At 72.7% G+C, this 56,058-nt stretch carries 52 protein-coding genes (1 of these 52 running past the window's edge); 27 read left to right on the top strand and 25 right to left on the bottom strand.

What is annotated here, in order from left to right:
- Nucleotides 1-92: 92 nt before the first annotated feature.
- A complete protein-coding gene (locus E5083_RS15745) occupies nucleotides 93-758 on the bottom strand; it encodes a response regulator transcription factor (RefSeq protein ID WP_031181634.1) in 666 nt (221 codons plus the stop codon).
- 308 nt (nucleotides 759-1,066) lie between these two features.
- A complete protein-coding gene (locus E5083_RS15740) occupies nucleotides 1,067-1,747 on the bottom strand; it encodes a DUF3000 domain-containing protein (RefSeq protein WP_135786317.1) in 681 nt (226 codons plus the stop codon).
- Between the two features lie 98 nt (nucleotides 1,748-1,845).
- Here E5083_RS15740 and hemE point away from each other — a divergent pair, with 98 nt between their 5' ends.
- On the top strand, nucleotides 1,846-2,913 hold the full coding sequence (hemE, locus tag E5083_RS15735) for a uroporphyrinogen decarboxylase (protein WP_135786316.1): 1,068 nt from the start codon (nucleotides 1,846-1,848) through the stop codon (nucleotides 2,911-2,913).
- A 10-nt stretch (nucleotides 2,914-2,923) separates the two neighbouring features.
- Here the strand turns inward: hemE and E5083_RS15730 are convergent, their stop codons facing one another.
- Nucleotides 2,924-3,751 (bottom strand): rhomboid family intramembrane serine protease, encoded by an 828-nt coding sequence (locus tag E5083_RS15730; protein ID WP_135786315.1) that lies wholly within the window; start codon nucleotides 3,749-3,751, stop codon nucleotides 2,924-2,926.
- A gap of 65 nt (nucleotides 3,752-3,816) precedes the next feature.
- Here E5083_RS15730 and E5083_RS15725 point away from each other — a divergent pair, with 65 nt between their 5' ends.
- The gene (locus tag E5083_RS15725) at nucleotides 3,817-4,644 is read left to right on the top strand and encodes a hypothetical protein (protein ID WP_135786314.1); all 828 of its coding nucleotides are present in this window, start codon (nucleotides 3,817-3,819) and stop codon (nucleotides 4,642-4,644) included.
- On the opposite strand, the gene E5083_RS15720 is transcribed toward E5083_RS15725, so the two are convergent.
- Both E5083_RS15720 and E5083_RS15715 read right to left on the bottom strand, forming a co-directional pair.
- Nucleotides 4,641-6,029, bottom strand: coding sequence for an FAD-dependent oxidoreductase (locus tag E5083_RS15720; RefSeq protein WP_135786313.1), 1,389 nt, complete (start codon nucleotides 6,027-6,029; stop codon nucleotides 4,641-4,643). The genes E5083_RS15725 and E5083_RS15720 overlap by 4 nt on opposite strands.
- 37 nt (nucleotides 6,030-6,066) lie before the next feature.
- Nucleotides 6,067-6,996, bottom strand: coding sequence for a DUF4349 domain-containing protein (locus E5083_RS15715; protein WP_135786312.1), 930 nt, complete (start codon nucleotides 6,994-6,996; stop codon nucleotides 6,067-6,069).
- Between the two features lie 149 nt (nucleotides 6,997-7,145).
- On the opposite strand from E5083_RS15715, the gene hemG reads away from it, so the two are divergent.
- Nucleotides 7,146-8,591: a protoporphyrinogen oxidase gene (gene hemG / locus E5083_RS15710; protein ID WP_135786311.1), complete on the top strand. Its 1,446-nt coding sequence runs from the start codon at nucleotides 7,146-7,148 to the stop codon at nucleotides 8,589-8,591.
- 5 nt (nucleotides 8,592-8,596) lie between these two features.
- Nucleotides 8,597-9,328, top strand: a complete 732-nt coding sequence (hemQ, locus tag E5083_RS15705) for a hydrogen peroxide-dependent heme synthase (protein WP_135786310.1) — start codon at nucleotides 8,597-8,599, stop codon at nucleotides 9,326-9,328.
- Here hemQ and E5083_RS15700 read toward each other — a convergent pair.
- The 10 genes from E5083_RS15700 to zapE form a co-directional block, all read right to left on the bottom strand.
- Nucleotides 9,325-10,947 (bottom strand): alpha/beta hydrolase, encoded by a 1,623-nt coding sequence (locus E5083_RS15700; RefSeq protein ID WP_135786309.1) that lies wholly within the window; start codon nucleotides 10,945-10,947, stop codon nucleotides 9,325-9,327. The genes hemQ and E5083_RS15700 overlap by 4 nt on opposite strands.
- 117 nt (nucleotides 10,948-11,064) lie before the next feature.
- Nucleotides 11,065-11,859, bottom strand: coding sequence for a TIGR04222 domain-containing membrane protein (locus tag E5083_RS15695; RefSeq protein ID WP_135786308.1), 795 nt, complete (start codon nucleotides 11,857-11,859; stop codon nucleotides 11,065-11,067).
- A gap of 106 nt (nucleotides 11,860-11,965) precedes the next feature.
- On the bottom strand, nucleotides 11,966-13,252 hold the full coding sequence (locus E5083_RS15690; protein WP_135786307.1) for an MbnB/TglH/ChrH family RiPP precursor modification enzyme: 1,287 nt from the start codon (nucleotides 13,250-13,252) through the stop codon (nucleotides 11,966-11,968).
- A gap of 96 nt (nucleotides 13,253-13,348) precedes the next feature.
- Nucleotides 13,349-14,065: a peptidyl-tRNA hydrolase gene (locus E5083_RS15685; RefSeq protein WP_135786306.1), complete on the bottom strand. Its 717-nt coding sequence runs from the start codon at nucleotides 14,063-14,065 to the stop codon at nucleotides 13,349-13,351.
- A gap of 32 nt (nucleotides 14,066-14,097) precedes the next feature.
- The gene (locus E5083_RS15680) at nucleotides 14,098-14,952 is read right to left on the bottom strand and encodes a polysaccharide deacetylase family protein (RefSeq protein WP_135786305.1); all 855 of its coding nucleotides are present in this window, start codon (nucleotides 14,950-14,952) and stop codon (nucleotides 14,098-14,100) included.
- A 109-nt stretch (nucleotides 14,953-15,061) separates the two neighbouring features.
- Nucleotides 15,062-15,979, bottom strand: coding sequence for a slipin family protein (locus E5083_RS15675; RefSeq protein ID WP_244317512.1), 918 nt, complete (start codon nucleotides 15,977-15,979; stop codon nucleotides 15,062-15,064).
- A gap of 128 nt (nucleotides 15,980-16,107) precedes the next feature.
- Entirely contained in the window at nucleotides 16,108-17,616 is a 1,509-nt protein-coding gene (locus tag E5083_RS15670) for a SulP family inorganic anion transporter (RefSeq protein WP_135786304.1), read from the bottom strand.
- Nucleotides 17,617-17,624: 8 nt separating this feature from the next.
- On the bottom strand, nucleotides 17,625-18,203 hold the full coding sequence (locus tag E5083_RS15665; RefSeq protein ID WP_135786303.1) for a carbonic anhydrase: 579 nt from the start codon (nucleotides 18,201-18,203) through the stop codon (nucleotides 17,625-17,627).
- Between the two features lie 78 nt (nucleotides 18,204-18,281).
- Nucleotides 18,282-18,680, bottom strand: a complete 399-nt coding sequence (locus E5083_RS15660) for a hypothetical protein (RefSeq protein WP_135786302.1) — start codon at nucleotides 18,678-18,680, stop codon at nucleotides 18,282-18,284.
- A 210-nt stretch (nucleotides 18,681-18,890) separates the two neighbouring features.
- Nucleotides 18,891-19,985, bottom strand: a complete 1,095-nt coding sequence (zapE, locus tag E5083_RS15655; protein WP_135786301.1) for a cell division protein ZapE — start codon at nucleotides 19,983-19,985, stop codon at nucleotides 18,891-18,893.
- Between the two features lie 36 nt (nucleotides 19,986-20,021).
- Here zapE and E5083_RS15650 point away from each other — a divergent pair, with 36 nt between their 5' ends.
- The 10 genes from E5083_RS15650 to mgtA all read left to right on the top strand — a co-directional run bounded on the left by E5083_RS15650 (nucleotide 20,022) and on the right by mgtA (nucleotide 30,671).
- Nucleotides 20,022-20,816 carry a pyrimidine reductase family protein gene (locus E5083_RS15650; protein WP_135786300.1) on the top strand — a complete coding sequence of 265 codons (795 nt, stop codon included), beginning with the start codon at nucleotides 20,022-20,024 and terminating at the stop codon, nucleotides 20,814-20,816.
- Nucleotides 20,817-20,990: 174 nt separating this feature from the next.
- On the top strand, nucleotides 20,991-21,446 hold the full coding sequence (locus E5083_RS15645) for a hypothetical protein (RefSeq protein WP_031181654.1): 456 nt from the start codon (nucleotides 20,991-20,993) through the stop codon (nucleotides 21,444-21,446).
- 637 nt (nucleotides 21,447-22,083) lie between these two features.
- Nucleotides 22,084-23,475: a UDP-N-acetylmuramate--L-alanine ligase gene (gene murC, locus E5083_RS15640; protein ID WP_135786299.1), complete on the top strand. Its 1,392-nt coding sequence runs from the start codon at nucleotides 22,084-22,086 to the stop codon at nucleotides 23,473-23,475.
- A 14-nt stretch (nucleotides 23,476-23,489) separates the two neighbouring features.
- Nucleotides 23,490-23,897 (top strand): peptide-methionine (R)-S-oxide reductase MsrB, encoded by a 408-nt coding sequence (gene msrB, locus E5083_RS15635; RefSeq protein ID WP_135786298.1) that lies wholly within the window; start codon nucleotides 23,490-23,492, stop codon nucleotides 23,895-23,897.
- Nucleotides 23,898-24,172: 275 nt separating this feature from the next.
- Complete coding sequence (locus E5083_RS15630; RefSeq protein WP_167513549.1) at nucleotides 24,173-25,297, top strand: ABC transporter ATP-binding protein; 1,125 nt, start codon at nucleotides 24,173-24,175, stop codon at nucleotides 25,295-25,297.
- Nucleotides 25,294-25,947, top strand: coding sequence for an ABC transporter permease (locus tag E5083_RS15625; protein ID WP_135786297.1), 654 nt, complete (start codon nucleotides 25,294-25,296; stop codon nucleotides 25,945-25,947). Before E5083_RS15630 ends, E5083_RS15625 begins: the two co-directional genes overlap by 4 nt.
- Complete coding sequence (locus tag E5083_RS15620; protein WP_135786296.1) at nucleotides 25,944-26,612, top strand: ABC transporter permease; 669 nt, start codon at nucleotides 25,944-25,946, stop codon at nucleotides 26,610-26,612. The genes E5083_RS15625 and E5083_RS15620 overlap by 4 nt, the downstream gene beginning before the upstream one ends.
- Before the next feature lie 108 nt (nucleotides 26,613-26,720).
- Nucleotides 26,721-27,683, top strand: coding sequence for an ABC transporter substrate-binding protein (locus E5083_RS15615; RefSeq protein WP_135786295.1), 963 nt, complete (start codon nucleotides 26,721-26,723; stop codon nucleotides 27,681-27,683).
- A gap of 136 nt (nucleotides 27,684-27,819) precedes the next feature.
- Entirely contained in the window at nucleotides 27,820-28,173 is a 354-nt protein-coding gene (locus E5083_RS15610; protein ID WP_135786294.1) for an ArsR/SmtB family transcription factor, read from the top strand.
- A gap of 5 nt (nucleotides 28,174-28,178) precedes the next feature.
- A complete protein-coding gene (mgtA, locus tag E5083_RS15605; protein WP_135786293.1) occupies nucleotides 28,179-30,671 on the top strand; it encodes a magnesium-translocating P-type ATPase in 2,493 nt (830 codons plus the stop codon).
- On the opposite strand, the gene E5083_RS15600 is transcribed toward mgtA, so the two are convergent.
- Nucleotides 30,662-32,236, bottom strand: a complete 1,575-nt coding sequence (locus tag E5083_RS15600) for an LCP family protein (protein ID WP_135786292.1) — start codon at nucleotides 32,234-32,236, stop codon at nucleotides 30,662-30,664. The two genes, mgtA and E5083_RS15600, sit on opposite strands and share 10 nt — an antisense overlap.
- A gap of 124 nt (nucleotides 32,237-32,360) precedes the next feature.
- Here E5083_RS15600 and tatA point away from each other — a divergent pair, with 124 nt between their 5' ends.
- The gene (gene tatA, locus E5083_RS15595; protein WP_030802613.1) at nucleotides 32,361-32,561 is read left to right on the top strand and encodes a Sec-independent protein translocase subunit TatA; all 201 of its coding nucleotides are present in this window, start codon (nucleotides 32,361-32,363) and stop codon (nucleotides 32,559-32,561) included.
- Nucleotides 32,562-32,651: 90 nt separating this feature from the next.
- Here the strand turns inward: tatA and E5083_RS15590 are convergent, their stop codons facing one another.
- Together E5083_RS15590 and E5083_RS15585 are read right to left on the bottom strand one after the other, a co-directional pair.
- Nucleotides 32,652-33,065, bottom strand: coding sequence for a DUF6114 domain-containing protein (locus E5083_RS15590; RefSeq protein WP_135786291.1), 414 nt, complete (start codon nucleotides 33,063-33,065; stop codon nucleotides 32,652-32,654).
- Between the two features lie 4 nt (nucleotides 33,066-33,069).
- The gene (locus E5083_RS15585; protein WP_135786290.1) at nucleotides 33,070-33,726 is read right to left on the bottom strand and encodes a DUF6230 family protein; all 657 of its coding nucleotides are present in this window, start codon (nucleotides 33,724-33,726) and stop codon (nucleotides 33,070-33,072) included.
- 433 nt (nucleotides 33,727-34,159) lie between these two features.
- Between E5083_RS15585 and E5083_RS15580 the strand changes: the two genes are divergently transcribed.
- Nucleotides 34,160-34,807, top strand: a complete 648-nt coding sequence (locus E5083_RS15580; protein WP_135786289.1) for a Tat pathway signal sequence domain protein — start codon at nucleotides 34,160-34,162, stop codon at nucleotides 34,805-34,807.
- A gap of 18 nt (nucleotides 34,808-34,825) precedes the next feature.
- Here E5083_RS15580 and E5083_RS15575 read toward each other — a convergent pair whose 3' ends face one another.
- Complete coding sequence (locus tag E5083_RS15575; RefSeq protein WP_135786288.1) at nucleotides 34,826-35,770, bottom strand: lytic polysaccharide monooxygenase auxiliary activity family 9 protein; 945 nt, start codon at nucleotides 35,768-35,770, stop codon at nucleotides 34,826-34,828.
- Nucleotides 35,771-36,129: 359 nt separating this feature from the next.
- Between E5083_RS15575 and E5083_RS15570 the strand changes: the two genes are divergently transcribed.
- On the top strand, nucleotides 36,130-36,777 hold the full coding sequence (locus E5083_RS15570; RefSeq protein WP_135786287.1) for a ScbR family autoregulator-binding transcription factor: 648 nt from the start codon (nucleotides 36,130-36,132) through the stop codon (nucleotides 36,775-36,777).
- Nucleotides 36,778-36,798: 21 nt separating this feature from the next.
- A complete protein-coding gene (locus tag E5083_RS15565) occupies nucleotides 36,799-38,001 on the top strand; it encodes a damage-control phosphatase ARMT1 family protein (RefSeq protein ID WP_135786286.1) in 1,203 nt (400 codons plus the stop codon).
- On the opposite strand, the gene E5083_RS31495 is transcribed toward E5083_RS15565, so the two are convergent.
- The gene (locus E5083_RS31495) at nucleotides 37,978-38,100 is read right to left on the bottom strand and encodes a cytochrome (RefSeq protein ID WP_208754056.1); all 123 of its coding nucleotides are present in this window, start codon (nucleotides 38,098-38,100) and stop codon (nucleotides 37,978-37,980) included. The genes E5083_RS15565 and E5083_RS31495 overlap by 24 nt on opposite strands.
- Nucleotides 38,084-38,794: a cytochrome P450 family protein gene (locus tag E5083_RS15560; RefSeq protein WP_135786285.1), complete on the bottom strand. Its 711-nt coding sequence runs from the start codon at nucleotides 38,792-38,794 to the stop codon at nucleotides 38,084-38,086. Before E5083_RS15560 ends, E5083_RS31495 begins: the two co-directional genes overlap by 17 nt.
- 236 nt (nucleotides 38,795-39,030) lie before the next feature.
- Between E5083_RS15560 and cyc2 the strand changes: the two genes are divergently transcribed.
- From cyc2 to E5083_RS15545, 3 genes are all read left to right on the top strand, one after another.
- The gene (cyc2, locus tag E5083_RS15555; RefSeq protein WP_135786284.1) at nucleotides 39,031-41,190 is read left to right on the top strand and encodes a germacradienol/geosmin synthase Cyc2; all 2,160 of its coding nucleotides are present in this window, start codon (nucleotides 39,031-39,033) and stop codon (nucleotides 41,188-41,190) included.
- A 108-nt stretch (nucleotides 41,191-41,298) separates the two neighbouring features.
- The gene (locus E5083_RS15550; RefSeq protein ID WP_135786283.1) at nucleotides 41,299-42,423 is read left to right on the top strand and encodes an aminopeptidase P family protein; all 1,125 of its coding nucleotides are present in this window, start codon (nucleotides 41,299-41,301) and stop codon (nucleotides 42,421-42,423) included.
- Between the two features lie 43 nt (nucleotides 42,424-42,466).
- Nucleotides 42,467-43,378: an aminoglycoside phosphotransferase family protein gene (locus E5083_RS15545; RefSeq protein ID WP_135786282.1), complete on the top strand. Its 912-nt coding sequence runs from the start codon at nucleotides 42,467-42,469 to the stop codon at nucleotides 43,376-43,378.
- Nucleotides 43,379-43,451: 73 nt separating this feature from the next.
- Here E5083_RS15545 and treZ read toward each other — a convergent pair whose 3' ends face one another.
- Entirely contained in the window at nucleotides 43,452-45,200 is a 1,749-nt protein-coding gene (gene treZ / locus E5083_RS15540) for a malto-oligosyltrehalose trehalohydrolase (RefSeq protein WP_135786281.1), read from the bottom strand.
- 173 nt (nucleotides 45,201-45,373) lie between these two features.
- Between treZ and E5083_RS15535 the strand changes: the two genes are divergently transcribed.
- Nucleotides 45,374-45,925, top strand: coding sequence for a DUF1707 and FHA domain-containing protein (locus tag E5083_RS15535; RefSeq protein WP_135786280.1), 552 nt, complete (start codon nucleotides 45,374-45,376; stop codon nucleotides 45,923-45,925).
- Between the two features lie 89 nt (nucleotides 45,926-46,014).
- Nucleotides 46,015-46,413 carry an SSI family serine proteinase inhibitor gene (locus E5083_RS15530; protein WP_135786279.1) on the top strand — a complete coding sequence of 133 codons (399 nt, stop codon included), beginning with the start codon at nucleotides 46,015-46,017 and terminating at the stop codon, nucleotides 46,411-46,413.
- 52 nt (nucleotides 46,414-46,465) lie between these two features.
- Here the strand turns inward: E5083_RS15530 and treY are convergent, their stop codons facing one another.
- Nucleotides 46,466-48,808: a malto-oligosyltrehalose synthase gene (treY, locus tag E5083_RS15525; RefSeq protein WP_135786533.1), complete on the bottom strand. Its 2,343-nt coding sequence runs from the start codon at nucleotides 48,806-48,808 to the stop codon at nucleotides 46,466-46,468.
- A gap of 149 nt (nucleotides 48,809-48,957) precedes the next feature.
- Nucleotides 48,958-51,090 carry a glycogen debranching protein GlgX gene (gene glgX / locus E5083_RS15520; RefSeq protein WP_135786278.1) on the bottom strand — a complete coding sequence of 711 codons (2,133 nt, stop codon included), beginning with the start codon at nucleotides 51,088-51,090 and terminating at the stop codon, nucleotides 48,958-48,960.
- 433 nt (nucleotides 51,091-51,523) lie between these two features.
- Here glgX and E5083_RS15515 point away from each other — a divergent pair, with 433 nt between their 5' ends.
- Together E5083_RS15515 and E5083_RS15510 are read left to right on the top strand one after the other, a co-directional pair.
- Nucleotides 51,524-52,765 carry an SAV2148 family HEPN domain-containing protein gene (locus tag E5083_RS15515; protein ID WP_135786277.1) on the top strand — a complete coding sequence of 414 codons (1,242 nt, stop codon included), beginning with the start codon at nucleotides 51,524-51,526 and terminating at the stop codon, nucleotides 52,763-52,765.
- Nucleotides 52,766-52,859: 94 nt separating this feature from the next.
- A complete protein-coding gene (locus E5083_RS15510; protein ID WP_135786276.1) occupies nucleotides 52,860-53,585 on the top strand; it encodes an exonuclease domain-containing protein in 726 nt (241 codons plus the stop codon).
- A 16-nt stretch (nucleotides 53,586-53,601) separates the two neighbouring features.
- Here E5083_RS15510 and E5083_RS15505 read toward each other — a convergent pair whose 3' ends face one another.
- Nucleotides 53,602-54,462 carry a phosphotransferase enzyme family protein gene (locus tag E5083_RS15505; RefSeq protein ID WP_135786275.1) on the bottom strand — a complete coding sequence of 287 codons (861 nt, stop codon included), beginning with the start codon at nucleotides 54,460-54,462 and terminating at the stop codon, nucleotides 53,602-53,604.
- 153 nt (nucleotides 54,463-54,615) lie between these two features.
- Here E5083_RS15505 and E5083_RS15500 point away from each other — a divergent pair, with 153 nt between their 5' ends.
- Nucleotides 54,616-55,554, top strand: a complete 939-nt coding sequence (locus E5083_RS15500) for a carbohydrate ABC transporter permease (protein WP_244317510.1) — start codon at nucleotides 54,616-54,618, stop codon at nucleotides 55,552-55,554.
- Nucleotides 55,551-56,058, top strand: partial view of a carbohydrate ABC transporter permease gene (locus E5083_RS15495; protein ID WP_135786274.1) — the 5' portion only. 326 nt of this gene lie beyond the right edge of the window; 508 of the gene's 834 nt are visible here — the first part of the coding sequence; the start codon lies at nucleotides 55,551-55,553; the stop codon falls past the right edge of the window. Before E5083_RS15500 ends, E5083_RS15495 begins: the two co-directional genes overlap by 4 nt.

Here is a 56,058-nt window from a genome sequence, read left to right as displayed (position 1 = left end):
CGCCCGGCGCGCACGCCGGTGCCCGCCGACGGAACGTTCCGCCGACGGGCACCGGGGGTCAGGAGGGCGTGGGTGGGGGCCGGAAGAGAGGGTTAGTGGATGATCCCGGTGCGCAGGGCCACCGCGACCATGCCGGCGCGGTCGCCCGTGCCGAGCTTGCGCGCGATGCGGGCCAGGTGGCTCTTGACGGTCAGCGCGGACAGGCCCATGGAGACGCCGATCGCCTTGTTGGACTGGCCCTCCGCGACGAGGCGGAGCACCTCGACCTCGCGGCCGGACAGTTCGCGGTAGCCGCCGGGGTGGCTCGGGGCGCCCGGCGGACGCCGGTGCCCCATTCGGGCCGCGGCGGAGCCGATGGGGGCGGCGCCGGGGCGGGTAGGCAGGCCGATGTTGGTACGGGTGCCGGTGACGACGTAGCCCTTCACGCCCCCGGCGAGGGCGTTGCGGACGGCGCCGATGTCGTCGGCGGCGGACAGGGCGAGGCCGTTGGGCCAGCCCGCGGCACGGGTCTCGGACAGCAGGGTGAGGCCGGAACCGTCGGGCAGGTGGACGTCTGCGACACAGATGTCGCGCGGGTTGCCGATGCGGGGACGAGCCTCCGCGACGGACGAGGCCTCGATCACGTCGCGCACACCGAGGGCCCACAGATGGCGGGTGACGGTGGAACGGACGCGGGGGTCGGCCACGACCACCATGGCGGTCGGCTTGTTCGGGCGGTAGGCGACCAGGCTTGCGGGCTGCTCGAGGAGAACGGACACCAGGCCTCCTGGGTGGGGGGACGGGGCCGGCTTGTGGGGAAGAAGCCGGGGGGAACCGTGCTTTCAAGGTCACAGTCGTCTTCGGCAGCAAACCCGTCCGCCTTTAGAGAATGATCACGATCTAGTGAGTCACAATCTGTGCAATTCGGACACGCGATCGATCATCCGAAGATCGAATCGGCTCCGGGGTGAGGCGATTCGAGTACGGAAAGTGGCCGTATCGACAAAGTGATGGTTCGGGAAGTGATCACAAAACAGCGCCCCGCCGATCTTGGCGGGGCGCTGAGAAGATGATCAGCCTGGGGGCGCTAGCGGGACTGCGGACCCCTGCGCTGCGGCAGGGTCACCACCGAGCCGTCGCCCGGCGCGGCCGGGGGCAGGCCGCCGACCTGGGCCAGCAGATCGCACCACGAGGCGAGGTGCGCGGCGGTGTCCGGAACGCCGCCCAGCCCTTCGAGCGGTGTCCAGGAGGCGCGGATCTCGATCTGCGAGGCGGCCGGCCGCTCCGACAGCCCGCCGAAGTAGTGGGAGCTGGCGCGGGTGACCGTGCCGCTCGGCTCGCCGTAGGTCAGCCCGCGCGACTGGAGCGCGCCGGTCAGCCAGGACCAGCACACCTCCGGCAGCAGCGGGTCGGCCGCCATCTCGGGCTCCAGCTCCGCCCGTACCAGCGTCACCAGGCGGAAGGTGCCGTGCCAGGCGTCGTGGCCGGCCGGGTCGTGCAGCAGCACCAGCCGGCCGTCGGCCAGCTCCTGCTCGCCGTCGAGCACGACGGCCTCCAGCGCGTACGCGTACGGCGCCAGCCGCTGCGGGGCGGGCGTCGGCTCCACCTCCACCTGCGGCCGCAGCCGCGCGTTCCGCAGCGCCTCCACCGCGCTGCCGAAGGCAGGGGGGACCTCTGGCACCCCGGCTCCTCTCTGCTTCGCCTGCGTGTCCTTCACGTCGTCCATTCCGCCGGTGCCGTCCGACGATCGTCCCTGAGCCGCAGCCATGCGGGGAAGAGTAAGGGGAAGCGGGCCTTCGTGCAGGGCATGACACCCCCCGAGGGCGGCGGCACTTCTCGTCGGCGGGCCGTGGGAGACTTGCCGACGTGAGTGCCAACGCGATCCCCACGGGCCAGCAGCCGACAGCGACGTACGACAGCGCCTTCCTCAAGGCGTGCAGGCGTGAGCCCGTGCCGCACACCCCGGTGTGGTTCATGCGTCAGGCCGGCCGGTCCCTGCCGGAGTACCGCAAGGTGCGCGAGGGCATTCCGATGCTGGAGTCCTGCACGCGGCCCGAGCTGGTCACCGAGATCACGCTGCAGCCGGTGCGCCGGCACGACGTGGACGCGGCGGTCTTCTACAGCGACATCGTCGTCCCGCTCAAGGCCATCGGTATCGACCTCGACATCAAGCCCGGCGTCGGCCCGGTCGTCGCCGAGCCGGTGCGCACCCGCGCCGACCTCGCCCGGCTGCGCGACCTCACCCCGGAGGACGTGTCCTACGTCACCGAGGCGGTCCGCATGCTCACCGGTGAGCTGGGGTCCACCCCGCTGATCGGCTTCGCGGGCGCTCCCTTCACCCTGGCCAGCTACCTGGTCGAGGGCGGCCCCTCGCGCACGTACGAGAACGCCAAGGCGATGATGTACGGCGACCCCGAGCTGTGGGCCGACCTGCTGGACCGCCTCGCGGACATCACGGCCGCGTTCCTGAAGGTGCAGATCGAGGCCGGTGCCTCGGCGGTGCAGCTCTTCGACTCCTGGGCGGGCGCGCTGGCCCCCGCCGACTACCGCGCCTCGGTGATGCCGGCCTCCGCGAAGGTCTTCGACGCCGTCGCGGGTTACGGCGTGCCGCGCATCCACTTCGGCGTCGGCACCGGTGAGCTGCTGAAGCTCATGGGCGACGCGGGCGCGGACGTCGTCGGCGTCGACTGGCGGGTCCCGCTGGACGAGGCCGCGCGCCGGGTCGGACCCGGCAAGGCGCTCCAGGGCAACCTCGACCCGACGGTGCTGTTCACCGACCGCAAGACGGTGGAGGCCAAGGCGCAGGAGGTGCTGGACGCGGCCGCCGGTCTGGAGGGGCACGTCTTCAACCTCGGCCACGGCGTCATGCCGAACATCGAGCCGGACGCGCTGACCCACCTGGTCGACTACGTCCACACCGCGAGCGCCCGCTGACCTCGTCCGCTCACCACGCCTGACGGTGCCGGGCCCGCCTGCCGAACAGCAGGCTGCCCGGCTCCGGCGGGGGCGGGGTGCCGGCCTTCAGCGGCCAGGCGAGCAGCATGCCGGCCACGAAGCCGACGACGTGCGCCGCGTACGCCACCGTGCCGGAGCCGGCCTCGACGCCGCGCCCCGAGGAGTACACGGCCTGGAGGCCGAACCAGAAGCCCAGCACGATCCAGGCGGGCAGCCTCAGCGGCAGGAAGATCAGGAACGGGACCAGTACCCACACCCTGGCCTTCGGATACAGCACCAAGTAGGCGCCGAGCACCCCCGCGATCGCGCCGGACGCGCCGATCAGCGGGTCACCGGAGTCGGCGTTCAGCAGGGCGAAGCCGTAGCTCGCCGCGTAGCCGCAGACGAGGTAGAACAGCGCGAAGCGGACGTGGCCCATGCGGTCCTCGACGTTGTTGCCGAAGATCAGCAGGAACAGCATGTTGCCCAGCAGGTGCAGCCAGCCCCCGTGCAGGAACATCGCCGTGACGACCGACAGCGCCGGCGACTTGTCGTACCCCGGCACCCCCATCACACACCCCGGCCCGGCCTCCCCGGTCCCCACCTGCCCGGTCGGCACCAGCCGGGGCAGCTGACCATGGATCATCTCCCGCGGGATCGCCGCGTAATGATCCATGAACGCGTGCAACTGACACAGCTGCGCCACATGGCTCTCCCCGCTCGCCGCCCCGGCCGCACCGGGCGTCAGCAGGAACACCAGCACACTGGCGGCGATGAGCGCGTACGTCACATACGGCGTGCGACGCGCGGGATTGACGTCATGGACGGGTATGACCACACAGGATTAGTGCCCCGGCGACACCATGTGAATCCGTGAACGGCACTGCCCGGTACCTTGCCGTCATGTGCATCTCGACCGGCGCTGCCGACTTCTCGGGGACGATCGTGTACTGCGGGCGGCGGGAGCACCCCGAACACGGCCTGATCCATGTGCTCGGCTACCAGAACACCGCGGTGAACCTGGCGGAGGGGCCGAACGCCATGGTGCTGCACCTGCCCGTCGCCGGGCGGCTCACGGAGCGGCACTTCCTCTCCGCCGGACGCAGCGCGGACGTGCTGCGACGGATGGTCGACGCGGTCGAGACCGCCGCCGTCCGGGACGAGGGGATCGCGTGGATGGGCGCGGAGGCGGAGGCCGTTCAGGTCTTCGAGCACGACGTGTACACAGTCCTGCTCGCGGACGACCCGACGGCGCTGCCGGCCGTGCTGGGCCGGGTGCCCGCGCATCGGCGGCCGCGGCTGGACCCGGAGTTGCTGCGGTTCTACGCCGAGCACTTTCCCCATCACACCTTCGCCGTCTGCTGTTTCGACAACGCCGACGCGCGGCGGGCCAAGCCGTTGCTGCTCTGGTACCCGCCTCTTGATCCGGACCGGCTGACCGCGCCCGCCCTGGACTGTCACACCGGTGGGGCACCGGACCCGGACGCGGACGTGCTGGTGGATCACTGGGTGCTGTTCTCCAGTGATCAGGCACCCGACGGGTGGGGGGTGCCCGTCGAGTACCCGGCGGACATGCGGCACCGGCTGCGGGCGTTTCTGCCCGGTGCCGTGGTGGGGCGGAAGTACGGGGACGGGCCGGCACTGCCCAACGGGGACTTCTCCATCGGACACCAGGACTTGCTCGACGGGGGCCTCGACCGCGTCGAGCGGGTGCGGCCGGGTCGGCGCTAGCTGGTCTCGCGGACCTTGCGTACCGCCTTGCGGGCCGCTACGAGGACCGGGTCCCAGACGGGGGAGAAGGGTGGGGCGTAGCCGAGGTCGAGGGCGGTCATCTGTTCCACCGTCATGGCGGCGGTCAGGGCTACCGCTGCGATGTCGACGCGTTTGCCGGCGCCCTCGCCGCCGATGATCTGGACGCCGAGGAGGCGGCCGGTGTTGCGTTCGGCGATCATCTTGACGGTCATGGGGGAGGCGTCGGGGTAGTAGCCGGCGCGGCTGGTCGACTCGATGACGACCGCCTCGTACTGGAGGCCGGCCCGGCGGGCGTCGCGTTCGCGCAGGCCGGTGCGGGCGATCTCCAGCTCGCAGACCTTGCTGACGGCGGTGCCGACGACACCGGGGAAGGTGGCGTAACCGCCGCCCACGTTGGTGCCGATGACCTGCCCGTGCTTGTTGGCGTGCGTGCCGAGCGGGATGTACTGCTCCTGCCCGGAGACCAGGTTCAGCACCTCCACGCAGTCACCGCCCGCCCAGATGTCCGTATGGCCGCGCACCCGCATGGCGAGGTCGGTGAGGAGTCCGCCGTGCGCGCCCAGCGGGAGCCCCGCCTCGCGGGCGAGGCCGGTCACCGGCTCCACGCCGATGCCCATGACGACCACGTCGGCCGGATACTCCGCGTCCTTGGTGACGACCGCCCGCACCCGGCCGTCCTCGCCGGTGCGCAGGCCGGTCACCTCGGTGTCGTCGACCATGGTGATCCCCATGCCCTCCATGGCCCGCCGCACCAGCCGGCCCATGTCGGGATCGAGCGTCGCCGTCGGCTCCGCGCCCCGGTTGACCACCGTCACCTCGAAGCCCCGCCGGAGCAGTGCCTCGGCCATCTCCACACCGATGTAGCCCGCGCCGACGACCACCGCGCGCCGGCCCTCGGTACGGGTCAGCGTGTCGATCAGCGACTGCCCGTCGTCCAGGGTCTGCACCCCGTGCACCCCGGCCGCGTCCGCCCCCGGCATGTCCGGCCGGATCGGCCGCGCCCCGGTGGCGATGACCAGCTTGTCGTACGAGGTCCAGTACTCGTTGCCGGACTCCAGGTCGTGCGCCCGCACCCGGCGCCCGGCCACGTCGATCTCCGTCACCTCCGTGCGCAGCCGGAGGTCGATGTGCCGCTCCCGGTGCTCCTCCGGGGTACGCGCGACGAGCTGGTCGCGGTCCTCGACGGCGCCGCCCACCCAGTAGGGGATGCCGCACGCCGAGTACGAGGTGAAGTGGGTGCGTTCGAACGCCACGATCTCCAGCTCGTCCGGTTTCCGCAGCCGGCGGGCCTGCGACGCCGCGGCCATTCCCGCGGCGTCGCCGCCGATCACGACCAGCCGCTCGGGCCCCTCACGCTTGTCCATGGGAACAAGCTACGGGGCGCGAGATGCTGACGCCTCGTCACTTGTGCTCGCCGGAGACCGGCGCGCCGCCCTCCGACACCGGCCGCGCCTGCGGCAGCGAGCCCGATACGGGCGTGGGCGCCGGGCGGCGCGGGAGCTGGGGGCGGACCACCCGGCGCCACAGGAACACCAGCAGCGCGAGCAGCGCAGCGAACGGCAGCACCGCGCCCACCACCAGCGCGATCCAGCGCAGCATCGTCAGAAACGCGTGCCAGCCGCCCGACAGCGCGTCCAGGAAGCCGGGCGTGTCGTCACCGGCACTCGCGTGCGCGCCCTTCCCCGCCAGCGACAGGGTGATGGTCGCCAGGCCCGTACGGTCCTTCAGCGACGCCTGCTGGGCCAGCACCGCCTCCAGGTCGGCCTCCCGGCTGCTCAGCTCGCCCTCCAGCGCGACCACGTCGGTCAGCTTGTCCGCCCGGTCCATCAGCTCCCGGACCCGCGCGACGCTGGCCCGCTGCGACTTGATCCGGCTGTCCACGTCCACCACCTGGTCGGTGACGTCCTGCGCCCGCGCGGTGCGCCGCAGCAGCTTGCCGGTGCCCTGGAGCGAGCCGAGCACCTCCGCGTACCGCTCGGAGGGAACCCGCAGCACGACACGGGTGCGCTCGCTGCCGTCGTCGTCCCGGTCGGTGCTCTCCTCGCCGACGTAGCCGCCCGCGTCCTCGGTGACCTGGCGGGCCTTGGCCAGCGCGCCGGGCACGTCCCGCACCTCCACCTCCAGGGAGGCGGTGCGGATCACGCTCGGCGCGAGCCGGGGCGCGCGGCGGGCGGACTTGCCGTCCTCGGCCGCGCCACCGCCCGCGCCCTGGGCGGCGCTCGGGGCGTCGGCGTAGGACGACTTGGAGTCGCCGCCCGACTCGCTGCACCCGGCGAGCGCGAGCGAAGCGGCGAGCAGGACCCCCGCCAGGACCCGGACCTGTGTACGCATGTCGGTTACCCCCCGATGAGATGCGGTGCTGTTCCTCCTTAGACGGTCCGGCCTGCGGGAACGGCCGCGCGCTACGGTCCCGATGCGGTCACGGTCCGGTGACGTACCGGGCACCGGGACGCCCTACGGGGTCTGAGAGAGTGGGGGGCATGAGCGCAGCGAGCAAGGGCCATGTCGTCGTCATCGGAGCCGGTGTCGCCGGACTGGCCGCCGCCCACCGGGCGCTCGCGCGCGGCGCGCGGGTGACCGTGCTGGAGGCCACCGACCGCGTCGGCGGCAAGCTGCTGCCCGGCGAGATCGCGGGCCTGAGGGTCGACCTCGGCGCCGAGTCGATGCTCGCCCGCCGCCCCGAAGCGGTGGGCCTCGCCCGCGAGGTGGGCCTCGGCGACCGCCTCCAGCCCCCGTCCACCGCGACCGCCTCGATCTGGACCCGGGACGCCCTGCGTCCCATGCCCAAGGGCCATGTCATGGGCGTACCCGGCGCCGCCGCCGCCCTCTCCGGCCTGCTCTCCGCCGAGGGCCTGGCCCGGATCGAGCGGGACGCCGGACTGCCGCCCACCGAGGTCGGTGACGACGTGGCCGTGGGCGAGTACGTCGCCGCCCGGATGGGCCGCGAGGTCGTCGACCGGCTGGTGGAACCCCTGCTCGGCGGGGTGTACGCGGGCGACGCCTACCGGCTCTCCCTGCGCTCGGCCGTCCCCCAGCTCTACCAGGCCGCCCGCGCCCACGACACCCTCACCGCCGCCGTCCGGTCCCTCCAGGCCAAGGCCGCCGAAGCGGGACAGACCGGCCCGGTCTTCCTCGGCATCGAGGGCGGCGTCGGCACCCTCCCGCTCGCCGTCGCCGACGCGGTACGGACGCGCGGCGGCGAGATCCTCACCCGCACCCCGGTGAGCGAGCTGCGCCGGGACGGCACCGGCTGGCGCGTCACGGCCGGGGACCGCACGCTGCGGGCGGACGCGGTCGTGGTCGCCGTACCCGCGCCCGCCGCGTCGGCGCTGCTGCGCGCCGAGGCCCCGGGGGCCGCCGCCGAGCTGGCCGCCGTGGAGTACGCCTCCATGGCTCTGATCACCCTCGCCTACCGCCGCGCCGACGCCGCCCTGCCCGAGGGCAGCGGGTTCCTGGTGCCGCCGGTGGACGGCCGCACCATCAAGGCCGCGACCTTCGCCTCCCAGAAGTGGGGCTGGGTCGGCGCCGAGGACCCTGACCTGCTGGTGGTGCGCACCTCGGTCGGCCGTCACCACGAGACCGAGATCCTCCAGCGCGACGACGCCGGACTCGTCCAGGTCGCCCGGCACGACCTGCGTGCCGCGACCGGCCTGGACGCCGCCCCCGTCGCCACCCGCGTCACCCGCTGGACCGACGGCCTGCCGCAGTACCCGGTCGGCCACCACGCGCGCGTGGCCCGCGTCCGCGAGCACATCGCCAAGCTGCCCGGCCTCGCGGTGTGCGGCGCGCAGTACGACGGTGTGGGCATCCCGGCCTGCATCGCCAGTGCGTACGCGGCCGTCGACCAGCTCGGCGGCGACCTCGCCGGGGTGCGTGAGCTGACGGCCAACCCGGTGCAGAGCCTGCACGGCGGAGCGGGAGAATAGGGGGCATGAGTGACGACGCCCCCACCACCGAGCCCGGCCGCATCCCGAACAAGGGCAAGCTGGCCAAGGACCTCAACGAGGTCATCCGCTACACCCTGTGGTCCGTCTTCAAGCTGAAGGACGTGCTGCCGGAGGACCGCGCGGGCTACGCCGACGAGGTCCAGGAGCTGTTCGACCAGCTCGCCGCGAAGGACGTCACGGTCCGCGGCACCTACGACGTCTCCGGCCTGCGCGCCGACGCCGACCTGATGATCTGGTGGCACGCCGAGACCGCCGACCAGCTCCAGGAGGCGTACAACCTCTTCCGCCGCACCAAGCTGGGCCGCGCGCTCGACCCGGTGTGGTCGAACATGGCGCTGCACCGCCCCGCCGAGTTCAACCGCTCGCACATCCCGGCGTTCCTCGCCGACGAGACGCCCCGCAACTACGTGAGCGTCTACCCCTTCGTGCGCTCCTACGACTGGTACCTGCTGCCCGACGAGGACCGCCGCCGCATGCTCGCCGACCACGGCAAGATGGCCCGCGGCTACCCGGACGTGCGGGCCAACACGGTGGCCTCCTTCTCGCTGGGCGACTACGAGTGGATGCTCGCCTTCGAGGCCGACGAGCTGTACCGCATCGTCGACCTCATGCGTCACCTGCGCGCCTCCGAGGCCCGGATGCACGTCCGCGAAGAGGTGCCGTTCTACACCGGCCGCCGCAAGTCGGTGGCGGAACTGGTGGCGGGGCTCGCCTAGGCGCCCTTGCCCTTCAGCGCGTCCCGGTCCGGGGTGGCGCGTCCGGCCGGCTCGGTGGGGCGCGGCTCCGGGCGTGGGGCGCAGGCGGCGCGGCGGCCCGGCAGGCGGCCTTCCAGCAGGTAGGCGTCCAGGTGGGCGTTGACACACCTGTTGGGGCCGCCGCCGATGCCGTGCGTGCCCGCGTCCCGCTCGGTGACCAGCGTCGACCCGGCCAGCCGCCGGTTCAGCTCCAGCGCCCCGTCGTACGGGGTGGCCGCGTCCCGCTCGGCCGCGAGGATCAGCACCGGTGGGGTCTCACCGGTGCCGGTGCGCACATCGAGCGGGACCTGACGGCGGGCCGGCCAGTACGCGCACGGCAAGTTCACCCAGGCGTTGTCCCAGGTCTCGAAGGGGGCGGTGCGGGCGAGGCGGGTGTTGTCGCGGTCCCAGATGCGGAAGTCGGTCGGCCAGGGAGCGTCGTTGCACTCCACGGCCGCGTACACCGCGCTACCGTTCTCCGCCTCGGCGGCCGTCTCCGGGCTGGGCGCGCCCAGCCGGACCAGGGGCCCCGCATCGCCCTTCAGATAGGCGGCGAGGGCGGCGGCCCGGCTCGGCCAGTAGTCGTCGTAGTACCCGGCCATCAGGAACGTGTTCTGCAGCTGGCCCGGCCCGACCCTGCCGTCCGCCGGGTGCGCTTCCAGCCGGTCGCTCGCGGTGTCGTAGGAGCGCTGGACGGCGGCCGGGGTCGCGCCGAGGCCGTACACGTCGTGGTGGCGGGCCACCCAGGCGCGGAAGTCGGCCCAGCGGTCCTCGAACGCGGCCGACTGGTCCAGGTTCTCGCGGTACCAGACCTTCGCCGGGTCCGGGTCCACCGCCGAGTCCAGCACCATCCGCCGCAGATGACCGGGGAAGAGGGTGGCGTACAGCGCGCCCACGTAGGTGCCGTACGAGGCGCCCATGAAGGTCAGCCGGGACTCGCCGAGCGCGGCCCGCAGGACGTCCAGGTCACGGGCGTTGTTGAGCGAGTTGTAGAACTCCAGCCCGCTGCCCGACCGTTCGGCACAGCCGCGCGCGTACGCCTTCGCCCGCGCGATCCGCTCCCGCTTGTACGCCTCGCCGGGGTGGACGGGGGCGAGCGAGGGCGCCTTGAAGAACTCCTCCGGCTTCTCGCAGGACAGCGGGGCCGAGGGCGCCACCCCGCGCGGGGCGTAGCCGACGAGGTCGTAGGCGGCGGCGATGCGCTGCCACTCCGGGACCACGCCGATCATCGGGAAGTTCAGGCTGGAGGCGCCGGGACCGCCGGGGTTGTAGACGAGGGCGCCCTGCCGGGGCACCTTGTGCTTGCTGTTGGCCCGGTCGCGCCCGGTGGCCGGCATCCGGCTGACGGTCAGCTCGATCTGCTTCCCGCCGGGGCGGGCGTAGTCCAGCGGGACGCGTACGGTGGCGCAGCGCATCCCGGCCGGGGACTCCTCGGGGCAGGCGCCGAAGTCGAGGCCGGCCGCGCTGGCCCTGGCGGCGGCGACCGCGGTGCCGCGCAGCTCAGCCGCGCCCGGCGCGCCGGGGGTGCCGTCGGCCGGGGTCACGGCGAGCCCGGTCAGCAGCAAGGAACCGGCGGCCGAGTACAGGGCGGCAGCTCTCATCGGACTTCCCTTCGGTGCGCGGCGGCGATGGCACGGCTGCCATGGTCCGGCGGCGACAGAAGGGATGTTTCGGAAGGGGCCTCGGGAAAGGCAAGCACCGGCACGCGGGTGTCGGCGTCAGTGCTCCCTGTGCGCCCCCGGCGCATCGCGGTGGGTGAACGCGGCCCGCAGCTCGGGCTCGTTCAGCGCGCGCACGCCCCGCATCGCGAGCCGCATGAGGAAGGAGCCCTCGTCGCCGTCCCCGGCCGGACGCCGGGCCACCTCTCCAAGCAGCCGCTGCCCGGTGGGGGAGGCCCAGCGCGGGTACGGGTGCACCTCGACGCGGGCGATGGCCAGGCAGCTCAGGGTGAGGATCAGGGGCAGCGCGAACCACATGGCGATCTGGAAGCGCGGCAGGTCCACCGGGGTCGGCATGAGCAGCGCGGCCGCGCCCAGCGCGAGCACGGCCACGGCGGCGGCCCGCACCTGGCGCACCCCGGCGGCCACGGTCGTACCGGTGTCGTAGGGGACCGCGAGTCCGGCGCCGATCAGCCGGTCGGCGAGCCGCTGCACGGCCTCCGTACCGGCCGCGGCCGCCCGTACGGGGGCGATCCGGGACTGGCCCTGCGGGCCGATCGCGCCGATGACGGACCGTTCCATCTCGTCCCGCCCGCGCGGGTCCACCACGGTGGCCCAGCCGGTGTGCGCGAGCAGCAGCCGGCGCTGGCGGGCCATCCGGACCATGGCGAGGTCGGCGACGCGGGAGGGGCCGCCGGACAGGAACGCCGTCTCGTACAGCGTCAGATCGCGGTCGTGGCCGTGCGCCCGCGCCGCGCGGTCCGCGGCGGTGGCGCGGACGGCGGCGAGGCACAGCCGGGTGCAGGCGATGGCGGCGAAGGCCCAGGCCGGAAGCAGGAGGAGGACCCAGAACATGTGATTTTTCTATGCCAACGGCCCCTGAAAAACCATGGCTTGTTCAGTATCCGGACAGAGCGTTGCCGGTATGTGACGTTCCGTTTTTCCCGCAGGTCGGGGACGGTCAGCGCCGCGCCGACAGCACCCGCCTGGCCAGCCGGGCGGCCGGGCCGGGCGTACGGGGTGCCGGGCCCGCGCGGTCGAGCCACCACTCCCGCAGCCTCCGGCGCGCCCGCGCGTCCGCCGGGCGGCCCGTCTTGAGGAGCTGGGCGGCGAACTCCAGCGCGTCCTGCCGGTAGCCGCCGCGCATCGGCCGGGTGCGTGCGTAGCCGAGGAACGCCTCCCGGTACCCGGCACCGAGGATCACCGGCAGCTCGGGCGCCACCTTGGCCACCACGTCCGCCCGCTTCGCCGCCAGCGACCGCGCCTGGACGCCCATCCGCCCCCGGTCGAACCCCTCGGGCAACGGCGTCCGCGCCACCAGCGCCGACAGCACGGCGGTCTGCGCGACGGCCACCCGCTGCCGGGCCTCGGCGGAGGCGTCCGGCGGCACGGGGAGGGTCTCCTTCGGTGGGGTGTGCGCAGGCCCGCCACCCTTGCGCACCGCCTCCCCGATGTCGGCCAACTCCCGCTCCAGCTCGGCCGGTCCGGGGAAGTTCTCGTCCCGTTCCAGCAGGACGCCGGGCGGTGTGACGCGGGACGCCAGGCCGGTCAGAATGTCCAGCACCACAGGCGGTACGGGGTGCGCGTGGCTGTCGTGCCAGACACCGTCCCGCTCGAAGCCGCCCGCCACATGCACATAGGCCAGCGCCTCCAGCGGGAGCCGGTCCAGCGCCTCGGCGGGGTCCTCGCCCCGGTTGACGTGATTGGTGTGCAGGTTGGCCACGTCGATGAGCAGCCGTACGCCGGTCCGCTCCACCAGCTCGGCCAGGAACTCGCCCTCGGTCATCTCCTCGTCCGGCCAGGAGAACAGGGCGGCGATGTTCTCCAGCGCCAGCGGCACCGGCAGCGCCTCCTGCGCGATCGCCACGTTCTCGCACAGCACGTCGAGGGCGTCCCGCGTGCGCGGCACGGGCAGCAGGTGGCCGGCTTCCAGCGGCGCCGACGCGGTGAGCGGTCCGCCCGCGCGGACGAACGCGATGTGCTCGGTGACCAGCGGCGCCCCCAGCGCCTCAACCCGCTCGGCCAGCGCCCGCAGCCGTCCCTGGTCCGGCCGCTCCGCACCGCCGAGCCCGAGCGAGACTCCGTGCGGAACGACGGTCACCCCACGCTCCCGCAACCGCACCAGCGGCTCCGGCAGATGGCCGGGGCAGATGTTCTCCGCCACGACCTCCACCCAGTCGATCCCGGCCATCCCCGCCACGGCGTCCGCGATCTCCGGCCGCCACCCGATCCCCGCCCCGAGCCGCATCCCGTCCCCCTCCGTCGTCTGCCGGGGGTATGGCCCCGGCGGGCGCACGCGAACCGCCCGTGCCGGGGGTTCAGAGCAACATTTGAGGTTCGCGGGTCAGCGCAGCGCCGGGTGGTCCGCGACCACCGTGGCCGAGCCGGGGGCGATCTCCGTGAAGCCCGCGTCGCGGACCAACGGCAGGCCACTGGTCGTGAGTTCGCGCCAGTGGGCCGGGGTGGCGGTGCGGACCGTGAGAGGAAAGTCGGCGGTGCGCCAGGCTTCGCGGGCCGCGTCGGACAGGGCCCACCAGGCGAGTTGGGCGCCGTGGCCGGCCTGGGCCATCTCCTTGCCGGCCGACATCTTCAAGTCCGGGTTGAGCCAGAGCACGGGGGCGGTGCGGTCGGGGTCGGCGGGGGGTTCGGGATCGTCCAGTTCGGTGCCGGAGACCTGGAGCTTGGCCAGTTCCTTGGGCCAGCCGTCCAGCGGGATCGGTGGGAAGACCCGTACCTCGGCGGCGGCGCCGGTCACCGTGATGCCGGGCAGCTCCCCGGCGCGGCGCCACTCCGCGCCCCGCGCCCGCCGGACCACCTTGCGGATGCGGGCGTCCTCCCAGTTCCGTACCGCCTCGGCCCACTCGCCGTCGCCGCGCGCCCGCTCGTCCCCGAGCAGGACGAGCACGGCGCGTGCGGCGGTCTCCAGCGCGTCGGTACGGGCGGGCGGCGCGCTCTTCTCGATCCGTACGACGAGGGGCAGCACGAACTGCGGGGCCTCGTCGCGCGGGGTGGGCTCGGTCTGGAAGGGGCTGTCGCCGGGGGCGGCTGGCACATGGGTCACGTGAGCCAACCCTACGAGCAGTCCGGCGCCGGTCAGCGCGGGGTGCCGGACTCCCGGATCAGCTCCGAGACCTTCACGAACCGGTAGCCCTTCTTGCGCAGCTCCGGCACCACCGAGCGGACGACCTTCTCGGTCGTCGGGGCGGCGCTGCGGGTGCAGTGCATGACGACCACCGAACCGGGCTTCACCCCGTCCAGCACCTGGCGCACGACCGCGTCCGCGTCCGTGGCGAAGGCGTCGCCGCTGATCACGTCCCACTGGATGGCCGTGACACCGGCGCCGCTGATGGCGCGCAGCGCGTCCCGGTCGTAGCAGCCGCCGGGGAAGCGGAAGTACGGCATCGGGTTCGGCACGCCCGCCTTGCGCAGGGCGGCGTACGTGCGCTGCACCTCGGTCAGCTTGGCGTCCTGGGCGACGGTCGGCAGGCCGTAGCAGTCACCGGTGAAGGAGTAGTGGCTGTAGGAGTGGTTGGCCACCTCGAACTGGGCGTCGTGTCCGAGGGCGCGGGCCTGGTCCGGGTACTCCTCGGCCCAGCGGCCGGTCATGAAGACGGTCGCCGGGACCTTCAGTGTGCGCAGGGCGCTGATCAGACCGGGGTTGTCGAAGCGTTCACCGGCGGCGGCGCGGGGGCCCTCGTCGGCGGTCATGTCGGCGTCGAAGGTCAGCGCGACGGTCTTGCCCTTGTCGCGCGGGCCGTGCTCGAACACGGGGGTGAGGCCGCCCGGACCCGCCGCCATGGTGGGGGTGCCGGACGGGGAGGGGGAGGCGGAGGCATGGGGCTCGGCGTGCGCCGGGCGCGGGGGCTTGGCGGGGTCCGCGGTACCGCAGGCGGCGAGGGCCGCGCCGAGGACGCAGACGGCGGTGAGACGGCGTGCGAGTGCAATCACCGTATGAAAATAGGGCTGCCTAGCTGTTCATATGTTCATCCACCCACCGACGCGGCGAGACGGTCACCCGCGCGGCGGGTGGGGTGTCACCGGGTGGATGGGTGCGCACTCACCTCACCTCGGTGGACGGCTGGTCGAGGAGCGCGCCCAGTTCCGGGGTCTTGGTGACGGAGTCGAGGTCCGGTGTCCCGGACAAGGGGACGGGTTCGACAGGCGGTGCCGGTTCGGGGGCGCGCTCCTTCTTGGACTCCTCCGACGGGGCCGGGTCGCGGGCGCCGCGTTCCAGGAAGTGGAGCAACTCCACCGGGATGGGCAGGACCAGGGTCGAGTTCTTCTCGGCGGACACCGCCATCACGGTCTGGAGCAGCCGGAGCTGGAGGGCGGTCGGAGTGTCCGACATCTGCTGCGCCGCCTCGGCCAGCTTCTTGGATGCCTGGAGTTCCGCGTCCGCGTTGATGATGCGGGCCCGGCGCTCCCGGTCGGCCTCGGCCTGGCGGGCCATCGAGCGCTTCATGGTGTCGGGCAGGGAGACGTCCTTGATCTCGACCCGGTCGATCTGGACGCCCCAGCCCACGGCCGGGCTGTCGATCATCAGCTCCAGGCCCTCGTTGAGCTTCTCCCGGTTGGACAGCAGATCGTCCAGGTCGCTCTTGCCGATGATCGACCGGAGCGAGGTCTGCGCCATCTGCGACACCGCGAACTTGTAGTCCTCCACCCGCACCAGCGCGCTGGTCGGGTCGACGACCCGGAAGTAGACCACCGCGTCCACCCGCACGGTGACGTTGTCCCGCGTGATGCCCTCCTGGGCCGGGATCGGCAGCGTGACGATCTGCATGTTCACCTTGTGCAGCCGGTCCACGAACGGAACGATCAGCGTCAGCCCGGGTGTGCGGGGCTCACCGGTGATCCGCCCCAGCCGGAACAGCACACCCCGTTCGTACTGCTTGACGACACGCATCGCCGCGGCCAGCAGCACCAGACCGATCCCGCCGGCCACCGCTGTGAGCGTGATCACGAGCTCCAACATGGTCGCCCCCCTCACCGAGAGGTCCGTTTAATCCCTTACTCAACAGTACGTCCCGTATGCGGGACAAAAAAGAGGGGGCCGGGGCGGCGGGATCGCTCCCGTCACCCCGGCCCCGTGGCCGTCCCGGCTCAGCCCGCCGGTGTCCCGGCGGGCTCACCCGCCCCGGCCCCGGACGTCAGCCGTACCGGTTCCGTACCGTCCGCGCTGTGCCGCTCGGCCCAGTTCTCCAGGGCGGTGCGGCAGGCGTGGTCCAGGTGCAGCAGGCCGGAGAGGTCCAGCCGGACCGGGCGGTCCTTGGGCAGCGCCTCCAGGCTGTCCAGTATTTTCGGCAGCCTGAGGAAGGTCGCGTTGCCCGAGAGATAGGCATCGACCGGGCCCGCGCCCTTGTCTATGACGGTGACCTTGATGTGCGACGCCTCCCAGGCGGTCTTGACGATCGCCAGCGCCAGCCCGATCAGCACGCCCTCGAACATGCCGACCGCCACGATGGACACCGCCGTCACCGCGAGGATCAGCGCCTCGCCCCGCTGCTCGCGCCACAGCCCCGCCAGCGACTTGACCGGCACCAGCTTGGCCCCCGAGTAGATCAGGACGCCCGCCAGCGACGGCAGCGGGATGTGGGCGAGGGCGCCCGGCAGCAGCGCCGCGAACAGCAGCAGCCAGACGCCGTGCAGCACGCGGGACGCCTTGGTCCGCGCGCCCGCCTGCACATTGGCCGCGCTGCGCACGATCACCGCCGTCAGCGGCAGCGCGCCGAGCAGCCCGCACACCGTGTTGCCGATGCCCTGGGCGGTCAGCTCACGGTCGTACTCGGTACGCGGGCCGTCGTGCAGCCGGTCCACGGCCGCCGCGCTGAACAGCGACTCGGCGGACGCGATCAGCGTGAACGCGACGATCGTGCCGAGCACCGCCACATCCGCGAATTCGGCGAAGGCGCTCAGCGGCGGCGGCTGGACGGCGCCCAGCAGCCCCTGCACCTCCACCATCGCCACCTGTAGGCCGAACACCGGCACGGCCAGCGTGGCGAGCCCCACCGCGGCGAGCGGACCGGGCACCGTACGCACCTTCGCCGGGAGGTGCTTCCAGCCCACCATGACGGCGACGGTTCCCGCGCACAGCGCCAGCGAGGCCAGCGCCCTGCCGTCGCCGACCGCGCCCGCCAGGCCGCGCGGCAGACCGAGCATCTTGTCCAGCCCGGCGTCCGGTGCCTTGGCGGCCATCGCCGGATACAGCTGGCCGGCCACCAGGACCAGACCGATTCCGGCCAGCATGCCCTCCACGACCGCCAGCGATATCGCCCGGAAGTACCGGCCGAGCCGCAGCACGCCCATCACCGTCTGGAGCAGCCCGGTGGCGAGCACGATCGCGCCCAGCACCGGCAGCCCGAACTCCTGGACCGCCTCGAAGACCAGCACGGTCATGCCGGCCGCCGGCCCGGACACCTGGAGGCTGCTGCCGCGCAGCACACCGGTGACGAGGCCGCCCACGATGCCGGTGACCAGCCCCAGTTCGGCCGGGACCCCGGAGGCGACGGCCACCCCCACGCACAGCGGGAGCGCGACCAGGAAGACGACGAGGGACGCGGCGAAGTCCTGCCGGAGAAACGGGGCGCGCGATATGAGCCCTTGCCTGGTCATCGGCGCGCTCACAGGGCTTCGAAGGTGTCGGTGTCGGACCGGTGCGCGCGCACGGCCCCGGTGTGGACCTCGTAGTACCAGGCGTGCAGGGCGAGCGTGCCCTCCGCCGTCCGGCGCTCGACGCAGGGGTACGAGCGAAGGCGCAGCAGTTGGGTCAGCGCGTGGCACTGCACGCCCTCGGCGACCTCCGGGTCCTCGGCCGCGCCGGCCGGGCGCGGCGCGGCGTGCGCCAGCCAGTCGCGCACGGCGGGTACGGCGGTCAGGTCGTCGCCGCGCACCAGCGCGCCGACCGCGCCGCAGTGCGAGTGACCGCAGACGACGATGTCGCGGACGCCGAGCACCTCCACGGCGTACTCGATGGTGGCGGCCTCGCTGGTGGGGTGCTCGGAGGTGTGCGGCGGGACGATGTTGCCCGCGGTGCGCAGCTCGAACAGCTCGCCGGGGCGGGCGCCCGTGATCAGGGCCGGGACGACCCGTGAGTCGGAGCAGGTGATGAACAGGACTTCGGGGGACTGGCCCTCGGCGAGGCGGGCGAACTCCTCGGGGCGCCGGCCGAACGTGCGGGCGTAGTCGATGAGGGGCTGCATGATGTCTGGACTCCTCCTGGCGCGCCTCGACGGCGCGTCGGGCTTGCACGACTGTGGTGGGGGGAGCGAGCCCGCCCGTCAGCAGCGGAAGACCTGAAGGACTGCCGTGGAATGGGCTCCGGAGGATCTCGTGACGCCGGCGTCGGGAGCACCGGACCGCGCGGGCGGTGCGGGTTCGGCCGGCCGCCGGGATATGAGCGGGCGCTCGGGCGCGGGAGTGGGCGCGGCGCCGCGCTGGCGGTGCCGGTCGGCATGGGCGGCGACCGGCGGCGTCTTGGAGCGGCGGGGTTCGCGGACGAGGTCCGCGCCTTCGCCCGCGGGCTGGGCGACGAGGACGATCCCCGGCGCGTCGTTGGCCTTTGCCTCACCGAGCGTATGTGCGGTGGCGAAGGGTCCGGAGGGCGCGAAGAGCTGGAGGGAGAGCAGCGCGACCGCGAACAGGGCGAGCACCGCGCCGAGCGTCCTGCCTCGGGACATGCGCACCCCCCTGCGGAATCCCACGTCTCTTGTACGCGCCAAGCATTGGTCAATGGATGGTCAAGAAACACGTTAACCCGGCGAGATGCTTTGCAGGGTTAACGGCGGGTTACGTGCCGCAGGAAGCGTGAAAAAAGCGGGTCAAGCGGCTGAAATCAGCTCTTGACCCGCATAAGTTGATGGGATATCAGAAACAGGGCGGCCGGTCTGTTACTCCGTCACCAGGGGCTTGGCGTCGCGCGCCAGCGCGGTGAGCCGGGAGATCGCGCGGAAGTACTTCTTGCGGTAGCCGCCGTTCAGCATCTCCTCGCTGAACAACTGGTCGAAGGGCAGACCGGAGGCCAGTACCGGGACCTCGCGGTCGTAGAGCCGGTCGGCCAGCACCACCAGGCGCAGCGCCGTCGACTGGTCCGGCACCGGCCGTACGTCGGTGAGGCAGACCGCGCGGACCTCGTCGGTCAGCGCGCCGTACCGGCTGGGGTGCACCTTCGCCAGGTGCTCCAGGAGCCGCGGGAAGGCGTCCAGCGAGGCGCCCTCGGCGCGGTACGCGGCCTTGGTGACCTGCTCGTCGGTGTACGGCGCCGGGGCCTGGGGCAGACCGCGGTGGCGGTAGTCCTCGCCGTCGATGCGCAGGGCGCGGAAGTGGGCGGACAGGCCCTGGATCTCACGCAGGAAGTCGGCCGCGGCGAACCGGCCCTCGCCCAGCTTGCCGGGCAGCGTGTTGGAGGTGGCGGCCAGCGCCACGCCCGCCTCGACCAGCTTGCCGAGCAGGCTGGAGACCAGCACCGTGTCGCCGGGGTCGTCCAGCTCGAACTCGTCGATGCACAGCAAGGCGTGGCCGGAGAGCGTCCTCACCGTCTGCTGGAAGCCGAGGGCGCCCACCAGGTTGGTCAGCTCCACGAAGGTGCCGAACGCCTTGCGGGAGGGCTCGGCGGGGGTGGCGTGCCAGAGCGAGGCGAGCAGGTGGGTCTTGCCGACGCCGTAGCCGCCGTCCAGGTAGACACCGCGCGGGCCGGCCGGGGCCTTCGCCTTCGCGCGGCCCAAGCCGAACAGGCCCCGCTTGCCCTCGCCGGGGCGGGCGCCGCCGAGTCCCGCCGCGAAGCCCTCCAGTACGCCGACCGCGTCGGTCTGGCTGGGCTGGTTCGGGTCCGGGATGTACGTGGCGAAACGCACCGAGTCGAAGCGGGGCGGCGGCACCATCTCGGCGACCAGGCGGTCGGCCGGGACGTGCGGCTCACGCGCGCACAGGGACAGCGGACCGGCGTCGGTCAGCGGGGTGGAGCCGGAGGCTGCGGTGGAGGACACGGTTACCCATGCTAATCGCCATGTCACACTGCACGAATGCGACGCCTGTTCCCTGTGACCGACGAAACAGCAGCTCGGGCCCTCGATCAGGGTGAGCGGACCGGTGAGTGGAGTCTGGCCGAACTGGCCGCCGCCTACGCGTATCCCACCTCCGGTGACGGAGGCCCCCGCACCTGGCTGCGGGCCAACATGGTCTCCACGCTCGACGGCGCTGCCCAGCACGACGGGCGCTCCCAGCCCATCTCCTGCGCGGCCGACATGCGCGTCTTCGGCACGCTGCGGGCGCTCGCGGATGTGGTGCTGGTCGGTGCGGAAACGGTTCGGCAGGAGGGGTACCGGCCCGCTCGCGCCCGTACCGAGTTCGCGGCGGCGCGGGAGGCGGCGGGGCAGGGGCCGGCTCCGGCGATCGCGGTGGTGTCGGGCAGTCTCGACCTGGACTTCTCGCTTCCGCTGTACACCTCGCCGCTGGTCCCGACGGTCGTCCTCACCGGTGCGGACGCGCCCGCCGACCGGGTGGCCGCCGCCGAGCGGGCCGGGGCGCGGGTGGTCGTCGCGGGGGAGGGGCGGCGGGTCGATCCCGTACGGGCCGTGGCGGCGCTCACCGGGCTCGGGTACGTCCGTCAGCTCACCGAGGGCGGGCCGCGGCTGCTGGGGCAACTGGTCGCGGCGGGGGTGCTGGACGAGCTGTGCCTGACGCTGTCGCCCATGCTCACGGCGGGGGACGCGCAGCGCATCGCGGGTGGTCCGGGTGTCTCCGTGCCGCGCCGGTTCGCGCTCGCTTCGCTGCTGGAGGAGGACGGATTTCTGTTCGGGCGGTACCGCCGACCCTGAAAACAGCGGAATCTACCGTTCCGTTTAGCTTCCGGGGGGCACACTTAGTCCCGGTACTCCCCGTGCGGTAACGGGGCAGGATGGTTTCCGCAGGCCCTGTTCGGGCCAACGGAGGACAGAGGGTCACGAGGACCCTCGAGGGAGAAGAGGCGGCTGGTGTTCACAAGCGTTCTGATGATCGAGAAAGCCCTGACGTCGGCCGACGTGGAGTTCGTGACGACCTTGCACGGGGACGAGCCGGTCTTCTTCCACGTACTGCTCCAGCCGCGCGGTGACCAGGCGGACCGGCTGCTGCGGGCCATCGACGACATCGCCCTCGGTGAGCTGGACGAGGCCGTGCACGAGGGGGAGACGCCCGAGGGCACGGACGCGCGGAGCGTGGGGGAGAAGGCCCTGGAGGTCTCCCTGACGGCGCTGCGCGCCGCCGGGAGCCGGGCCGAGGGAAGGCTCGTCGAGAACCACCCGCTGGAGGCGCTCAAGTCCCTCGTCGCGGAGGTCCACGCCGACGAGGTCATCGTCCTCACCGACCCCCACTACGTCGAGGAGTTCTTCCACCGAGACTGGGCCTCCCGAGCCCGCCACAAGGTCGGAGTCCCGGTCCTGAAGCTGTTCTCGCACAGCAAGGCGTAGCCCTGCGGGGCCCGGCGGGGCTTCGGCGGCTGTTCGACACCGGGTAGCGCGGGGGCGCCCGGTGCGCGGCCGCGTCGGCCTCAGCGGCAGGCGGCGCGTCCGGCATCTCGAAGCGAAGCCGCACATCGCCGTCCCGGGGCGCGGCCCCCTGTCCTGCGGGGCCGCGCCCCGCGCCCGCCGACTCGCCGTGCCGGGCGCCCGGCATCCGCCGCGCCGACTCCGCACGCCGTGTCCGCTCGGCGCCCTCCGCTTCGGTAGCGGCCCGGAGGCGTGAGTCGCACGCTACTGGCCGGCGCCGCCCGGCCCTCGACGGTGCTCGGCACCCGTGCCCGGTCGGCATTCCCCACCCACAGGATGCGGTCAGCGGCACGCGGCAAGCGCGCGGTCCCCCGGGCCGACCCCCCACCCGTGACCGATCGGCACGCTCGCCCACCGGCGCGCCCCCCGGGCCGGGGTGCGGTCAGCGGCACGCGGCACGCGGCACGCGGCAAGCGCGCGGTTCGCGGAGCGGCGCCCCCCGCCCAGGGCCGGTCGGCACGCCCGCCGACCGGCGCGCCCCCGGCCGGGGTGCGGGACGGGGCGGAGCAGCGCATAGGGTGGGCATCCTCTGGCTCGCTCGTATATGGGAGAAGAACGCATGGCACCCGGCCTTCCTATCGCCATGGACCGACCGCACTTCATCGGGATCGGGGGGGCCGGGATGTCGGGGATCGCCAAGATCCTGGCTCAGCGGGGGGCGCGGGTGGCGGGGAGTGATGCCAAGGAGTCCGCGACCGCGGCGGCGCTGCGGGCGCACGGGGCGACCGTGCACATCGGGCACGCCGCCGGGCACCTCGCGGACGACGCGAGCTGTGTCGTCGTCTCCTCCGCGATCCGGCAGGACAACCCCGAGCTGGCCCGCGCCGCCGAACTGGGCATCCCCGTGGTGCACCGCTCCGACGCGCTCGCCGCGCTGATGGAGGGCCTGCGGCCGATCGCGGTGGCCGGTACGCACGGCAAGACCACCACCACCTCGATGCTCGCGGTCTCCCTGACCGAGCTGGGCGCGCAGCCCTCGTACGCCATCGGCGGCGACCTGGACGCGCCCGGTTCCAACGCCCTGCACGGCGAGGGCGAGATCTTCGTGGCCGAGGCGGACGAAAGCGACCGCAGCTTCCACAAGTACGCCCCCGAGGTCGCCATCGTCCTCAACGTCGAGCTGGACCACCACGCGAACTACGCGTCGATGGACGAGATCTACGAGTCCTTCGAGACCTTCGCCCAGAAGATCGTCCCCGGCGGCACCCTGGTGATCTCCGCCGACCACGAGGGCGCCCGCGAGCTGACCCGCCGCGTCACCGGTGTGCAGACGGTGACCTACGGCGAGGCCGAGGACGCCGACGTACGGGTCCTGAAGATCGTCCCGCAGGGACTGAAGAGCCAGGTCACCGTACTGCTGGACGGCCGCGAGCTGACCTTCGCCGTCTCCGTCCCCGGCCGCCACTACGCGCTCAATGCCGTCGCCGCGCTCGCCGCCGGCGCCGCCCTCGGCCTCCCCGCCGACGAGCTGGCCCCCGCCCTCGCCGCGTACACCGGCGTCAAGCGGCGCCTGCAGCTCAAGGGCGAGGAGGCGGGCGTCCAGGTGATCGACTCCTACGCCCACCACCCCACGGAGATGACCGCCGACCTGGAGGCCATGCGCGGCGCCGCCGGGGACGACCGCCGCATCCTCGTCGTCTTCCAGCCGCACCTGTTCTCCCGCACCCAGGAGCTGGGCAAGGAGATGGGCCAGGCGCTCGCCCTCGCGGACGCCTCCGTGGTGCTCGACATCTACCCGGCCCGCGAGGACCCGATCCCCGGCATCACCAGCGCGCTGATCATCGAGGCCGCCCGCGCGGCCGGCGCGGACGTCACCGCCGTGCACGACAAGGCGGACATCCCCGAGGTCGTCGCGGGAATGGCGAAGCCCGGTGATCTCGTTCTCACCATGGGCGCGGGTGACGTCACCGACCTGGGCCCGCTGATCCTGGACCGCCTGTCGCAGAAGTAAAGGGGCTGATCCTCATGGCGTACGACGTCGAGAAGCCGGACGAGCAGTGGCGGGCGGAGCTGAGCCCGGCCGAGTACACGGTGCTGCGGCAGGCGGGCACCGAACCCGCCTTCACCGGTGAGTACACGGACACCAAGACCGAGGGTGTCTACTCCTGCCGGGCCTGCGGCGCCGATCTGTTCACCTCGGACACCAAGTTCGCCTCGCACTGCGGCTGGCCGTCCTTCTTCGACCCGAAGGACACCGACGCGGTCGAGCTGATCGAGGACCGCTCGCACGGGATGGTCCGCACCGAGGTCCGCTGCTCCAACTGCGGCTCCCACCTCGGCCATGTCTTCGAGGGCGAGGGCTACCCCACGCCCACCGACCAGCGCTACTGCATCAACAGCATCTCGCTGCGCCTCACCCCCGAAGAGGGCTGATTCCGGCTTCGCCGATGCCCACCTGTCCGGAAGCGACGGGTGGGCATCGGCGTATGTGTATGAGCGGAGTCACATGATCGGATGAATGGATCGGCCGTGGCTGGGTAGCAGCCTCCCGATTCATTGGGACCGTCCGGCCGTGGCACGACCACGGGTGTGCGCGCCCGCGCCCGGTCCGGTCGCCCTTTGGCGTTCTCCGGGTGGCGTGGCTCGTGCCGACTGGACTCGGCCGGCGCGGTCCAGGCACTCCTGCCAACCGAAGGGCGCGCGGCGTTTTGATACGGATAGATTCAGTCACCAAGCGATACCCGGACGGCACGGTCGCGGTCGACCGGCTGTCGCTCGACATACCGGACCGCGCGATCACCGTCCTCGTCGGCCCCTCCGGCTGCGGCAAGACGACCACCCTGCGGATGATCAACAGGATGGTGGAGCCCAGCGAGGGCAGCATCCTCCTCGACGGCGCCGACATCCGGCAGCAGCCCGTCAACTCCCTGCGCCGGTCCATGGGTTACGTCATCCAGAACGCCGGGCTCTTCCAGCACCGCACCATCATCGACAACATCGTCACCGTGCCCCGCCTCCTCGGCTGGAGCAAGGGCAAGGCCCGCGAGCGCGCGGCCGAGCTGATGGAGCGGGTGGGGCTGGACAGTTCGCTCGCCAAGCGTTACCCCTACCAGCTCTCCGGCGGCCAGCAGCAGCGCGTCGGTGTGGCCCGGGCGCTCGCCGCCGACCCGCCGGTCCTCCTCATGGACGAGCCGTTCTCCGCCGTCGACCCGGTGGTCCGCAAGGGACTCCAGGACGAACTGCTGCGTATCCAGGACGAGTTGGGCAAGACCATCGTCTTCGTCACCCATGACATCGACGAGGCCGTGAAGCTCGGCACCATGGTCGCCGTGCTGCGCACCGGCGGTCACCTCGCCCAGTTCGCGCCGCCCGCCGAACTGCTCACCGCGCCCGCCGACCCCTTCGTGGAGGACTTCCTCGGCGCCGACCGGGGCATCCGCCGACTGTCCTTCTTCCCGTCCGACGCGCTGGAGCTGGAGACCGGGCCGATCGTCCCCGTGGACGCCGACGCCGCCCGGCTCACCCCGCGTGGCGGCGCCCCGTACCTGCTCGTCACCGACGCCGACGGCCGCCCGCTCGGCTGGGGCGAGCCGGGCGCGCTCAGCGCGGATGCCATCGACACGGCTCGACTCCTGTCGCACGGCAGGCCGTTCCGGCCGGGTACGGACTCGCTGCGCACCGCGCTCGACGGCGCCGTGCTGTCGCCGACCGGCTGGGCCGTGGCCGTCGACGGCGAGGGACGCGCGGTCGGCGTGGTCTCGCAGGCGGCGATCGGCGAGGCCATCCGCACCGCGCACACCGAGGACCGTCCGGAGGTGACGGCGGCCGGATGAACGGCTTCTTCGACCTCCCCAGCGACCTCCAGCACAGCTACTTCGGCCTGATCGGCCTGCACTTGCGCGAAGCGCTGCTGCCGGTGCTGGCCGGGCTCCTGCTCTCGCTGCCCGTCGCCCAGCTCTGCGCCCGCTTCCGCTGGCTGTACCCGCCGGTCCTGGGCGTCACCACGGTGCTGTACGCGATCCCGTCGCTGGCGTTCTTCGTCATCCTCATCGACTACACCGGCCAGAGCGAGATGACGGTGATGATCCCGCTCGCCATCTACAGCCTGGTCGTGCTCGTCCCCGCCATCGTGGACGGCGTCCGCTCGGTGCCCCCGGAGACCCTGGCCGCCGCCGAGGCGATGGGGCTCGGTGCCGTACGGCGTTATGTCCAGGTGCAGTTGCCCATCGCCGTGCCCGCCATCATCGCGGGCCTCAGGGTCGCCACCGTGTCCAGCATCTCGCTGGTCAGCGTCGGCATGCTCATCGGCAACCAGGGCGCGCTCGGCAACATGCTGAACGACGCCAACCTCTACCACCGGCCGGAACTCGCGGTGAACTCCGTAGTGACCACAGCCCTGTTGGCGATCCTCGTCGACGCGGCGCTGGTGCTCACCCGCAATCTGCTGACCCCGTGGATGCCGAAGAAGGGTGCCGCCCGGTGAACGTCCTGGACTTCGCGCACTCCTTCTTCGCCGAATCCGCCCGCTGGCACGGCTACGACGGCATCCCCACCCGCCTGCTGGAGCACGTCGGTTACTCCCTGGAGGCCCTCGCCATCGCCGCGCTCATCGCGCTGCCCGTGGGCCTGATCGCCGGGCACCTGAGGCGCGGCGGCAACGCCCTGTCGATGGTGGCCACGGCCGGCCGGGCGCTGCCCAGCTTCGGTCTGCTGGTGCTGCTGTTCATCTGGTTCGGCTTCGGCACGCTGCCCGTGATGGTGCCGCTCGTGGTGCTCGCCGTACCGCCGATCCTCGTCACCACCTACGAGGCGATCCAGACCGTCGACCCGTCCCCGGTGGACGCGGCGCGCGGGATGGGCATGACCGAGCCGCGCATCCTGTTCCAGGTCGAACTCCCCGTCGCGCTCCCGGTGATCCTCGGCGGACTGCGCACGGCGGCCGTCCAGATCGTCTCCACGGCGACCATCGCCGCGTACGTCAGCTTCGGCGGGCTCGGCCGGTACATCATCGACGGGCTCTACCAGAAGGACTACGAGAAGGTCGTCGGCGGCGCCACGCTGGTCGCCGGACTCGCCGTGGTGACGCTCCTGGTGTTCTGGGCGCTGTCGAAGCTCACCGTCTCGCCGGGGGTCCGGCGCAGTGGGTGACCCCTTCGCCGGGGCGTTCATGCTCCCGACACAAACACGCGCGATCGAGGCCAATCGGTGACCTCGCTTCCCTTGACTGACAAATCACGAACTGGCTTGGATCAACAGGTGACTTACAACAACCGCATCAGCAAGTCCATCCGGGGGAACCGAGGGGCGGCGCTGGTCGCCCTCGCGGCGGCGACGACGCTGCTTGCGGGCTGTGGCTCCTCCGACGACGGCAAGTCCGACAACCCGCTGACCGGAGGCGGGGCGAGCGGTGACACCGTCGTCGTCGGCTCCAACAACTTCGCCGAGAGCATCCTGCTCGCCGACATCTACGGCGAGGCCCTCAAGGCCAAGGGCGTCAAGGTCAAGTACCAGCCCAACATCGGCAGCCGCGAGACCACCTACGGTCTGCTGAAGAACGGCTCCGTGACGCTGCTGCCGGAGTACAACGGCGCGCTGCTGGCCTACCTCGACCAGAAGGCGGCCCCGAAGTCGACCGAGGAGACCACCAAGGCCATCGAGGCCAAGCTGGACTCCAAGCTGACCCTGCTGGACCCCTCCCCGGCGGAGGACAAGGACTCGGTCACGATCAACGCGGCCACCGCCAAGAAGTACAACCTGACCGCCAAGTCCTCCATCGGTGACCTCAAGGGCATCGCCAAGGACCTGGTCATCGGCGGCTCCCCGGAGTTCCAGACCCGCCACCAGGGCCTGAGCGGCCTGAAGTCGCTGTACGGCCTGGAGTTCAAGTCCTTCAAGTCCCTGGACGCGGGCGGCCCGCTCACCCAGTCGGCGCTGAAGAAGGACTCCGTGCAGGCCGCGGACCTCTTCACCACCGACCCGGTGATCGCCAAGGAGAAGTTCGTCGTCCTGAGCGACCCGAAGAACCTCTTCGGCTTCCAGAACGTGCAGCCCCTCGTGCGCAAGGACGCGGTGCCGCAGAAGGGCGTCGACGCGCTCAACGCCGTCTCCGCCAAGCTGGACACCAAGGCCCTGCTCGACCTGGACACCCAGGTGCAGGTCCAGCACAAGGACCCGCTGGACGTCGCCAAGGCATGGCTGAAGGCCAACGGCCTCGGCTGACCCTCACCGCACCACACCACCCGGACCGCCCGGCCGACGCATCCCGTCGCCGGGCGGTCCGCGTGTGCGCCCACGGCCCCTAGACTGACTGGTCGGACAACGACCGGACAGACCAGACCGTGCGAGGAGGAGAGCAGTGGCGACAAGGCCCGGCGATCCCTTGCCGGAGGTCCTTGCCGAGGCGGCGGCCGCCTTCGGGCTGCTCGCCTCCCCGGCCCGGCTGCACCTGGTGTGGGCGCTCGCCCAGGGCGAGAGCGACGTCACCGGGCTCGCCGAACGGGTCGGCGGCGCGCTCCCCGCCGTCAGCCAGCACCTCACCAAGCTCAAGCTCGCCGGACTCGTCCGCTCCCGCCGCGAGGGCCGCCGCCAGGTCTACTTCGTCGACGCCGACGAACAGGCCGCGCTCGTGGACGTCGTCCACCTGCTGGTCGGCCGGCTCACCGAACAGACGGCACCCGCCGCCGCCCCGGCCCGCCTGCGCGGACTGTGACCCGAGTGCCGGACACCTCGCTGCGGCTCCTGCGGTGCCTGGAGACCGGCCCGCGCGGACTGACCGACACCGAGGCCGCCGGCCGGCTGGCCGAGCACGGCGAGAACACCCCGGCCGCCGCACCGCCCGCCCCGTCCTGGCCGCGCCGCTCCCTGCGGGCCCTGCGCGACCCGTTCACCGCCGTACTGCTCACCCTCGGCCTGGTGTCCGCGTTCGTCGCCTCCTGGGGCACCGCCGCCGTGATCCTCGCCCTGGTCGCCGTGAGCTGCGCGCTGCGCGCCGCCGGGGAACGCCGCGCCGACCGCTCCCTGGCCGCGCTGCGCGGCCTGGTCACCGGCACCGCGACCGTCCTGCGCCGCACCGGCCGCGCGGACGAGCCGCGCGCCCGCGAGGTGCCGGTCGCGGATCTCGTACCGGGTGACATCGTCCGGCTCGGCCCCGGCGACCTCGTACCGGCCGATGTACGGCTGCTGCGCGCGCGGGGGCTGACCGTGCGGCAGGACACGCTCACCGGTGAGTCGGCGCCGGTCGCCAAGCAGGCGGCCGATGTGCCGAGACACTTTGCCGAGTCCCATCTGTGCTTCCAGGGCAGCCAGGTCGTCTCCGGGAGCGCGAGCGCCGTGGTGGTGGCGACCGGGGCGGGCACCCGGTTCGGCGCCGCCCAGCGGATCTCCGTGCGGCGCGGGCCGAGCGCCTTCGACCGGTCCGTGCACGGCATCTCCTGGGTGCTGGTCCGGTTCATGCTGCTCACCCCGCCGCTGGTGCTCATGGCGAGTGCCGCCGTGCACGGCCGGGTCCTTCAGACGCTGCCGTTCGCCGTCGCGGTGGCCGTGGGGCTCACCCCCGAGATGCTCCCGGTGATCGTCACCACCTGTCTGGCACGGGGCGCGTCCCGGCTGGCCGACGCCCACCGGGTCGTCGTACGGCGGCTGCCCGCGCTGCACGACCTCGGCGCGGTCGACGTGCTGTGCCTGGACAAGACCGGCACCCTCACCCGGGACCGGCCCGTCCTCGCCGCCGCGCTCGGGCCGGACGGCCGGGACGACCCCGAGGTGCTGCGCCGGGCCGCAGTCGCCGCCTGGTGGGGGCTCACCCTCTCCGAACTCCCGGCCCCGGACGCCCTGGACGAGGCCCTGCTGAGCGCCGCCGGGCCGGTGGGGGAGGAGTACGACGGGGTCGCCGCGCTCCCCTTCGACCCCGCGCACCGGCTGGCCACCGTCGTGGTCACCGGTGCCCTCGGCCGGCATGTGCTGATCACCAAGGGTGCCGCCGAGGCGGTGCTGGAGCGGTGCGAGCTGGCCGAGGCCGAGCGCGACCGGCTGCTCGGGCTCGCCGCGCGGCAGGCGGAAACGGGGCTGCGCGTCCTCGCCGTCGCCACCGCCGACCTTCCCGCCCGCACCCGGCCCTACAGTGCCGAGGACGCCCGCGGCCTCACTTTCCGCGGGCTGCTGACCTTCCGCGACGACCTCGCCCCCGGCGCCGCCGACGCCCTGCGCACCCTGACCGGGCTCGGCGTCGAGGTGCGCGTCCTGACCGGCGACCACCCCGCCACCGCCGTACGCGCCTGCCGGGACCTGGGGCTGACCGTGGGGGAAGTGCGCACCGGCGCCGCACCGGAGGTGGCCGGGACACCGGGCGCCGTCACCGTCGTGGCCCGGTGCACGGCCGAGGACAAGGCACGCGTGGTGGCCGGACTCCGCGCCGCCGGGCACACGGTCGGGTTCCTCGGGGACGGGGTCAACGACGTGCCCGCGATGCTCGCCGCCGACGTGGGCGTGGCACCGCTGGGAGCCGTCGACGTGGCCCGCGAGAGCGCGGACGTGGTGCTCGGCGAGAAGGACCTCGGCGCGCTCGGGCACGCCGTGCTCGCCGGACGGCACAGCAGCGCCAACATCGCCTCCTACCTGCGCGTCACCCTCTCCTCCAACCTCGGCAACGTGCTCGCCATGCTCGCCGCCGGGCTGCTGCTGCCCTTCCTGCCGATGCTCCCGGCCCAGGTCCTCGCGCAGAACCTCTGCTTCGACGCCTCCCAGCTCGCCTTCGCCGACGACCGCCCCGACCCCGAGGCGCTGCGCCGGCCGACCAAGTTGCGGCCGCCCGCCTTCCTGCGCTTCCTCACCGGCTTCGGCCTGCTCAACGCGGTCGCGGACCTCGCCACCTTCGCCGTGCTCACGCTCGCCCCGCAGGGCGGCGTCGGGCTGAGCGACGAGGCGCTGTTCCACTCGGCCTGGTTCACCGAGAACCTGCTCGCCCAGGCGCTGGCGATGCTGCTCCTGCGCTCCGGGCGCCGTATCGCGGGCGGCCGGCCCGGCCCGGTCGGCTGGGCCTCGGCCGCGCTGGCCGGGGCCGGGCTGCTGCTTCCCGCCACCCCGCTGGGCGCGGTCCTCGGGCTGACCGCGCTGCCCGCCGACCGCTACCTGCTGCTGGCCGCCGTCCTCGTGCCGTACGCGCTCGCGCTGATCGTGGCGCGGGTGCGCCACGACCGGCGTCAGCCGTAGGTGAGGTTCGCGCAGGGGTTGTCGTCCGCCGAACGCGCCCCGTTGGCCACCTCGCTGGGCACCGAGGAGGATGTCGAGGAGGGCGTCGGATCGGTCGCGTACGCCTGGCCGAGGACCACGTTGATGCGGGGCGCGCCGATCTGCTCCAACTGGGCGCCGGGGAATACCTTGGCCACGGTCTGGGCGCGGTCCGCCATGCCGGGGCCGTACTGGACGACCGTCGCGAGGTGGTTCTGGGAGAGCGCGGTGGCCGTACCGGTGACGGTGAAGCCCGAGGCGGTCAGCGCGGCCGAGCCCTTGGCGGCGAGCCCGGTCACCGTGGTGCCGTTGTAGACGGCCACGGCGATGCCCTTGCCGGAGACGGGTGCGGGGGAGTGCGTGGCCGCGCCGGGCTTCTTCGTGGCGTGGCCCTTCCCGCCGCTGGCGTCGGCGCCGTCGATCGTACGGTCCGCCTTCAGCGCGGCCCACAGCTCACCGGCGTCCGGCTCCACGACCGCCACCCGCGCGCCCGCGTACCGCCAGGGCACGGTGACGAACTTGGTGTTGTGCAGGTCGACGTTCTTCAGCGACATGGCGAACGACAGCAGCTTGTCGGCGCTGCCCAGTCCGGGGTCGACGGTCATCGACCTGGTTGCCGCGTCGGCCAGCGGCAGCAGCTTGGTCGGGGTGAACCCCTTGTCCTTGACCTCCTTCAACAGGCTGCCGACGAACGCCTGTTGCCGCTTGATCCGCCCTATGTCGGAGCCGTCCCCGATGCCGTGCCGCAGGCGTACGTAGTCCAGCGCCCGCTGCCCCGCGACCCGCTGCTCGCCCTGCCGGAAGAGCAGCGTGCCCTGGGTGGTGCGGTTGGGGTTGAGGTCCTTCTGGTAGACGTCGTTGGGCAGGCACACCTTCACCCCGCCGACGACCTGGGTGAGCGCGGCGAAGCCCTTGAAGTCCACGACCACCGTGTGGTCCACGCGGAGCCCGGTGAGCTGCTCCACGGTGTTCTGAGTGCAGGCCGGGTTGCCCTTGTCGGTCTCACCGACCGAGAAGGCCGCGTTGAACATGGTGTTGGGCTGGGCCTGGGTCCAGCCGCCGGTGGGCAGCTTGCAGGGCGGGATCGTCACCAGGGTGTCGCGCGGTATCGACACGGCCAGCGCGTGCTGGTGGTCGGCGTATATGTGCAGCAGCAGCGTGGTGTCGGAGCGGCCGATGCCGTCCTTGTCGCCGCCGCCCAGCGCCGCGTTGCCGTCGGTACGCGCGTCCGAGCCGATCACCAGGACGTTCTCACCCTTGGACGAGTCCGCCGGGCGGTTGTCGGAGAGGCCGCCCGCGTCGAAGGTCTGGATGTTGCCGTTGAGCTTCAGGTACACCCAGCCGGCCCCCGCGCCGCCGAGCACCACCAGCGACAGGCAGACCAGGAGCGCCACCCGTGCCCGGCGCGCGCGGCGGCGCCGCCGGTCCCGCGCCCCGGACCGGGTACCGCGGCCCCCGTCGCCGGAACCGCCCTCGTCCTCCGGGGAGCCCCGGCCGCCGCCGCGTCGCCGTGACGGTGCCGTCCCCCGGCTGCTTGTGATGCTCATCGCCCGCCCTCTTGTGCCTCTCCCTGGGTTGTACAGTTGCGCAATGTAGCAATCATCCCTGAACGGGCCGGAGGCGCGGGAGCCCCCGGCCGTCAGGAACCGCGTGGGAAAAGGGAGGGCGGCCATGCTCCGCAACGGACTGGAACCCTGGCATCTGCTGGTCGTGGCGATCGTCTTCATCGTGCTGTTCGGCTCCAAGAAGCTGCCGGACACCGCTCGCTCGCTGGGCCGGTCCCTGCGCATCCTCAAGAGCGAGGCGAAGGCGATGAAGGACGAGAGCACCGCCCCCGCCGCCCCCACGCCGGCCGACCCCGCTGTTCGCTGAACTCGGCACGCCGGGGGAGAAGTTCCCGTATCACCTGAAAGAGGGAGAACCCGGCGGCAGGGTGCCGCCGGGTCCGGGGGAAACCGGTGGTCAGGCGCCCACGCGCTCCCGGCGCCGCTGCCGTCGGGACACGCGGGCCTCCTGGTCGGGCAGCCAGCCGAAGGCGAGGCAACTGCCGACGACGCCGAGCAGCAGGCCGATGAAGAAGCCGCCCAGGTTGGACGTGAGCCAACTGCCCAGCGAGACCAGGACGCCGACGATCGAGTAGAACAGCCGCTGGGCCGGGTTGAAGAGGACCAGCAGTCCGAGCAGCAGCATCAGGGCCGGCAGCAGATAGCCCGCGAGCCCCTGCATGCCGATGTGCATGACGACCTTCAGCGACGCCTTCTCGGTGAGCAGGATCTCGGCCCCGCCCAGCGCGAGCAGCAGCCCGCCCCAGAACGGCCGCCGCCCCCGCCAGTCACGGAAGGCCGCCCGCGCTGTCCGGCGCCCAGGCTCCGCCATCGGCTCAGCAGCCCGAGTCGCTGAAGCCCAGCTTCAGACCGGGCAGCTTGAACACGCCCGCGGTGGTCGCGTAGTTGGTCTGGCGCAGGTTGGCGATGTGCACGGTGTCGGCCTGCTGGGAGAAGACGCCGATCGGGCCCTTGGCGTTGGCCTTGTTCAGGGTGCTGGCGTCGTTGCCGATCTCGATGTTGTCGAAGGCGGCGTCGCCCGACAGCTCGGTGGAGTCGGTGGTCAGATCGGTCGCCGTCACCTTCTTCTCGCCCTGGCCCGCCTTGATCAGCAGGTTGGTGCCGCCCAGGTCGACGCTCTGGCACAGCTTGGTGAGGGTGGCGTTCTTGATCGCGGAGGTGACGACGAGCACCTGCCCGCCGGTGTCACCCGCGTTCGGGCTGCCGTCGGCCATGTTGTCCAGGCCGCCGAACTGCTCGAAGCCGGTGCCGTTCAGATCGGTCGCCGTGACGGTGAACGGCATGCCGGAGATGGCGAACTGCACGCCCAGCGCGCCCTGGGCGGTCAGGATCGCCAGCCCGGCCGCGACGAGGGTGGCGGGGATCGCCAGTACGGCGGCCCGGCGGTACCGGACGCGCCCGCGCCGTACGCCGCCGGCCGGTTCGGGCGCGGGGGTGGGGTCGGTGGACGAGAGGTCCGGGGACGAGGCCATGTCTGCTCCCATGGGCGTAGATCCATGCGGGTTTCAGGTGGCGCGTTGTCCTGGCGCGGACAAGGGCGGCCGCGTGGGCCGCCTCGCTGTTCCCGGTGGACGCGAGGGCTCTGGCCGGTTACGCGACGGTAGCCTTCTCGGAAGTTACCGCCGGTTACATTGAAGGGTCAAGAGAGTTGTGAAAACTAGGTGCCGACCCTGCGCAGACGGGTGCTTCTGACCTCCAACTCCCCTGCACCGTATTGACGTTGGCCTCACATCAGGTCTACAACTCTGCCTGATTCCCTCGGGACCGTGGCGCCGGGCCCGACCCGCGGCACGCGCCGGTTCCCGGCTTCTCCGGGCGGCCGTCCCGTATACGAAATCCCGCACCTCGCATCGCATCCCGGCGCACCCTGCTCTCCGCCCCCCACCTCGGAAGAGAGGCACCCGCATGCGCACCTTCCTCGCCCTTGCCGGAACCGTCACCGCGCTCACCGTCGCCGTGGCCGTCCCCGCGTCCGCCGACGCGGGCACCGTCCTCACCACCGGCGGTGTCGGCGGCACCGCCGTGGCCGTCGGCGACACCCTCACCGCACCGCTGGCCGCCGGCACCTCCGCCACCCTGTACTCCAGCGCGACCGGCACCAGCGGCGTCACCTGCACGGCGTCCCAGTTCACGGCCCAGGTCACCGGCAACCCGGCGGCTCCCGGCGCCGCCACCGAGTCGGTCACCGGCCACACCTTCGACAGCTCGACCTGTACCAGCAACGTCACCGGGGTCCTCGGCGTCAACGGCATCACCGTCGACCACCTGCCGTACACCGCCTCGGTCTCCTCCGACGGCACCCTCTCCGTCGCCCCGGCCAGCGGCTCGACCATCCAGACCACGGTCAAGCTGCGCACCCTGCTGGGCTCGGTCACCTGCGTCTACCAGGCGCCGAGCCTGACCGGGAAGGCGGACAACGCCGACAACAGCATCACCTTCACCAACCAGCAGTTCAGCAAGGTGTCCGGCTCCTCGCTGTGCTTCGCCAGCGGCTACTTCACCGCCAAGTACGCCCCGGTCACCGACGCGGGTGCGTCGGTGTTCGTCAACTGACCCTTCGAGAAGCCTCGTTCAGCGCCGGCGCAGGCGCGGGACGAGGGCGGCGGCCGCGGTGACCACCAGCACCGCGGCCGCACCGCCCGCCAGCAACGGAGCCGAGGGGCCCGACTTCGCACGGGTCGCCTCGGCCACCGGCTTGCCGTCGTCCGGCACGGCGGCGTACGAGGAATCCTTGCGCGGCACGGGAGTTGACGCCTCTGCCGAGGGTGAGGCGGACGCGGAGTGCGAGGCGTGCGGGGACGGCGTCGCCTTGGAGGCCGGCTTCTTGGTGGCCGCAGGCCGGGTGGCGGCCGAACCACCGCCCGAAGCCGTGCTCTTCTTCGCCAGCACCACGTCGGAGCACGAGTAGTAGGTGTCCGGCGTGCTGGTGTTCTGCCAGATCGTGTACAGCATCTGACGCCCCGTCCGGTCAGAGGGCAGCGTCGCCGTAAGGTGGTACGCCCCGTTGCTCAGCGGCGGGTTCTTGAACTCGGCGAACGGGCGGTCCGGCAGGTCGGACCACTTCAGCGGCTTCGCCGGGTCGTAGCCGGGCTTGGTCAAGTACAGCCGGAACGAGCCCTCGTGGGCGATCGTGGAGGCGTACGTCAGGGTCATCCGGGCGCCCGGAGTCAGTCGGGTCGAGGGCCAGTCGGTGCGGGCCAGGTCGAGGCCCCGGTAGGCGGGGAGGTTCCCGCTGCACAGCTTGCCGTCCGGAATCACCTGCCGGTCCCGGCCGTTGACGCCGGGCACCCGCAGGTTGTCCCACGCCGTGAAGGGGGCGCCGTTCGCCGCGATCGCGGCCCGGCAGGCGGCCGACCCGTTGGCGCTGCCGCCCTGGGGCGAGCAGGCGTAGACCCGGCTGACCGGATCGGTGGGGGCGCCGTGCGCCCGGGCCGGGCCCGCCGTCCACGGCAGCAGCAGGAGCGGGGTCGCGGCGGCGGCCGCCAGAGTGCTCAGGCGGGCGGTCATCCGAGTCATCCGGGACGTCTCCTCGGCGGGGCGGTGATGGGGTCTACGTCCCCAATACGGGTGACGGCACTGGGGTGTTCACGCCCTCGATTGACCGAAGAAGTCAATTCACAGACCGCATCGGCTGTTTTTGCCGCGCCTCTCACCGTCCGGGAATCTTCGCGTAAGCGACGCAGGGCACCCGGAAGCCCCCGGAGCCGGATAAGAGCGGAAGGCCCAGTTCACCCCGGTCGAGCAGGGGAGGAAGTGTGGAAGAGCACGGAATCTCGGTGCGTCCCGCGTGACTCCCGTTGCGGCTCCGTGAGTTATCGTATGCGAGGGGTCAAAACAAACCGCGTGTCCCGTTCGTGCAGGAGAGGGGTCGGCCGATGGCGAGGCAGTTGCGCGCTGAACAGACCCGGACGACGATCATCACGGCCGCGGCCGACCTGTTCGACCGGCAAGGGTATGAATCCACCAGTCTGAGCGACATCGTCGGACATGCGAACGTCACCAAGGGCGCCCTGTACTTCCACTTCGCCGCCAAGGAGGACCTGGCGCACGCCATCCTCGAACTCCAGTCGGCGGCCGCCCGGCAGGTGGTGGCCGAGGTCGAGGGCCGGGGCTGCTCCTCGCTGGAGGCGCTGATGCGCGCCACGTTCGCCCTCGCCCGTCTCGCCGTGCACGACCCGGTGCCCCGCGCCGGACTCCGCCTGGTCACCACCAACCTGCCCATGCGGCCACCGCTGCGGCACCCCTTCACCGAGTGGCTGGAGTTCGCCTCCCGCAAGCTGCACGGCGCGGTCCGGGACTGCGATGTGCACGCCGAACTGGACGCCGGGATCGTCGCCCACTCCCTGGTCTGTTTCTTCGTCGGCACGCGGGTCGCCGGGCGCACCCTGGAACCGCCCGCGCGGCTGCCCCGCAGGGTCGCCGAGATGTGGTACCTGATGCTCCGCAGCCTGGTCCCGGTGCACCGCCGCCCCCGCTACCTCGCCCTCGCCGCGCAACTGGAGCGGGAAGCCAGGACCGGCTGACCTGCGGGGTACGGTGACGGCATGTCCGACGCCGCCCCCACCGCGCCCGTCATCCGCGCCGACGAACCCGGCTCCTTCCCGCACCGCACACTGGCCGAACGGCACCCCGCGATCATCCGCCAGGTGCGCGAGGGCCTCCCCTACGAGCCCCCGCAGCAACGCGCCCTGGACGCCCTGCTGAAGAACTGCACCGAGGGCGTCATCGAGCCCCTCCCCGCCGACGCCCCCGACCGCGCGCGCTGGCAGAGCTGGGGCATGGACACCTACGCGGGCCAATCTTGGTTCGACGTGCCGTGGCTGTGGGCCGAGAGCTACTTCTACCGCCGCCTGCTCGGCGCCGTGGGCTGGTTCGGCCCCGGCGCCTGGCGCGGCATCGACCCGTTCCGCCCCTCCAAGACCGGCGAACTCCACTCCGCCGAGACCGACGCCGAGCTGTCCGCGCTCGATGAACTCCGGGACAGCCCGGCCGACGAACGCAATTGCGCCCTGCTGAGCGGCTCTTTGTGGGGCAACCGAGCCGACCTCAGCTTCCGGCTGTCCTCGGAGGGCGGCGAGCGGCGCGAAGCGGCCCCCGGCCTGGTCGCCGACGACAGCGACCTCCTCTGGTCGCTGCTCCCGCCCGGCGGCACCGGCACCCTCTGCCTGGTCGCGGACAACGCCGGCCGCGAACTCGTCCCCGACCTGCTGCTCATCGCCGCGCTCCTCACCGAGCCCCGCATCGGCCGCGCGGTCCTGCACCTCAAGCCGACCCCGTACTACGTCTCCGACGCCACCACCGCCGACGTGCTCGACGCACTGCACCGGCTGCGCTCGGCGGGCGGTCTGGCGGGGGAGTACGGCGACACGCTCTGGTCGGCCCTGGGCGACGGGCGTCTCGTGCTGCGCGCCCACCCCTTCTCCTGCTCGCCGCTGCCCTACGCCGACATGCCGGACGACCTCCGCGCCGACTTCGCGGCGGCCGGCCTCACCCTGTTCAAGGGCGACCTCAACTACCGCCGCCTGGTGGGAGACCGGTACTGGCCCGCCACCACGCCCTTCGCCGAGGTGACCGCCTACTTCCCCGGCCCGGTGGCCGCGCTGCGCACCCTCAAGTCCGAGGTCATCACCGGGCTCTCCGCGTCCACCGAGGCCGCGCTGGACAAGGCGGAGGGCAGGAAGTGGCTCACCAGCGGCACCCACGCCCTGATCCAGGTCAACCCGTCAACCGGCCCGGACGGGCAGTGACGCGACCCCGTTGGTGACGCCGGAGCCGGACGCCTGCACCGGCCCGGCGAGCCGCAGCTCCGGCAGGGCGCGCAGCACCTCCTCATAGAGGACGCGCAATTGCAGCCGGGCGAAGCTGGGCCAGCAGCGCGAGTCCGCCCGCCGCCGCGTCGCGCATGGGGGCGAGGCCGGTGGTGAGGAGGAGGGGGACCAGCATCTCCAGCTCGCCGGAGGTGAGTTGGGCGTTGTGGGCCAGCACCGTGGTGAGGTCGTCGTCCGGGTAGCGGCGGCGGTGGGTGATGAGGTGGGGGGCGTAGCCGGCCATGTCGTCCAGTGCGTGCGGCCCGGTCCAGCCGGGCAGGCGGCGCCGGTCGGCGTGCGGGATGCCCAGCAGGTCGGCCAGGTTGAGCGCGGTGTACGGGTCGGACACGGCGGTGGCGAGGTCGAGGACCCGGTCGGTGGCGCGGGCCGTGTCCAGGGCTCGGGTGAGCAGGGTGCGGGCGCGCTCGCGGGCGGTCTCCGTGAAGCGCTGGACGCGCTCGGGGGTGAGCGCGCGGGCCGCGTGGTCTCTGCGGCGGGTGTGCTGGGGCGGGTCCTGGTGCGACAGCAACCGTCTCAGGAGCGGGACTTCGCCGGGTCCGGGGAGGGAGGAGTACGTCGCCGGGTCCTGGAGCACGCGGAGGACGTCGGCGTGCCGGGTCACCGCCCAGTAGCCGGGGCCGGGCGGGCGGTCCGGCGTGTGGGGCTCGTCCTGCCAGGACACCGGGGCGGGTGCGTGCGGTAATCGGTGCCGGGGAGGCGGGGTGGGGATCATGGCCCATACCGTGGCCCCGGCCCGGGGGCCGGGCAAGGGGAGGGACGGCCTCCGGTGCCGGGCTGACCGGATGTCGTCGGCGGGGCCGGAAAACGGGCCATGGACAGGGGTGTGGCTGTGACGGTCAACGCCACACCGGGCGGCGCGAGTTCCCGGTTTCGGTACTGGTTCACGCGATGGTGTGATCATCCCCGTCGCGGCGGATGACCCATTTGCCCGGCGGGTAGCCCCCCGCCATGACGCAGCCGTTCGAACTCCCGCACTTCTACATGCCGTATCCCGCGCGGCTCAACCCGCATCTGGACGAAGCCCGTGCCCACTCCACCGCGTGGGCGCGCGAGATGGGCATGCTGGAGGGCTCCGGGATCTGGGACCAGGCCGACCTGGAGGCCCACGACTACGGCCTGCTGTGCGCCTACACCCACCCCGACTGCGACGGTCCGGCGCTCTCGCTGATCACCGACTGGTACGTGTGGGTGTTCTTCTTCGACGACCACTTCCTCGACATGTTCAAGCGCACCCCGGACCGCGCGGCCGGCAAGGCCCACCTGGACCGGCTCCCGCTGTTCATGCCGCTCGACCCGAGCGCCCCCGTGCCCGAGCCGGAGAACCCGGTCGAGGCGGGCCTCGCCGACCTGTGGGCGCGCACGGTTCCGGCGATGTCCGAGGACTGGCGCCGCCGCTTCGCCGTGGCGACCGAGCACCTGCTCAACGAGTCCATGTGGGAGCTGTCCAACATCAACGAGGGCCGGATCGCCAACCCGGTCGAGTACATCGAGATGCGCCGCAAGGTGGGCGGCGCCCCCTGGTCGGCGGGGCTGGTGGAGTACGCGACCGCCGAGCTGCCCGCGTCGGTCGCGGAGTCCCGGCCGCTGCGGGTGCTGATGGAGACCTTCTCCGACGCCGTCCACCTGCGCAACGACCTGTTCTCCTACCAGCGGGAGGTGGAGGAGGAGGGCGAGAACAGCAACGGCGTGCTGGTGCTGGAGCGGTTCTTCGGCTGTTCCACCCAGGAGGCCGCCGAGACCGTCAACGACGTGCTCACCTCACGGCTGCACCAGTTCGAGCACACCGCGCTCACCGAGGTGCCCGCCGTCGCGCTGGAGAACGGGCTGCGGCCCGACGAGGTCGCGGCGGTGGCCGCGTACACCAAGGGGCTCCAGGACTGGCAGTCCGGCGGCCACGAGTGGCATCTGCGCTCCAGCCGCTACATGAACCAGGGCGCCCGCTCCGAGACGCCCTGGCGGGTGCCGAGCGGCCCCGGCACCTCCGCCGCCGATGTCCGCGCGCTGCTCGCCTCGGCGGGCGCCGACCGCCTGCGCGCGTACACGCACGTCCCGTACCAGAAGGTCGGGCCGTCGCTGCTGCCCGAGTTCCACATGCCGTTCCCGCTGGGGCTGAGTCCGCACGTCGACGCCTCCCGCCGGAACCTCCTCGCGTGGTGCCACACCATGGGCATCCTGAGCGAGGGCGTCTGGGACGAGGACAAGCTCCGCGCGTACGACCTCGCGCTGTGCTCGGCCGGACTCGACCCCGACGCCACCCCCGAGGCGCTCGACCTGAGCGCGCAGTGGCTCGCCTGGGGGACGTACGGCGACGACTACTACCCGTTGGTGTACGGCCACCGCCGCGACCTGGCCGCCGCCCGGCTGACCACGGCCCGGCTGTCCCAGTGCATGTCCGTGGACGGCGAACCGGGCATCGTCCCGGCCAACGCCATGGAGCGCGGGCTCGTCGACCTGTGGACGCGGACCACCGCGCCGATGAGCACCGAGCAGCGGCAGACCCTGAAGGCCGCCGTCGACGTGATGACCGAGAGCTGGGTGTGGGAGCTGTCCAACCAGCTCCAGCACCGCGTCCCCGACCCGGTCGACTACCTGGAGATGCGCCGCGCCACCTTCGGCTCCGACCTCACCCTGAGCATGTGCCGCATGGGCCAGGGCCCGGCGATCCCGCCCGAGGTGTACCGCACCGGGCCGGTGCGCTCGCTGGAGAACGCGGCCATCGACTATGCCTGCCTGCTCAACGACGTCTTCTCGTACCAGAAGGAGATCGAGTACGAGGGCGAGATCCACAACGCGATCCTCGTGGTGCAGAACTTCTTTGGCATCGACTACCCGGCCGCGCTGGCCGTCGTCCACGACCTGATGACCCAGCGCATGCAGCAGTTCGAGCATGTCATCGCGCACGAACTGCCCGTGCTCTACGACGACTTCCAGCTCTCCGAGGAGGGGCGGGCGGCGATGGACCACTATGTCCTCGACCTCCAGAACTGGCTTGCCGGCATCCTCAACTGGCATCGGGAGGTCGACCGTTACAAGGCCGAGTGGCTCGGCAGCCGGGCTCACGGCTTCGTGCCCGGCCAGGCACCCGGGAGGCTCCAGCCGACCGGCTGACGGCACCCCCGCATCCTCGGCGGCCACCGCAAACCCGGTGGTCGCCGTATGTCCCGCGCGTCATGATGGCCGTACGCCCCGCCGCCACGACCCCACCCGGAGGCCCGGATGACCGGCAGCACGCCCGCGATCTTCACCGCCGAGGACTACCGCGCCCGGATGGCGCGCGCGACCGGCGCCGCCGCCGAGGCGGGGCTCGGGGGACTGCTCGTGGCGCCGGGACCGGACCTGGTCTGGCTCACCGGGTACGCGCCTCCCGTCACCGAGCGGCTCACCCTGCTGGTCCTCGTGCCCGGCCGCGAGCCCGTGCTCGTGGTGCCCGCGCTGGAGGCCCCCGACGCCGAGCGGGCTCTGGGCGCCCCCGCGCTCACCCTGCTGAAGTGGACCGACGGCGAGGACCCGCACTCCCTCACCGCCGAGCTGCTCGACCCCAGGAGCGGCGTCGGCGTCAGCGACAACGCGTGGGCGCTGCATCTGCTCGCCCTCCAGCGGGCCCTGCCGGATCTCAGGTGTTCCGCGCTCACCGACGCGCTGCCCATGCTGCGTGCCGTCAAGGACGCGGCCGAACTGGAGTTGCTGGCCGCCGCCGGGGCCGCGGCCGACGCCGCCTTCGAGGAGATCCGCAAGCTGCCCTTCGCCGGGCGCCGCGAGGACGAGGTGGGGCGCGACCTCGCCGATCTGCTGCGCCGCTTCGGCCACTCCCAGGTGGACTTCACCATCGTCGGCTCCGGGCCCAACGGCGCCAACCCGCACCACGAGGTGGGTGAGCGGGTCATCCAGCGGGGTGACATGGTCGTGCTCGACTTCGGCGGGCTCAAGGACGGCTACGGCTCCGACACCACGCGCACGGTCCACGTGGGCGAGCCGACCGAGGAGGAGCGCCGGGTGCACGACGTGGTGCGGGCCGCGCAGGAGGCCGGGTTCCGGGCGGTCCGGCCGGGCGCCACCTGCCAGGACGTCGACCGTGCCGCCCGCGCGGTGATCGAGGACGCGGGGTACGGGCCCTACTTCATCCACCGCGCCGGGCACGGCATCGGGGTCACCACGCACGAGCCGCCCTACATGATCGAGGGCGAGGAGCAGCCGCTCGTGCCGGGCATGTGCTTCTCGATCGAGCCCGGCATCTACCTGCCCGGCCGGTTCGGGGTCCGGATCGAGGACATCGTGACGGTGACGGAGGACGGCGGACGCCGCCTGAACGACACCACCCGTGAGATGGTCGTGGTGGACTGAGAACAGCTCCGCGACGACCTTCCGGAACGGCGAGACACGACCCATGACCCGGCCACCGACCCCCACCCCGGACACCGTGCGCGCACTGGTTCGCTCGCTGCTCAAGAGCGGTCCGGCCCAGGGACCCGAGGTACGGCCCGTCGCGCCGGAGCACCCGTACACCTGGTGGGTCGGGAGCCGGTACGTGCTGCGGCTCGCGCCCGACCGGGAGGCGTCCGTCCGGCTGCGGCGGGAGACGCGGCTGAGGGATCTGGTGCGGCCGCACGTACCCGTCGTCGTCCCCTCCGGGGTGGCGCACGGCGACTGGACGCCCGGTCTCGCCTGCACGCTCGACGCCCGGCTGCCGGGCGACTACGGCGGCGGGCACGAGGTGTCCGCGCTCGGCGAGGCCGACCTCGCGGGGCTGTTCACCGGGCTGCGTGCGGTTCCGGTCCGGCAGGCCGAGACGCTGGGGGTGCCGCGCGTGGCCCCGCGCTCGCTGGGGGCGCTGCGCCGTATCGCCGCCCACGCGGCCGAACGGCTCGCCGCCGCCGACGAGTTCGACGCGGGGCGGCTGCGCCAGCTCACGCCGTCCGGGGCAGCGCAGCTCGCCGCGCAGGCCGGCTCGGCCGTCCTCACCCACCACCGGCTCACCGACGAGCACGTGCTGATCAGCGTCGACGGCCGGGTCCGCGCGGTCCTCGACTGGACCCGCGCGGCCCTGGGCGACCCCGCCGAGGACATCGCCGCCCTCGCCACCTCGGTCGGCGCCCCCGCCGCCGTCCGCGCCGCCACCCTCGCCGGATACGGCCCCCGCCCCTGCCTGCGCGGCCTCTGGCTGGCCCGCTGCGACACGATGATCGCGCTCACCGAGCACCTGGACACCCCGGCGGCGGGCCCCCTGCACGCGGCCCTGCTCCGGGCGTGGGAGCCGATCATGCTGGAGCGGGTCACGGAGCTGAAGGACGAGGGGTAGGGGGGCTCGGCGCGGCTTGGGCGCGCGGCGCGTGCGCCTGCCCGGCCGACCCCACCCCCCAGCCGGCGGCAGCCTACGGCTGGGACAGGACCACGCAGGACTCGCCCGGTACCTGGAGCAGCCCGTCCGGCCCCGGCGGCTGCACCGACTCGTCCCACGCGGCCAGGATCTCCAGGTGGCCCGTGCCCAGTGGGATGGCGGCCGGCTCCTTGCCCAGGTTGACCGCGACGCGGATGTCACCCCGGCGGAAGGCCAGCCAGTGGGCGGGCTCGTCGTAGGCGACCTTGGTGTCCGCGAGGTCGGGCACGGTGAGGTCGGGGCGTTCGTGGCGCAGGGCGATGAGGCGGCGGTACCAGGCGAGCAAGCGGGCGTGGGGATCGCGCTCGGGCTCGGACCAGTCCAGGCAGGAGCGGTCGCGGGTGGCGGGGTCCTGCGGGTCGGGCACGTCCTCCTCGGCCCAGCCGTGGGACGCGAACTCCCGCCGTCTGCCCCGCCGGACGGCCTCGGCCAGCTCGGGGTCGGTGTGGTCGGTGAAGTACTGCCAGGGCGTGCCGGCCGCCCACTCCTCGCCCATGAACAGCATCGGGGTGAGCGGCGAGGTCAGGGTGAGCGTGGCCGCGCAGGCCAGCAGGCCGGGGGAGAGGGTGGCGGCGAGGCGGTCGCCCTGGGCGCGGTTGCCGACCTGGTCGTGGGTCTGGCTGTACCCCAGCAGCCGGTGCCCGCTCAGCCGGGCCCGGTCCAGCGGGCGGCCGTGGGCCCGGCCCCGGAAGCTGGAGTAGGTGCCGTCGTGGAAGTAGCCGCCGGTCAGGGTCTTGGCCAGCGCGGCGAGCGGGGCGCGGGCGAAGTCGGCGTAATAGCCCTGGGACTCGCCGGTCAGGGCGGTGTGCAGGGCGTGGTGGAAGTCGTCGTTCCACTGGGCGTGCAGACCGAGGCCGTGCTCGGTGCGCGGGGTGATCATCCGGGGGTCGTTGAGGTCGGACTCCGCGATCAGGAACAGCGGGCGGCCCACCTCCTCGCCCAGCGCGTCCACCGACTCCGACAGCTCCTCCAGGAAATGCCGGGCGCGGTCGTCGTGCAGGGCGTGCACGGCGTCCAGGCGGAGCCCGTCGAGACGGTAGTCCCGCAGCCAGGCCAGCGCGCTGTCCCGGAAGTAGGCGCGCACCTCGTCCGAGCCCGGTGCGTCCAGGTTGACGGCGGCACCCCACGGGGTCTGGTGCGTGTCGGTGAAGTACGGCCCGAACGCCGGGAGTTGATTGCCGGAGGGGCCGAGGTGGTTGTGCACCACGTCCAGCACGACACCGAGGCCCAGTTCGTGCGCCCGGTCCACGAATCGCTTCAGCGCCTCCGGCCCGCCGTACGGCTCGTGCACCGCCCACGGCGCGACCCCGTCGTACCCCCAGCCGTGCTGACCGGGGAAGGAGCACAGCGGCATCAACTCGACGTGGGTGATGCCCAGTTCCTTCAGATGGCCGAGCCGCTCGGCGGCCGCGTCGAGCGTGCCCTCGGGGGTGTACGTGCCCACGTGCAGCTCGTACAGGACCGCGCCCGGCAGCCCGCGCCCCGGCCAGCCGGCGCGCCACGCGTACCGGTCCTGGTCGACGACCGCGCTCAGCCCTTCGGGGCCGTCCGGCAGGCGGCGCGAGCGCGGGTCGGGCAGGACGGGGCCGTCGTCCAGCGCGAAGCCGTACCGCGCGCCGTCCGCCGCGTCCGCCTCCGCCGTCCACCAGCCCGTCCGCTGCGGATCGGGTTCCATCGCCCGCGTGGCGCCCTCGCAATGGAGCGCGACCCGGTCTGCCTGTGGTGCCCACACCTCGAACTTCACGGACGGTTCCCCTTCGTCTGCTCACCGTGATGCAGTCGGTCCATCGTGCCGCGAATTCGATCAATCCGCTTTCGAATCGGGGCTTTCCGCCCGGGTGTCGCGGAAGTGGGCGCCCGCTGGCGCCGGTTGCCTCTTCTGGACACCTCGGGGTGGGCTGCCCGACAATCACGAACGTGACGTCGTCCTTCGAATTCCCCGTGTATCCCGTACGGGTCTCCGACGCGGAACGCGACAAGGCGCTGCGGGTACTGCGGGACGGCGTCGCCCTGGGCAAGCTGTCGCACGACACCTTCGTGCACCGCATGGAACTGGCCCTCGCCGCGCGCAGCCCCCGTGAACTCGCCGTGCTCACCGCCGACCTCAAGGACGGCAACCGGCTGAGCCGCGCGCTGTTCGGCACCGTGGAGGCCGTGTCCGGCTTCGGCGTCCGGCTGGGCCGGGCCTGGCGCGCCGAGCGGCTGCCCAAGCTGCTGCTGCCCCACCCGACGCACGGCCACCCCCTGCGCATCGGCCGCGACCCGGCCAGCGGGCTCCGGCTCAACCACGACACGGTGTCCCGCGTGCACGCCGAACTCCGGTATCAGGGCGGCATGTGGGTGCTGCGGGACCTCGGCTCGACCAACGGGACCACGGTGAACGGGCGCCGGGTGCTGGGCGCCGTGGCGGTGCGCGAGGGGGACCTCGTCGGCTTCGGCACGGTGTCGTACCGGCTCGCCGCGGACTGACCCGCCGGGACCGAACTGGTGTGCTGTCATGGCTGCCGTTCGGGTGAGGCGGGCTGGCGCGGTCCGGCCGATGTGCCGATGCACCGGGCATGAACCGTCTGACACGTACGGCGGCGCTCGCCGCCACCCTCATGGCCACCTGTCTGCTCGCCCCCGGCGCCACGGCGCACGCGGCGTCCGGTGACTGGCTCTCCCTGACCGTCACGCGGCCCGGTACCAACGGCGCCGGCAGCCGCGCCGCCCTGCTGCTCTGCGACCCCCCGCAGGGCCACCCGAAGGCCGCCGAGGCGTGCGCGGAACTCACCGCCGCCGACGGCGACTTCAGCCGCCTGGGCGACAAGGACACCCTCTGCACGCTGGTCTACGCGCCCGTCCGCGCCCGCGCCCAGGGCCGCTGGCACGGCAAGCCGGTCACGTACGACCGGACCTTCGGCAACGCCTGCGAGCTGGGCGCCGAGACGGGCTCCGTGTTCGCCCTGGAGGGCTGACGGCAGGGCCGGGTGGCACACGTCCTCCTGCCACCCGGCCCGCCCCACTCGCTCAGGCCACGTCGCCCGCTTCGTCCACCCGCTCCAGCAGCCCCACCGGCAGCGCCGAGAACAGGTCCGCGGCGCGCACCTCGCCGGTGAACTCGCGGTCCGGGGCGAGGACGTCCCGCCAGCGGCCGGGCGGCAGCGCGAGGTGGGTGTCGTGCCAGCCGCCCGCCTCCTCCAGGTGCACCGAGAGCCGGGTCACCGCCGTGATCACCTCGCCGGAGCGGGAGAACGCCAGCACATGCTCGGCCGACGGCCCCTCGGCGAGCAGCGGGGCGTACGCGCCCGCCCGGCCGAAGATCTCCGGCCGGCGCGCCCGGAGCTGAAGGGCCGCCCTGGTCAGCGCCTCCTTCTCGCCCGGCGCGGCCGGCGGGAAGGGCACCGGACGCCGGTTGTCGGGGTCCACCAGCGCCCGGTACTCGCTCTCCGTCCCCTGGTACAGGTCCGGCACGCCCGGCATCGTCAGGTGCACCAGCGCGGTGCCCAGCACGTTGGCCCGGATGTGCGGCTCCAGCCCCTTGCGGAAGGCGGCCACCCGCTCACCGGGCGGCCCGCAGGGCCCGGCGGCGACGAACGCGGTCACCGCGTCCTCGTACGGCGGCTCCTGCTCGGTCCAGCTCGTGTACATGCCCGCCTCGCGGACGTGCTTCAGCAGCGCCTCGCGCACCCGCTCCTCCTCGGCCGGGCCGAGGCCGAACACCGTCTGCCAGGCCGCCCAGGCCAGTTGGCCGTCCGGGAGCACCTCCGGTTCCCGGCTCACCTCGGCGAGCAGCTTGGCCCAGCGGCCGGGGCACTCGGTGAGCACGTTCAGCGCCGCCCGGACGTCCGCGCTGCGCTTGGTGTCGTGCGTGGTGACCACCGTGGCGGTGTCCGGCCAGTGGCTCGCCAGCCGGGCGCAGTAGGCGTGGAACTCCGCCGGGGAGACTCCCACCCGGCCTGGATCGCCGCCGACCTCGGTCGCCGACAGCAGCGGGACATAGCGGTAGAACGCAGTGTCCTCCACCGACTTGGCCCGCAGCGCCGACGCGGTCTGCGCGAACCGGCTGCGGAACTCGGTGAGTTCGGGCAGCGTGCCGTCGTCCGGACCGATCAGCAGCCCGCGTACCAGGTCGACCGCGTCGGCCTCCTCAGCCACCGCGAACGCCCGCCGGGCCTCCGCCGCCGCCTCCTCGGTGACGACCGTCGCGGCGTCCTCGGAGGTGTACGGCCGGTAGACCGGCATCCGGACCAGCAGCTCCTCCAGCGCCGTGCGGAGCGCCCAGGGCGCCCGGTCGCGCAGCGCCAGGTCGGGGGAGGCGGCGCACAGCCGGACCGCCGAGCGGGTGAGCCGGTCGGCCTCGGCGGCCAGCTCATGCGTGAGCACCTTGTACGCGGCCCGGCGCACCGTCGCGTCCCAGTCGCCGCCCCGGTCGAGCTGCGGGGCCGCGAACGCCCGGTAGTGGGCCTCGAGTTCGGCGGCACCGGCCGGACCGGTGAACACCCCGTCGATACGGCGCAGGGCGTCGTAGCCGGTGGTGCCGGCCACGGGCCAGGAGTCGGGAAGCTCCTCCTCGTCGGCGAGGATCTTCTCCACCACCGTCCAGCGGCCCCCGGTCGCCTCGTCCAGCCGGGCCAGATAGGCGTCGGGGTCGGCGAGGCCGTCCGGGTGGTCGATGCGCAGGCCGTCGATCACGTCCTCGGCCAGCAACTGGAGGATCTTGCCGTGGGTGGCGTCGAAGACCTCGGGGTCCTCCACCCGCACCCCGATCAGCTCGGAGATGCTGAAGAAGCGCCGGTAGTTCAGCTCGGTGCGGGCCAGCCGCCACCACACCGGGCGGTACCACTGGGCGTCCAGCAGCTCGGGCAGCGGCAGGCCCTCGGTGCCGGAACGCACCGGGAAGAGATGGTCGTGGTAGCGCAGCAGCTCCCCGTCGGCCACCAGATGCTCGCGCTCGGCCGCGATGGGCCCGCCGAGCACCGGCAGCAGCACCTGGCCGCCGCGCGAGGCCCAGTCGATGTCGAACCAGCGCGCGTACGGCGACTCGGGGCCCTCGCGGAGCACCTCCCACAGGGCGCGGTTGTAGCGGGGGGCCATCGCCATGTGGTTGGGCACGATGTCCACCACCAGGCCGAGCCCGTGCTCCCGCGCCGTGCGCGACAGCGACCTGAGCCCGTCCTCGCCGCCCAGCTCCGCGCGCACCCGCGCGTGGTCCACGACGTCGTAGCCGTGCGTGGAGCCGGGGACGGCCTCTAGGACGGGGGACAGATGCAGGTGCGAGACGCCCAGCGACGCCAGATAGGGCACGGCCGCCTCGGCGGCGGCGAAGGGGAACGAGGGCTGGAGCTGTAGGCGGTAGGTGGCCGTGGGCACCCCTGGTCCGGGTCGCACTGAAGTCATGCAGAGCTACGTACCCCGCGAGCCGCTGTTCGTGTCATCCGCCGGGGCATCCGGCCCGGGACGGCCCACGCGAACCGGACAGCCGGGGACACGGCGGCTCCCGTGTCCCCGGCCGGGGCGCGCTACGCGGGGCGCTGGAGCACGGTCAGGCTGCGGTCCGGCAGCGTGAGGCGGTCACCGGCCGCCACCTTCGGGCCCTGGCCCGGCGGCACCCCCTCGGGCCGGGCGGTGTCCACGACCACCTGCCACTGCCGGCCGTGGTCCACCGGCACCAGGAAGTCCAGCGGCTCGTGCGAGGCGTTGAACATCAGCAGGAAGGAGTCGTCCGCGATGTGCTCCCCGCGCGGTCCCGGCTCGGAGATGGCGTTGCCGTTCAGGAACACCGCCAGCGCGGAGGCGGGCGCCGAGTCCCAGTCGGCCTGGGCCATCTGCTCGCCCTCCGGGGTGAACCAGGCGACGTCCGACAGCTCGTCCCGGGTGCCCTCCACCGGCCGCCCGTGCAGGAAGCGGCGGCGCCGGAACACCGGGTGCTCGCTGCGCAGGTCCACCATCGCGCGGGTGAACTCCAGCAGCGCGGCCCGCTCGTCGTCCCCCTCTGTCTCCTCCAGCTCGGGCCAGTCCACCCAGGAGATCTCGTTGTCCTGGCAGTAGGCGTTGTTGTTGCCGCGCTGGGTGCGGGCGAACTCGTCGCCGTGGCTGATCATCGGCACGCCCTGGGACAGCATCAGGGTGGCGATGAAGTTGCGCATCTGCCGGCCGCGCAGCTCGCGCACCTCCGCCTCGTCGGTGTCGCCCTCCATCCCGCAGTTCCAGGACCGGTTGTGGCTCTCGCCGTCCCGGTTGTCCTCGCCGTTGGCGTCGTTGTGCTTGTCGTTGTACGAGACGAGGTCGTGCAGGGTGAAGCCGTCGTGACAGGTGACGAAGTTGATGGAGGCCAGCGGGCGGCGGCCGTCGTCCTGGTAGAGGTCGGAGGAGCCGGTGAGCCGGGAGGCGAACTCCGCCAGCGCGCGCGGCTCCCCGCGCCACAGGTCCCGCACGGTGTCCCGGTACTTGCCGTTCCACTCGGTCCACAACGGCGGGAAGTTGCCCACCTGGTAGCCGCCCTCGCCGACGTCCCACGGCTCGGCGATCAGCTTCACCTGGGAGACCACCGGGTCCTGCTGGACCAGGTCGAAGAACGACGACAGCCGGTCCACCTCGTGGAACTGCCGGGCCAGGGTGGCCGCGAGGTCGAAGCGGAACCCGTCGACATGCATCTCGGTCACCCAGTACCGCAGCGAGTCCATGATGAGCTGCAGCACGTGCGGCGAGCGCATCAGCAGGCTGTTGCCGGTGCCGGTGGTGTCCATGTAGTAGCGCGGATCGTCGGTCAGCCGGTAGTACGACGGGTTGTCGATGCCCTTGAACGAAAGCGTCGGGCCCAGGTGGTTGCCCTCGGCGGTGTGGTTGTAGACCACGTCGAGGATGACCTCGATCCCGGCCTCGTGCAGCGCCCGTACCGCCGACTTGAACTCCAGCACCTGCTGGCCCCGGTCGCCCCAGGAGGCGTAGGCGTTGTGCGGGGCGAAGAAGCCGATGGTGTTGTAGCCCCAGTAGTTGTTCAGGCCCATGTCGACCAGGCGGTGGTCGTTGACGAACTGGTGGACCGGCATCAGCTCCAGCGCGGTCACCCCGAGCCGGGTCAGATGCTCGATGACGGCCGGGTGGGCGAGCCCCGCGTAGGTGCCGCGCAGCTCGTCCGGCAGCCCCGGATGACGCATCGTCAGACCCTTCACATGGGCCTCGTAGATCACCGTGCGGTGGTAGTCGGTACGCGGCGGGCGGTCGTCGCCCCAGTCGAAGTAGGGGTTGATCACCACCGAACTCATGGTGTGCGGCGCGGAGTCCAGGTCGTTGCGCCGGTCGGGGGCGCCGAAGTGGTAGCCGTACACCTCCTCGCCCCACTGGACCTGCCCGCTGACCGCCTTCGCGTACGGGTCGAGCAGCAGCTTCGCGGAGTTGCAGCGCAGCCCCCGCTCGGGCGCGAAGGGGCCGTGCACCCGGAACCCGTACCGCTGGCCCGGCATCACGCCGGGCAGGTACGCGTGCCGGACGAACGCGTCGCTCTCGCGCAGTTCCACCGCCGTCTCGGAGCCGTCGTCGTGCAGCAGACACAGCTCCACTCGGTCCGCGGCTTCGGTGAAGACCGCGAAGTTGGTACCGGCACCGTCATAGGTGGCGCCGAGGGGGTACGCCTCTCCAGGCCAGACCTGCATGCACTCGACTCTTCCAGGTGCGGGGCCCCGGTGGGGGCGCGTTGGCGGCGAGTCTCCCCGAAAGTGAGGGCACCTGACGTCTGGCGCCCTCCGCTGCCGGCCGACCCGTGGTCACGGATGACCTCTACCCGCACCCGAAGGAGGGAAGCCGCGCGCACCCCGGCGAGACCGACTCGATCCCGGCCGGCCGGAGCGCACCGGCCGGGAGCCGTCGGCACACGGGCCGCTCACCAGCGGCGCGCCGTCCCGAGTACCGGTTCGCGCCCCTATGACTCCGCTCACTCCCTCCGCTCCCGAACGCCCGGAACGGCCACTGGTGACAGGCAAGTTGAGAAACCGACCTGTCCATCCGGCTGCACCGCCGACCGCTCCCGGAGTACCCTTCCTTGATCGTTGGGACGGGGAAGGTCCGGGGGACGGAAGGCGGTGCAGGGTGGGCTCGGGAGGGCTGGAGCTGCCCCCTGGTGGCGAGGGTCACGAGGGGAGCGGTTCCACGGACGTCCCGCCCGGCGCGGTGTCCCTGGCACGTCCGATGGGCGCGGGGTCGATCGGACCGGAACTGGACTGGGACGCGGGCGCCTGGCGGGAGGTGCGCACCCGGGCCCAGCGGGCGGGCCGCGCCTACATCTGGCTCAACCTCGTCGAGCAGCGGCTGCGCGCCGTGGTGGCCGCCGTGCTGCGCCCCGTCTACGAACCCGTGCACGGTGACGACTGGGTGGTGGCCGCCGCCGGACCGGCCGGCCAGGAGTGGGTCCAGCGGGCCGTCGCGGTGCGCGAAGTCAGCCGCCGCAAGGGCTACTTGCTCGACCCGGCCGACGACAATGTGCTCAGTTTCCTGACGTTGCCGCAACTGCGCGAGCTGATGGTGCAGCACTGGCCGTGCTTCGAGCCGTACTTCGACGAGCGCCGGGACCTCGAACTCGCCCTGGACGAGCTGGAGGTGACCCGCAATGTCGTCTCCCGCAACCGGGCGCTGTCCGAGGCGGTGCTGAACCAGGCCGAGCGCGCCTCCGCCCGGCTGCTGGAGCTGCTGGGCGCCGCCGGTGACGTGCCCTCGGCGGGCCGGCTCCCGGTGGACGCGGTCGAGGACCTGGTCGGCGACCGGTACGCGGACGTGGTCGCGGTGCACTCCGACCGGGTGCGGCTGATGGGCCAGTTCCCGGCCGAGGACCTGTTCGGCGGGGCCCGCCGGCTGGACGCCATCGGCATCGGGCTCAACCTGCTGGTGCAGAACTTCTCCGGCCGCCGCCTGGTCCGGCTCGCGGAGTCCGGGTGCCGCGTCCGGCTGCTCTTCCTCAACCCGGCCTCCAGCGCGGTCAAGCGCCGGGAGCGGGAACTCGGGATGAAGCGCGGCGAGTTGGCCCGCTCGGTCGAGATGAACATCCTGCACATGCGCCGCGTCCGCTCCCGGCTGCGCGACCCCGGCGCCTTCGAGATCCAGGTGTACGACGAGACCCCGCGCTTCACCGCCTATCTGGTGGACGGCGACGGCGCGGACGGCATCGCCGTGGTGCAGTCCTATCTGCGCGGGGCGCGCGGCATGGAGTCGCCGGTGCTGGTGCTGCGCGGCGGCAGCCGGGTGGTCACGTCGGACCAGTCGGGCGATTCCGGACTCTTCCCCACCTATCGGGAGGAGTTCGAGCTGGCCTGGGCGGACTCCCGGCCGGTGTCCTGACGGCAGCCGTCCACAGGCGGCCGGGGGCGTTGTCAGTGCCCCGTGTCATGGTGGAGCCACTGGGGGAACGCACCACCAAGAAGGGGGGCCGCCCATGGGCTGGCACCGGGAGCCGCTGATCGGCTTCGACCTGGAGACGACCGGGACCGATCCGCATCGGGCGCGCATCGTCACGGGCGCCGTGCTGGAGGTCAGGGCCGGCGAGGCCATGGGACGCCGGGAGTGGCTGGCCGATCCGGGCGTGGAGATACCGGCCGAGGCGGTCGCCGTGCACGGCATCAGCAACGAACGCGCGGCGGCCGAGGGCCGCCCGGCCGACCAGGTCGCCGACGCCCTGGCGAACGCGCTGGTCTCCGCCTGGGATTCGGGCATGCCGGTGGTCGCGTACAACGCCGCCTTCGACCTCACCCTGCTCTCCGCCGAGCTGCACCGGTACGGACTGCCCTCGCTGGCCGAGCGGCTGGGCGGGCGCGTCCCGGCCCCGGTCGTCGACCCGTACACCATCGACCGCCGGGTCGACCGCTACCGCCGGGGCAAGCGCAATCTGGAGGCGGTCTGCGCGGAGTACGGGGTGGTGCTCGACGCCGCCCACGACGCCTCGGCGGACGCGCTGGCCGCCGCCCGGCTGGCCACCGCCATCGCCGAGCGGTACCCGAAGATAGCCGGGCTCGGCCTTGCGGAGCTGCACCGCTGCCAGGTCGAGTGGTACGCCGAATGGGCCGCCGACTTCGAGGTGTTCCTGCGGCGCAAGGGCGAGGCGGACGCGGTGATCGACCGGGTCTGGCCGGTACGCGAGCTGACGGACGCCGTGGTGCCGTAGGCGGCACCCGGCAGGCTCAGAACGGGTACCAGCGCACCGACTCGTCCCCGTCCCTGAGGGACGCCACCCGGCGCTCGAACTCGGCCAGCGCCTTGGGGTTGGCCGGGGCGTGCTGGGCGACCCAGGCGCAGCTCGCCGTCTCGCGGGCGCCGCGCAGCACCGAGCAGCCGTCCCACTCGCGCACGTCCCAGCCGTAGGCCGAGGTGAAGGCGTCGTACGCCTCGGCGGGCAGGCCGTAGCGGTCGCGGGAGAGGGCCATCACCACGAGGTCGTGCTCGCGCAGGTCGGCGGAGAAGGTCTCCAGGTCCACCAGGACCGGGCCGTCCGGGCCGATGTGCACATTGCGGGGCAGCGCGTCCCCGTGGATCGGGCCGGGCGTCAGACGGGGGGTCAGCGCGGCGGCGGCCGAGGCGAAGCCGTCGCGGCGGGCGCGCAGACAGGCCGCGTCCTCGGGGTCGATCGCGTCGCCCGCCAGCCGCAGCCAGCGCTCCACCCCGCCCAGCAGTTCGCGGGGCGGCAGCGGCACCGGGGGAGCGGGCAGCGCGTGCACCAGCCGCAGCAGCTCGGCCAGGTCGCGGGGTTCGGCGGGGCGTACGGCGTCGGGCAGCCGGTGCCAGACGGTCACCGGGTGGCCGTCCACCAGCAGCGGTTCGGGCTCGGCCGCGCGTACCGAGGGCACCCCGGACTCGGCCAGCCAGGAGGCCACGGCCAGCTCGCGGCGGGCCCGGTCGAGCAACTCGGCGTCCCGGCCGACCTTGACGACCAGGTCTCCGGCGGCGAACACGGCGTTCTCGCCCAGGGCGAGCAGGCGCGCGTCCGCCGCCGGGGGCAGCACCTTCGCCCCGGCCAGTACCGCCCGCGCCCGTGCCTCGTCCATGGTCCGCCTCCGTGGCCTGTGTCGGTGATCCCTGCCGTGTCGCGTGGCCAGTCTCGCATTCGCACAGGTCGGGCGGTGTGCGGTCCCTTGACGGGGCGCGCTGCGTTCACGACCATGAACACGCCAACCGGGTCAGGCAAAGGGGATGATTCCATGACATCACCGGTGACACAGCCGGTGACATCGCCGGTCGAGGCGCGGCGTCCGCCCGTGCGCACCGGCGGCCGCGACCACGCCGTCTGGTTCCTGGTGCTGCCCGCCCTGATCCCGATCCTCGTGCTCAGCGTGGGCCCGCTGCTCTACGGCGTCCTGCTGTCCTTCACCGACGCCCAGTCCGGCCGCACCGCGCCGACCCGCTGGATCGGCGCGCTGAACTTCCAGGACCTCCTGCACGACACCCTGTTCTGGGAGTCGTTCCGGATCGGCCTGGTGTGGGCGGTCGGCGTGACCGTGCCCCAGTTCCTGCTGGCGCTCGGACTGGCCCTGCTGCTGAACCAAGATCTCCGGCTGCGCTGGCTCGCCCGCGCCCTCGCCATCGTCCCCTGGGCGATGCCCGAGGTGGTCGTCGGCATCATGTGGCGCCTGGTCTACAACCCGGACGCGGGCATCCTCAACGAGACGCTGCGCGACCTCGGCCTCGGTGACGGACGGGACTGGCTGAGCGGTCTCGCCACCGCGCTGCCCGCCGTCATCGTCGTCGGCGTCTGGGCCGGGATGCCGCAGACCACGGTCGCCCTGCTCGCCGGGCTGCAGAACACCCCGCGCGAACTCCACGAGGCGGCCGCCGTGGACGGCGCCGGCGCCTGGCGGCGGTTCCGCGCGGTCACCTGGCCCGCGCTCAGACCCGTCGCCCTCTCCATCACCGCGCTCAACCTGATCTGGAACTTCAACTCCTTCGCCCTGGTGTACGTGCTCACCAGCGGCGGACCCGGCGGAAAGACCCGGCTGCCCATGCTGTTCGCCTACGAAGAGGCTTTCCGCTACGGCCAGTTCGGCTACGCGGCCGCGATGGGGTGCGTGATGGTCGCCGTGATCTCCGTGGTGCTCGCGGTGTTCCTCGCGGGCCGGCTGAAGGGCGGCGAGGACGCGTGAGGACCCGGCCCGCGGCCCGCGCGGGGCAGTACGCCGCCCTGCTGGCCTATCTGATCTTCCTGGCGTTCCCGTTCCTCTGGCTGCTGTCCACCGCGTTCAAGCCACCGCGCGAACTCGGCAGCCTCCACCCCACCTGGATTCCGCGCCACCCCACCCTCGCCAACTTCCGGCAGGCGTTCGACGAACAGCCCCTCCTGCACGCCGCCCTCAACTCCCTGCTCGCGGCGCTCGGCGCGGCCGTCATCGCCGTCCTGATCGCCACCCCGATGGCCTACGTCATGGCCCGGCACCGCACCCGGCTCGCGCGGGCGGCCAGCGGGTGGGTGGTGGTCAGCCAGGCGTTCCCGTTCGTGCTGATCATCATCCCGCTGTTCCTGGTGCTGAAGCGGCTGCGGCTGATCGACTCCCTGGCCGGGCTGACCCTGGTCTACGTGGTGTGGTCGCTGCCGTTCGCCCTGTGGATGCTGGTCGGGTACGTGCGGGCGGTCCCGGTCGAGCTGGAGG

Source organism: Streptomyces bauhiniae (assembly GCF_004784475.1).
Classification (GTDB): domain Bacteria; phylum Actinomycetota; class Actinomycetes; order Streptomycetales; family Streptomycetaceae; genus Streptomyces; species Streptomyces seoulensis.
The sequence above is the reverse complement of the archived record's forward strand: the minus strand, read 5'-3'. Positions and strand labels throughout refer to the sequence as shown.

What these genes read in the sequence shown, in the direction of transcription:
- E5083_RS15740 (WP_135786317.1), bottom strand. Translation starts at nt 1,747, where the DNA reads ATGGCTGCGGCTCAGGGACGATCGTCGGACGGCACCGGCGGAATGGAC.
- E5083_RS15725 (WP_135786314.1), top strand. Translation starts at nt 3,817, where the DNA reads ATGTGCATCTCGACCGGCGCTGCCGACTTCTCGGGGACGATCGTGTAC.
- E5083_RS15720 (WP_135786313.1), bottom strand. Translation starts at nt 6,029, where the DNA reads ATGGACAAGCGTGAGGGGCCCGAGCGGCTGGTCGTGATCGGCGGCGAC.
- E5083_RS15715 (WP_135786312.1), bottom strand. Translation starts at nt 6,996, where the DNA reads ATGCGTACACAGGTCCGGGTCCTGGCGGGGGTCCTGCTCGCCGCTTCG.
- hemG (WP_135786311.1), top strand. Translation starts at nt 7,146, where the DNA reads ATGAGCGCAGCGAGCAAGGGCCATGTCGTCGTCATCGGAGCCGGTGTC.
- hemQ (WP_135786310.1), top strand. Translation starts at nt 8,597, where the DNA reads ATGAGTGACGACGCCCCCACCACCGAGCCCGGCCGCATCCCGAACAAG.
- E5083_RS15700 (WP_135786309.1), bottom strand. Translation starts at nt 10,947, where the DNA reads ATGAGAGCTGCCGCCCTGTACTCGGCCGCCGGTTCCTTGCTGCTGACC.
- E5083_RS15695 (WP_135786308.1), bottom strand. Translation starts at nt 11,859, where the DNA reads ATGTTCTGGGTCCTCCTCCTGCTTCCGGCCTGGGCCTTCGCCGCCATC.
- E5083_RS15690 (WP_135786307.1), bottom strand. Translation starts at nt 13,252, where the DNA reads ATGCGGCTCGGGGCGGGGATCGGGTGGCGGCCGGAGATCGCGGACGCC.
- E5083_RS15675 (WP_244317512.1), bottom strand. Translation starts at nt 15,979, where the DNA reads ATGTTGGAGCTCGTGATCACGCTCACAGCGGTGGCCGGCGGGATCGGT.
- E5083_RS15670 (WP_135786304.1), bottom strand. Translation starts at nt 17,616, where the DNA reads ATGACCAGGCAAGGGCTCATATCGCGCGCCCCGTTTCTCCGGCAGGAC.
- E5083_RS15665 (WP_135786303.1), bottom strand. Translation starts at nt 18,203, where the DNA reads ATGCAGCCCCTCATCGACTACGCCCGCACGTTCGGCCGGCGCCCCGAG.
- E5083_RS15660 (WP_135786302.1), bottom strand. Translation starts at nt 18,680, where the DNA reads ATGTCCCGAGGCAGGACGCTCGGCGCGGTGCTCGCCCTGTTCGCGGTC.
- E5083_RS15650 (WP_135786300.1), top strand. Translation starts at nt 20,022, where the DNA reads ATGCGACGCCTGTTCCCTGTGACCGACGAAACAGCAGCTCGGGCCCTC.
- E5083_RS15645 (WP_031181654.1), top strand. Translation starts at nt 20,991, where the DNA reads ATGATCGAGAAAGCCCTGACGTCGGCCGACGTGGAGTTCGTGACGACC.
- murC (WP_135786299.1), top strand. Translation starts at nt 22,084, where the DNA reads ATGGCACCCGGCCTTCCTATCGCCATGGACCGACCGCACTTCATCGGG.
- msrB (WP_135786298.1), top strand. Translation starts at nt 23,490, where the DNA reads ATGGCGTACGACGTCGAGAAGCCGGACGAGCAGTGGCGGGCGGAGCTG.
- E5083_RS15625 (WP_135786297.1), top strand. Translation starts at nt 25,294, where the DNA reads ATGAACGGCTTCTTCGACCTCCCCAGCGACCTCCAGCACAGCTACTTC.
- E5083_RS15600 (WP_135786292.1), bottom strand. Translation starts at nt 32,236, where the DNA reads ATGAGCATCACAAGCAGCCGGGGGACGGCACCGTCACGGCGACGCGGC.
- tatA (WP_030802613.1), top strand. Translation starts at nt 32,361, where the DNA reads ATGCTCCGCAACGGACTGGAACCCTGGCATCTGCTGGTCGTGGCGATC.
- E5083_RS15590 (WP_135786291.1), bottom strand. Translation starts at nt 33,065, where the DNA reads ATGGCGGAGCCTGGGCGCCGGACAGCGCGGGCGGCCTTCCGTGACTGG.
- E5083_RS15585 (WP_135786290.1), bottom strand. Translation starts at nt 33,726, where the DNA reads ATGGCCTCGTCCCCGGACCTCTCGTCCACCGACCCCACCCCCGCGCCC.
- E5083_RS15580 (WP_135786289.1), top strand. Translation starts at nt 34,160, where the DNA reads ATGCGCACCTTCCTCGCCCTTGCCGGAACCGTCACCGCGCTCACCGTC.
- E5083_RS15575 (WP_135786288.1), bottom strand. Translation starts at nt 35,770, where the DNA reads ATGACTCGGATGACCGCCCGCCTGAGCACTCTGGCGGCCGCCGCCGCG.
- E5083_RS15570 (WP_135786287.1), top strand. Translation starts at nt 36,130, where the DNA reads ATGGCGAGGCAGTTGCGCGCTGAACAGACCCGGACGACGATCATCACG.
- E5083_RS15565 (WP_135786286.1), top strand. Translation starts at nt 36,799, where the DNA reads ATGTCCGACGCCGCCCCCACCGCGCCCGTCATCCGCGCCGACGAACCC.
- E5083_RS15560 (WP_135786285.1), bottom strand. Translation starts at nt 38,794, where the DNA reads ATGATCCCCACCCCGCCTCCCCGGCACCGATTACCGCACGCACCCGCC.
- cyc2 (WP_135786284.1), top strand. Translation starts at nt 39,031, where the DNA reads ATGACGCAGCCGTTCGAACTCCCGCACTTCTACATGCCGTATCCCGCG.
- E5083_RS15550 (WP_135786283.1), top strand. Translation starts at nt 41,299, where the DNA reads ATGACCGGCAGCACGCCCGCGATCTTCACCGCCGAGGACTACCGCGCC.
- E5083_RS15545 (WP_135786282.1), top strand. Translation starts at nt 42,467, where the DNA reads ATGACCCGGCCACCGACCCCCACCCCGGACACCGTGCGCGCACTGGTT.
- E5083_RS15530 (WP_135786279.1), top strand. Translation starts at nt 46,015, where the DNA reads ATGAACCGTCTGACACGTACGGCGGCGCTCGCCGCCACCCTCATGGCC.
- glgX (WP_135786278.1), bottom strand. Translation starts at nt 51,090, where the DNA reads ATGCAGGTCTGGCCTGGAGAGGCGTACCCCCTCGGCGCCACCTATGAC.
- E5083_RS15510 (WP_135786276.1), top strand. Translation starts at nt 52,860, where the DNA reads ATGGGCTGGCACCGGGAGCCGCTGATCGGCTTCGACCTGGAGACGACC.
- E5083_RS15505 (WP_135786275.1), bottom strand. Translation starts at nt 54,462, where the DNA reads ATGGACGAGGCACGGGCGCGGGCGGTACTGGCCGGGGCGAAGGTGCTG.
- E5083_RS15500 (WP_244317510.1), top strand. Translation starts at nt 54,616, where the DNA reads ATGACATCACCGGTGACACAGCCGGTGACATCGCCGGTCGAGGCGCGG.